The organism is Amycolatopsis sp. NPDC114505 (assembly GCF_055633615.1).
Map to the genome: position 1 here is coordinate 2,620,873 of NZ_JBVKDV010000001.1, position 56,453 is coordinate 2,677,325.

A 56,453-nucleotide genomic window follows, 5' to 3' on the forward strand; every position below is an offset into this window, starting at 1 on the left:
TTCGCGGGTCACCGCGTGGTGGCGTTGCGCACCCTGCGCCGCTCGCGGCTCGGTCCGATGGCCAGGCGTAGGTGAAGTGGTGGCAGTGCGCGGCGCCGGAGCCCAGGACCACCCCCGCCCTCTCCGGGGGGCGTCCCCTTGGCCAGTCTACCGGCGGTCACCGGCAAAACCGGCGTTCCTGGTGGCCGGCCGCCGACTTGTCCACAATCGTCCGAGGTTGTGGATCGGTGGCCGAACTTGCCTCTGTGCTGGTGCGCGAACGCGGCTGCGACCGGTTCCCCCCCCGGCGAAAGCAGGACTTCATCGCCGATCGCCGTCCACGCTCCGAGCACTGGCAGCAACGCGAGGAGCGCGAGCAGGAGGCCCGCTCGCGCCGGCCGGCGGCCGAACCCGGCGAGGTCCGCGAACGCGCCGAAGACGAACGGCAGGAAGCCCACCGGTTCGGCCGACGGCAGTCCCAGCCACACCGCGAGCACCAACCAGCCGAGCAGCGCCGCGACCGCCGCCGTCGCGCTCAGCGCCGTCCGCCGCCCACCCCACGGCGGGCGCCGGTCGTCGTGGCGCCGGTGTCGCACCACGTCGAGTGAACTCCGATCCCGCTAGGATCGGATGTGTTCTCGATCACCGCCATCCACCACTGGCTGGAGCGAGCATGACTGAAGCTTCTGGGGACTCTTACGACCTCGTGATCATCGGTGCGGGCCCGACGGGCCTGTTCGCCGCCTACTACGCCGGGTTCCGCGGCCTTTCGATGGCGGTGGTCGACTCGCTGCCCGAGCCCGGCGGTCAGGTCACGGCGATGTACCCCGAGAAGATGATCTACGACGTCGGCGGGTTCGCCGAGGTCCGCGGGCGCGATCTCGTCGACGGCCTGGTGCAGCAGGCCGCACCGTTCAAGCCGAAGTACCTGCTGGGGCGCAAGGCCGAGAAGCTGGAAAGCCAAGCCGACGGAGTCGAGCTGACCCTCGACGGCGGCGAGACCCTTCGCGCGCGGGCCGTCCTCATCACCGCGGGCATCGGCGAGTTCACCCCGCGCCCGCTGCCCGCCGGCGACGGCTGGCTCGGCCGCGGCATGGTCCACTTCGTCCCGTCGCTGCAGGTGCACGCCGGGCAGCACGTCGTGGTCGTCGGGGGCGGCGACTCCGCGTTCGACTGGATCCTCGCCCTGCACCCGGTCGCGGCGAGCGTGACGCTCGTGCACCGCCGCGCCAAGTTCCGCGCGGCCGAGTCGATCGTCCGGCAGGCGCGCGAGCTCGGCACCCGGATCATCACCGACGCCGAGGTCACGCGGTTCGTCGAGGACGAGAGCGGCGCGCTCGAAGCCGTCGACCTCTCGATCAAGGGCGCCGGCGACGAGCGGCTCCCCGCCAACGCCGTCGTCGCGGCGCTCGGGTTCACCGCCGACCTCGGCCCGATCGAGAGCTGGGGCCTGGAGATCGACCACCGCGCCATCGCGGTCGACTCGACGATGGCGACCCCGCGCGAGCGCGTCTACGCCGCCGGCGACGTCGCCGCGTACCCGGGGAAGGTCAAGCTGATCGCGACCGGCTTCGGGGAGGCCGCGACGGCCGTCAACAACATCGCCGTCGCGCTCGACCCGGACGCCCACCTGTTCCCGGGCCACTCCAGCAACGCCGAGTAGGTCAGGCCTTCGTCTTCTCCGCGATCCAGGGCGCGTACGCGACGACGGACGTGTAGATCGACGGCGCCGACGCGCACACCGGGTCGTTGTTGCCCGGCCGGCTGGTGACGCCGACGAGCAGCCAGTGGTCGCCGTCGCGGACGACCTCGGGGCCGCCCGAGTCGCCGAAGCACGCTCCGGACTTGCCGCCGGGGTTGTCCGTGCACAGCTCGGCCGTGCCGTCGAACACCGACGTGCACTTCGCGCCCTCGACGATGTGCGTGTCGAGCTGCTGCAGCGTCGTGGGGATCTGGCCGCAGTTCACCTTCGGGCAGGTCTGGCCCCAGCCGAGGATCCGGGTGGCCGTGCCCGGCGCCGCGGTCGCCGCCACGGCGATCGGGGCCGCCTTCACCGGCGTCACCAGGCGCAGCAGCGCGATGTCGCCCGCCGGGCTCTCGGTGTTGAAGGCCGGGTTCACGACGACGTCAGCGACCTGGTCGACCTCGCCGCCCTGGCCCACCTCGTTCGTTCCCGTCCGCACCGAGATCCCGGCCGGGGCCTTGTCGAACGCGCAGTGCGCGGCCGTCACCACCCAGGTCGGGGCGATCAGCGCGCCGGCGCAGAACAGCTTGCCGGTCGAGGAGTGCAGCGACACCGCGAACGGGTACGGCTGATCCGCGTTCCCGCCCCCGACGATGGCGGGTTCGGCCGACGCGGTGGCGGGGACCAGAGCGAACATCAGGACCAGCAGGGCCAGCAGTCGCCTGGTCACGGATCTCCTTTACGGCAGCGGGGGAACGACGTCGTCGTCGAGCGCGTCCAGGTGGCCGTCGAAGTTGACCGAGGAGTACGCCCGCAGCTTGTCCAGCCGGTGGTAGCCGTCGATCATTCTGACGGTCCCGGACTTGGACCGCATCACGATGGACTGCGTCGTGGCGCCGCCCTCGCGGTAGTTGACGCCGCGCAGCAGGTCACCGTCGGTGACGCCGGTGGCGCAGAAGAAGACGTTGTCGCCGCGCACGAGGTCGTCGTTCAGCAGCACCCGGTCGAGGTCGTGCCCGGCCCCGATGGCCTTCTCGCGCTCGGCGTCGTCCTTCGGCCAGAGCCGGCCCTGCAGCTCGCCGCCGAGGCACTTCATCGCACAGGCCGCGATGATGCCCTCGGGCGTGCCGCCGATGCCGATCAGCATGTCGACGCCGGTGCTCGGACGGGCCGCGGCGATCGCGCCCGCGACGTCGCCGTCGGAGATGAACCGGATCCGCGCGCCGGCGTCGCGGATCTCCTTGATGATCCCGTCGTGGCGCGGGCGGTCCAGGACGCACACGGTGACGTCGCCGACGCTGCTGTTCTTCGCCTTGGCGACGCGTCGGATGTTCTCCGCGATCGGCGCGCCGAGCTCGACCTTCCCCGCCGCCTCCGGCCCGACGGCCAGCTTCTCCATGTAGAACACCGCGGACGGGTCGAACATCGCGCCGCGCTCGGCGACCGCCAGCACCGCGATCGCGTTCGGCATGCCCTTGGCCATCAGCGTCGTGCCGTCGACCGGGTCAACCGCGACGTCGCAGTCCGGCCCGTCGCCGTTGCCGACCTCTTCGCCGTTGAACAGCATGGGCGCTTCGTCCTTCTCGCCCTCGCCGATCACCACGACCCCGCGCATCGACACCGTCGAGACCAGCTGGCGCATCGCGTCGACGGCCGCGCCGTCACCGCCGATCTTGTCGCCGCGGCCGACCCAGCGGCCGGCCGCCATCGCGGCGGCCTCGGTCACGCGGACCAGCTCCATCGCGAGGTTGCGGTCGGGTGCTTCACGACGGCGCTGCTCCGTGGACATCAGGCCTCCCGGATCGTGGAACTGGCGGGTCAACAGTCTGTCAGATCCCTGTCCGGTTTCCCGATGCCGAAAGCATGGCAAACGTCACTGGCTGTCGCTGGTTTCGTCCTCGACGGACGCCAGAGCAGCCTCGATGCGCTCGCGGGCGCCTTCGAGATGGCGCTCACAGACCTTCGCGAGCTTCTCGCCCTTCTCCCACAACGCGAGCGACTGCTCGAGGGACAGGCCACCGGCTTCGAGCTCGCGGACGACCTCGACGAGGCGGTCACGGGCCTGCTCGTAGCCGAGTTCCTCGCTGGCTGCTTCACTCACGCTGGGCGTTCTCCGACCTTCCGGCTTGCGCTGCTGGTGGCGCACACTACCGCGCTGGCCATCGCGTGGTCGTACCCGACGAACGCCAGCGCGAACTCCTGGCCGTCACCCTCCGCGATCGCCTCTTCGAGGTTCTCCTGCGCGCCCGCCACCCGCTTGCGGTGCCCGGCGCCCTCGGCGAACCACCAGCGCGAGCCGACCTGCGTCGACGTCGCCTCGGACAGCCGGCGCAGCTGCGGCCCCAGCTCGCGGCGAGCGGCGCCGCCACAGCCGGCGAGCAGCGCCGTCCAACACTCGGCGGCCGCCCGGTCGGTGCGCATCGCCTGGTCCAGCAGCGGACGCGAGCCCAACCGCCGGGCCGCGTCCATGGTGAGGGGGAGGAACGTCGCCGCCTTCAGCGTCACCCCTGTGCTCCTTCCGCCACCGCGCCGATCGCACCGTCGCCCACGCGCACGCGCAGCTGGGCACCGGCCTCGACTTCGGAGACGGAGCGGAGTACCTGGAGGTTGCCTTCGGCGTCGAGGAACTGCACGACCGCGTAGCCGCGGGCCAGCGTCGCGGCCGGGCCGAGCGCGGTGAGCCGGGCCCGTGCGCTCGCCAGCTCGGCCTGGTCCTTGGCGAGCAGCGTCAGCATGGCGCGGCGTGCGCGTTCGCGGTGGACGTCGACGTCGTCCTGGCGCCGCTGGACCGGGCCGAGCGGGTCGGCCAGCGACGGGCGGCTGCGCAGCTGGGTCAGCAGCCGCGTCTGGGTGTCGACCCAGCCGTGCAGCGCGCGCCGGCCGCGGTCGCGCATCTGCCGGACGCGCTCGGTCTCCTCGCGGTGGTCCGGGACGATCCGCTTGCTCGCGTCGGTCGGCGTCGAGCAGCGCAGGTCGGCGACGTAGTCCAGCAGCGGGGTGTCGGGCTCGTGCCCGATGGCGCTGACCACCGGCGTCCCGGCCGCGGACACCGCGCGGCACAGCGCCTCGTCGGAGAACGGCAGCAGGTCCTCGACGCTGCCGCCGCCGCGGGCGATGACGATGACGTCGACCTCGGGATCGGCGTCCAGGATGCGCAGCGCGCGCATGACCTGCGGGACGGCCTGCGAGCCCTGCACCGCGGTGTTGAACACCTTGAACTGGACGTGCGGCCAGCGCGCCTGCGCGTTGACCAGCACGTCCCGCTCGGCCGCCGACGCGCGGCCGGTGATCAGCCCGATGCCCTTCGGCAGGAACGGGATCGGCCGCTTGCGCTGCGCCGAGAAGAGGCCTTCGGCGGTCAGCAGCTTCTTCAGGCGTTCGATCCGGGCCAGCAGCTCGCCGATGCCGACCGCGCGGATCTGGTCGGCGCGCAGGCTGATCGTGCCGCGGCCGAAGAAGAACGACGGCTTCGCGTGCACGACGACGCTCGCGCCCTCGCGCAGCGGCGGCTCCATCTCGCGGATCAGCCAGTTCGGGCAGGTCACCGACATCGAGACGTCCGCCGACGGGTCACGCAGCGTCAGGAACGCGGTCTGCGTGTTCGGCCGCGAGTTGACCTGCGTGACCTGGCCTTCGACCCAGACGCTGCCGAGCCGGTGGATCCAGTCGCCGATCTTGCGCGCGACCGTCCGGACCGGCCACGGGTTTTCGGCGGTGCTCGAGGGTGCCGCGGCGGACTCGGTGCTCACCGGCCTTCCGTGCCGTTTTCCTCGCCGTTCTCCTTGGCCTGATCGGCCTTGCGCGCGTTGGCGATCCGGCGGGACAGCATCCCGGTGAACGACGAGCGGTCGGCGTGCGCGCGCTCGTACTCGAGGATCGTCTCGAGCTGGGGGATCGAGAGCTGGCGCAGGCGGGCCCGCAGCTGCGGGAGCGTCAGCTGCTCGTAGCCGGTGAGCCCGGCCGGGCCGTCGTACCCGCCGGCGCTGGTCCGGGGGATGTCGCCCTTGGCCTTCTTGTCGATCTTGGGCGTGCCGGGCTTCGGCTTGGTCTCGTCCTCCGCGGCGTCGTTCTCGCCGTCGGCGTGGTCCTCGGCGAGCGCGCGTTCCTCTTCGGCCCACGGATCGCCAAGCTCCGCTTCGAGTTCGGCCGCTGACGGAATGTGACCGTTGATTTCGGAGCGCGGCTCCGGCACGTCGGCGACCGGCGCGAGGTTCGGCCGCAGGGGCGGGACGTCGGGCTGGAGGTCCTCGTCGAAGGTCGCCCAGCTGGGGGCGTCCTCGACGGGGCGCAGGCTCGACAGGGCGTTGTCGCCCTTGATCGCCAGCTCGGTGACGTGCTGCTGGACACGCATGGAGGCCTGCAGCACCTGGCTGACCACGGTCACCGGGAGCCCGGCGAGCTGCCGGGGAAGCTCACGAACCCGCTCGGCGGTGGAGACGGCGAGGCCCGCGGCGACCCGGAGGGGGAGCGGGAATGGCTTCATGCGTCCAGCCTGCCGCATATCCGCCATCCTGCCCAACCGAACGGGTGGAGTTGGGCGCGTTGCGTGACGCCGGGCACAGCACGGTAGGGGGACGAAGCTCACCCGAAAGGGACTTCGAGTTCGTCTCGGGACTGCCCGTACGCTGGGTGCCATGAGTTCAGCGAGTCCCGGAATCGAGCCCGCGGGTACCCCGACGATCACCGGCACCGCTTCCGGCAAGCGGGTGCTGCTCGCCAAACCCCGTGGTTACTGCGCCGGCGTCGACCGCGCGGTGATCGCCGTCGAGAAGGCGCTCGAGGTCTACGGCGCCCCGGTGTACGTCCGCAAGGAGATCGTCCACAACCGCCACGTGGTCGACACGCTGCGCGAGCGCGGCGCGATCTTCGTCGACGAGACGTCCGAAGTGCCCGAGGGCGCGCTGGTGGTGTTTTCCGCCCACGGCGTCTCGCCGATGGTCCACGCGGAGGCGGCCGATCGGAACCTGCGCACGATCGACGCGACCTGCCCCCTGGTGACGAAGGTGCACAAGGAGGTCAACAGGTTCGCCAAGGACGACTACGACATCCTGCTGATCGGCCACGAGGGCCACGAAGAGGTCGAGGGCACGGCCGGCGAGGCGCCGGACAAGGTCCAGCTGGTCGACAAGGCGGAGGACGTCGACAAGGTCGAGGTCCGCGACCCGTCGAAGGTGATCTGGCTGTCCCAGACGACGCTGTCGGTCGACGAGACGATGGAGCGCGTGGACCAGCTCCGCGAGCGCTTCCCGGGCTTGGCGGACCCGCCCAGCGACGACATCTGTTACGCGACGACGAACCGCCAGGTTGCGGTCAAGGCGATGGCGGCGGAGTGCGACCTGGTCCTGGTGGTCGGGTCGACGAACTCGTCCAACTCGAAGCGCCTGGTCGAGGTGGCGTTGAAGGCCGGGGCACGGGCGTCGTACCTGGTCGACTTCGCCCACGAGGTCGACGAGGCGTGGCTGTCCGGGGTGACGACGGTCGGGGTTACGTCCGGGGCGTCGGTGCCGGACGAGCTGGTGATGGAGCTGCTCGCTTGGCTGGCCGAGCGGGGTTATGGCGACGTCAACGAGGTGACTACGGCGAACGAGAAGATCACCTTCGCGCCGCCGAAGGAGCTTCGGAAGGTCTGAGGTTTCGGTCGGTTCGGCGGCGGGTCGCGGGTGCGGCTCGCCGCCGGATTGCGTTGTGGGGCGCGGCCTTTGATCACGCTGGTTCGGGTCGCAGTCACGCGAGTGCGGCTTTCGGGCGCGCGGTTGCGTCCGTGGCCGCGCGGGCTCGGCTTTCGCGCCCGCGAGTCCGGTCTTCGGCCGCGCGGTTCCGTTCGCGGCCACGCCGGCTCGGTCCTCGATCACGCGAGTCCGTCGGCGATCACTTGCGACGCGAAAAGGCGGTCACCTTCCGTAGAAGGTGACCGCCTCTTCGGTGGTCTTCAGCGCTCTTCGTCGTCCCAGGGGCGGTTGCGGCGCGGTGGGGCTCCCCGTTCGCCGGACGGGCGGCGGGGCGGTGGCTTGTCGCGGCCGCCGTCCTCGGGCGGGCGGGGGCGTCGGCGGGGGGCGTCGCCGCGTCGGCGGGGGTCGCTCTCCGCGGGCGGTGGTGTGCGGCGGCCTGCCGGGGGTGGCTTGCGTGCGCCGCGGTCGCGTTCGGCCGGGGCGCCGGCTCGCGGGGTGCGGCGTTCGCCGTCCGCGGGCGGGCGGGGGCGTCGCGGCGGTTCGCCGTCCCGGCCGCGGCGTGCGCCCTGAGGCAGCGGTGTCTGGCCGGTGCGGTTCGACCCGGGCGGCCGCGGACGACCGCCCGCCGACGTCGCCGCGGCGCGCGTCGAGGGCTTCTCGTCGTCCTCGTCCGCTGACCGGCGGTCGGCCGCCTTGCCCTTCTTGGGGGCGTCCGGGTCGCGTTCGCGGAAGATCCGGACGAACCCGATCAGCAGCGTGATGCCGGTCGTGATCGCCATGATCGGGAAGCCGTTGATGAGCGGGGTGCCGATGCTCAGCACCTTCGAGAGCATGTCGTCGCCCTCGGAGCCCGAGGTCAGCAGGATCACGCCGGGCACGGTGACGGCCAGCACGAGCGGCGGCATCACCATCGGCCCGAACAGCCCGCGGCGCCGCACCGCGCAGACCGCGATGACGGCCCCGGCGATGTAGCAGACCGTGAAGATCACCGGGATGCTGGTCTGGCTCGGCTTGCCGATGAGGGCGCCCACGATCGCCAGGACGAGGCCGACCAGGACCGCCGCCCACCACGGCAACCCGCGCCTCGAACCGACGACTGGACGCTCGTCCCACGGCACGTGGACGTCGTCGGCATCTGGATCGCTCTGGCGATCGCGAATCGCGGTCACAGCACAACACCGTATCTCGTGGTTGTGAAGATCTTGCCAGCACCGCCGCCGACGTGGGTGTATCGCCACCCGGCGGCGTGACCCGAGTGGTCCGCCGGGTGCTGCTGTGACGTGGTCCAGTCCTTTGCGAGCGCTTCCGGTTTGTCTCCTTCACGTGGCCGGGTGTCCGTGGATCGTCGCAGGTAGGAGGCTCGCGACAGCGCGTCGGTCGCCGCCGGCGCAGGAGCGCGGTGAGCTCAGCTGGCCGCCAGTTCGTCCCCCTTCCGCACCTGGGGGACCGCCGAGGGGCTGCCCGCCGCGTCCGTCAGTGGTGCCACCGTCGCCCGGAACGTCTCCAGTGCTTCCATCTCGCGCCGTCGCGCCGACAGGAACCGCTGGAGGTGCGTGCTCGACAGGTTCAGTGCCTCCACCGCGCCGCCCGCCGCGCGGTGGGCCGCCGCCGCTCCGGCTCGCACCTGCTCGACGTCGGCCTCCAACGTCCGGTCGCTCGCCGCGAACAGGGCCGCCGACGCCAGCACCCCGAACCCGGTCGGGCCGCACAGGAACACCCGCCGGTCGATCAGCCAGCGCAGCAGCTCCGGGTCGGTGTCCAGCGCCGCGACCACGGCGGCGTCGGACGGGATGAACATGATCGTCCCGTAGATCGCGTCGGCCCACCGCTGGTAGCCCTTGCCCGCCAGCTCGGCCGCCCGGGAGCGGACCTGGCGGACGTGCGCGCGCAACGCGTCGATCCGCTCGGCCGGGTCGTCGGTCTCCACCGCCTCGGCCCAGATCGCCATGCTCGCCTTCGCGTCCACCGGCACCGTGCGGTCGCCGCCCACCCGCAGCACCATGTCCGGTTTCGCCGAGCCGCCGCCCCCGACGTCCGTCTGCAGGGTGAAGTGCAGGTTCTCGCGCAGCCCGAGCGCCCGCGCCGTCTCCACCAGCACCTGCTCGCCCAGTTCGCCGCGCCCGCTGATCGAGGCGAACGCGACCTCGTAGCGGCGCAGCGCCAGCTGCTGCTGGTCCGACTTCGCCCGCTCGGCCGCCACCTGCCGGGCCGCCGCGTCCGCCCGGCGCATCCCGTCGTTGTAGAGCCGCCACAGCACCGCGACGGCGAACAGCAGCAGGACCGCGAGCACGATCGCCGCGGTGGTCAGCACTGTCGCCACTTCGCCTCCTCCCTCCGGGCCGCCTGGATCCGACCGCGCAGACATCATGGCGGACCCCACCGACAAAAACCGCACCCGATCCGTCGCTCTGGGTAGCTGACCTGCGAACAAATCGAATCCACGCAGGGCGTGTCCGAATCGGCACTCTCGTGTTAGTACACACGTTCGAGTGAGGAGGCGGCGAGCCTGCGCGATTTCGTCGGAGGCGGGTCGTACCTTGGCCCTCGTGAGATTCCTGCACACCTCCGACTGGCACATCGGCCGCACGTTCCACGGCGCCGATCTGCTCGCGGAACAGGAAGCGGTGCTCGGGCACCTCGCCGGCCTCGTGGCCGGCGAGGCGATCGACGCCGTCCTGGTGGCGGGCGACATCTACGACCGCGCGGTGCCGTCGGCCGAGGCCGTCCGGGTGGCCACCGCGGCGGTCGCGCGGATCCGCGCCGCCGGCGCGCAACTGGTCGTCACCCCGGGGAACCACGACTCCGCGCCGCGGCTCGGCGCCTTCGCGGAGTTCGCCGCGGCCGGCGGGCTGCACCTGCGCACCACCATCGCGGGGCTGGCCGAGCCGATGCTGCTGGACGACGCCCACGGCCCGGTCGCCGTCTACGGAATCCCTTACCTGGAGCCGGAACCGGCGCGCCACGCGCTGGGTGTGCCGGAGGCGCGCGGCCACACCGGCGTGCTCACCGAGGCCATGCGGCGGATCCGCGCGGACCTCGGAACCCGGCCGGGCGTCCGGTCGGTCGTGCTCGCGCACGCGTTCGTCACCGGCGGCGAACCGACCGAGTCCGAGCGCACGATCGCGGTCGGCGGGGTCGAGCAGGTGCCCGGCTCGGTCTTCGACGGCGTCGACTACGTGGCGCTCGGCCACCTCCACGGCCCGCAGACGCTCGCCGAGCACCTGCGGTACTCCGGAAGCCCGCTGGCGTACTCGTTTTCCGAGGCACGGCAACGCAAATCGGTCTGGCTGGTCGACCTGGACGAAAGCGGGCTCGCCGAGGTCCGCCGGCACGAACTGCCGGTGCCGAGGGCGCTGGCGACCCTCCGCGGGCCGCTCGAAGACCTGCTCGTCGACCCGGCGCACGACGAGCTCCTCGAGCACTTCCTCTCGGTCACGGTCACCGACCCGGTCCGCCCGGTGGACGCGATGCGGCGGCTGCGCGGGCGGTTTCCCCATGCGGTGCACCTGGAATGGGAGCCCGAAGGCGGGTACAGCGGCGCCCCGCTGCGCTACTCCGACGCCGTGCGCGGCCGGTCGGACATCGAGATCTCGCGCAGCTTCCTCGACGACTGCCGCGGTGCCGCGCCGACCGAGAGCGAAGAGCAGCTCCTGTTCAAGGCACTGGAAGCGGCCGACCGGGGGGCCCTCGCGAAATGAGGCTGCACAGGCTGGAGGTCGAAGCCTTCGGGCCGTACTGCGCACGCGAAGTGGTCGACTTCGACGTGCTCGGCGCCGACGGTCTCTTCCTCCTGCACGGCGAAACGGGTGCGGGCAAGACCACGTTGCTCGACGCGATCGCGTTCGCGCTGTTCGGCGTGGTTCCCGGTGCCCGCAACGAGGCCAAGCGGCTGCGCTGCGACCTCGCCGAGCGCGACCAGGTCACCGAGGTCGCGCTGGAGCTCACCGTGCAGGGCCACCGGCTGAAGATCGTCCGCAACCCGGAGTACCAGCGGCCGAAGCGGCGCGGCGAAGGCACCACCACCCAGCAGGCGCGGGTGTCGCTGAGCTGGGTCGGCGCCGCGCCGGGCGGGCTCCCGCCGGAGGGCCTGATCCGGATCGAGGAGGTCGCGCGCACCGTCGAGCGGCTGCTCGGGATGACCGCGGCCCAGTTCTTCCAGGTGGTGCTGCTGCCGCAGGGCGAGTTCGCCCGGTTCCTGCGCTCGGACACCGCCGAGCGCGAGAAGCTGCTGGAGCGGCTCTTCGGCACCGAGCGCTTCGCCGACGTCGAGCGCTGGTTCGCCGACCTGCGGGTCGAGCGGGGCCGGGAACTCGACCAGCAGCAGGGAAAAGTGCGGGAACTGCTGGCGCGCTACGCGCAGGAGGCCCAGCAGGACCCGCCCGAAACCGACGTCGGCGAGTGGGTCGGCACCGTGCTGGCGGCATGCGCCGAACGTGCCGCGCAGGTCGCGGCCGAGGAGGAGCGCACGCGCGCGGCGGCTCAGCGCGCGGACGTCCACCTGCAGGAAGAGCGGGCCGACGCGGAGAAGATCCGCCGGGTCCGCACCGCGCACCTGCGGCTCCTCGAGATCACCGAGCAGGCTCCGCAACGCGCCGAGTGGGCCCAGGAGGTCGCGGCCGCGCGGCGGGCCGCCGGGGTCGCCGTGGAGGCCGAGCTGCTGGACCGGCGCACGGCGGAGCTGGCCGAAGCCGAGCAGGCGGAGAAGGCCCGCGGCGCGGACCTGCGGGAGTTCGGCACCCGGGCCACCGGCGACCTCAAGGCGCGGGCGGCCACCGCGCGGGAAGAGGCCGGCGCGGTCGCGGAGCTCGTCGCCGAGGCCGAACAGCAGCAGCTCGACGTCATGCGGCGCGACGACCGGAAGCTGGCCGCCGTCACGGCCGGGCAGCAGGTCGAAGAACTGACGACCGAGCTGGCCGCCCTCCCCGGCCAGCTGGCCAAGCTGCGGGCGGACGCCGTCAAAGCGGCCGAAGCCGAGGCGAAGCTCGAGGGCGCCAAAGCCAAAGTCGACGAGCTGAGGACCTTCGCGCGTGACGCGGCGGAGCTGCCCGAGGCGCGAGCGAAGGTCGAGCGAGGCGAGGCGAAGCTGCGCGAGGTCGTCGACACGCATCAGGCGGCCCGGCAGCACCGGCTCGACCTGCGCGAGCGGCGGCTCGACGGGATGGCGGCCGAACTGGCCGCCGCGTTGCCGGCCGGCGCGCCGTGTCCGGTCTGCGGGTCGGCCGAGCACCCGGCGCCGGCGAACCGGGATGTCGAACTCGTCGACCCGGCCGAGGAACGCGCCGCCGAGGAGGCCGAACAGGCCGCCGATGCGATGCGGCAGCGGGTCGTCGTCGCGCTGGAAGAGGCGAAGGCGCGGCTGGCGGGCCTGCTGGAACGGCTGGGCGAGCGCACGGCCGAGTCGATCACCGCCGAGCTGGCCGAAGCCCGCGCGTCGGTCGCTTCGCTGACGCAGCAGGCGGCCGGGAAGGCGAAGCTCGGCGAACAGGTCGTCCTCCTGGAACGCGACCTGGAGCTGCGGACCGAACGTCGCCGCCGGGCCGAGCAGGCGGCGACCGAGGCCACGACCGACGTCCGGGCCCTGGAAGAACGGCTGGCCGAGCGTGAACGCCGGCTCGTCGCCGGGCGCGGTGAGTTCGCGGACGTCGGTGCCCGGCGGGAGCACCTGGTCGGGCTGGCCGAGGCTCTGGAAGGGGTCGGCGAGGCCCGGACGGCCGTCGCGGGCGCCCGGGAGCGTGTCGCCCAGCAGCGCGCGCTGGTCGAGACGGCGGTCGAGGCGAAGGGGTTCGCGTCGCTGAAGAAAGCGCGAGCCGCGATGCTGCCGGACGAGCAGATCGAGAAGCTGGAGCAGGGCATCGCCGAGGCCGAAGCGGCCGCGGCGGGAGCGCGGGCGCTGCTGTCCGAGCCGGACCTGTTCGGGATCTCGCCGGACGACGTCGCGGACGTCGACCGCGCGGCCGACGCGGCTCAGCTGGCGCGGGCGCGGGCCGACTCCGCGTACGCGGCGCTGCGGGTGGCGACCGCTCAGCACGAGGAGCTGACCCGGCTGGCGGGCCTGCTGCGCAAGGCCCTCGCCGGCCTCGCACCGGCCGAAGCGGCGTACGCCGAGCTGCGCGCGCTCGCGGACGTCGTCAACGGGCGCGGGCAGAACAGCCGGAAGATGTCACTGCGGTCGTACGTGCTGGCGGCGCGGCTCGAAGAGGTGGCGGTCGCCGCCACCCACCGGCTGCGGACGATGAGCCAGGGGCGGTACTCGTTCGTGCACTCGGACGCGGCCGGCGCCCGCGGCACCCGCGGCGGGCTCGGCATCGACGTCCTCGACGACTACTCGGGCACCATCCGCCCGGCGAAGACGCTGTCCGGCGGCGAGTCGTTCCTCGCGTCGCTGGCACTCGCGCTGGGGCTGGCCGACGTCGTCGCCGGGGAGACCGGCGGCGCGCTGCTGGACACGCTGTTCGTCGACGAGGGTTTCGGCACGCTGGACGCCGAGACCCTCGACGTCGTGATGAACATCCTCGACGAGCTGCGCGCGGGCGGCCGGGTGGTCGGCCTGGTGTCCCACGTCGAGGAGCTGCGGCAGCGCATCCCGACAAGGCTGCGGGTCCGCAAGTCCCGCACCGGCTCGACAGTGGAGGTGCGCGCCGGTTGAGTGGAAGTCATGACCGACCAGCCGCCGAACGGCCTGCCCCGCTACCGCCTGCTCACCGGCCCGGACGACGCGAAGTTCTGCCACCGCGTCAGTGAGGCGCTCGACCTCGGCTACCGCCTGCACGGCTCGCCGGCCGCGACGTTCGACGGCACCCAGGTGATCGTCGCGCAGGCCCTCCTGTGGCACGGCGAGCAGGGCTGACGTCGCGTCAGGCGGCCTGCCGGAGGTACATCCCGGCGTAGGAGCACCACGGCGTCCACTCCCGGGCTCGCTCGGGCAGTGAGTCCGGCGGGATGCCCAGTGCCCCGGCGCCACGCCGGACGGCGAGGTCCGCGGCCGGCAGGATGTCCGGTGCGCCCAGTACGCGCGTCAGCACGGAGTCCGCGGTGGCGCCGTCGATCCCGGGGCACGCGAGCAGTTCGGCGCGCAGCTCGGCCGCGTCGCGGCCGACGTGCACGTCCAGGCGCCCTTCGGTCAGCGCGGCGATCCCCGCGTGCTCGGGCATGACAGCCGCGAGCCGGTCCGCCGACGGGAACAAGCGCGTCACGCCCCACTCGCCCGCCACTTCCTCGCCGAGCGCCGCGGGAACCCGGTCGCCGAGCAGGGCGCGGACCACCAGCTCCGCACCGTCGACGGTGCCCGGGACGCGGATCCCCGGTACGGCCGTCACGACCCGGGCCAGCGCCGGGTCGGCACCGAGGACCCGGGTGACCGCCGCGGGGTCGGCGTCGAGGTCGAGTAGCCGCCGCACCCGGCTGACCGCGCTGCCGAGGTCTCGCAGGTCGGTCAGCAGCAGCTCGCAGCGCACGTGGTCCGGCTCCGGCGTCAGCCGGACGACGCCGGTGCCGTGCGCGAGCCGCAACGTCCGCGCGTAGGACGTCGACGTCACCTCCTCGACACCGGGAACCGCGTGAGCCGCGAAGAAGCGAAGCAGCCCGCCAGCGTCGAAAGGCGGCCTGAACGGCAACCGCAGGCTGAGGCGCGTCCCGCTCACGTCGCCGTGGCGTCCACGTCGAGACGCGGCGAAGGCGCGAAGCTGCGATGGCGTCGTCGCGAACACCTCGCGGATCGTCTCGTTGAACTGCCGGACGCTGGAGAAGCCGGCCGCGAACGCGACGTCCGTCAGCGGCAGCCCCGACATCTCGATCAGCAGCCGGGCCGAGTGCGCGCGGTGCGCCCGGGCCAGCGCGAGCGGGCCCGCGCCCAGCTCGGCGGTCAGCACCCGGCCGAGCTGGCGTTCCGAGTAGCCGAGCCGCCGTGCGAGGCCCGGGACGCCTTCGCGCTCCACGGTCCCGTCGGAGATCAGGCGCATCGCCCGCGCCGCGAGGTCGGCGCGCACGTTCCAGTCCGGCGAACCCGGCACGGCGTCGGGCAGACAGCGGCGGCAGGCGCGGAAGCCGTTGGCCTGCGCGGCGGCCGACGTCGGGAAGAAGCGGACGTTGCGCTCCTTCGGCGTCGACGCCGGGCAGGACGGCCGGCAGTAGATACCGGTGGTGCGCACCGCCATGATGAACTGGCCGTCGAAGCGCGGATCGCGGGCGGTGACCACGCGGTAGCAGCGCTCGGCGTCCCGCCAGAGTGCGAGCGTTTCGGTGACCATGGATCCGAGCATGCCAGCAGGTCAGCGCGGTCGCTGGCGGAAATCCGACGCGGCGTTGGGCGCTTGGGCCCCGGTCGGGCGCGGCACGTAGACTGCGGGATCGTGAGTCTGACCCTCGGTATCGTCGGCCTGCCCAACGTCGGCAAGTCCACCCTGTTCAACGCGCTGACCCGCAACGACGTGCTCGCCGCGAACTACCCGTTCGCGACGATCGAGCCGAACGTCGGCGTCGTGCCGCTGCCGGACCCGCGGCTGGACAAGCTGGCGGAGCTGTACAAGTCGGAGAAGATCGTGCCGGCTGTGGTGTCCTTTGTGGACATCGCGGGCATCGTGAAGGGTGCCTCCGAGGGCGCCGGGCTGGGCAACAAGTTCCTCGCGAACATCCGTGAGGCCAACGCGATCTGCCAGGTCATCCGCGTGTTCGACGACCCCGACGTGATCCACGTCGACGGCCGGATCGACCCGATGAGCGACATCGAGACGATCAACACCGAGCTGATCCTGGCCGACCTGCAGACCCTCGAGAAGGCCGTCTGGCGCCTGGAGAAGGAAGCGCGGACCAAGAAGGAAGCGAAGCCCGCGCTCGAGGCCGCGCAGAAGGCGAAGGAAATCCTCGACAGCGGCCGCACGCTCTTCTCCGCGCAGAAGGACGTCGACCTCGAGCTGCTTCGCGAGCACAGCCTCCTCACGACGAAGCCGTTCCTGTACGTCTTCAACGCCGACGAGGCGATCCTCACCGACGATGCCCGTCGCGAGGAGTTGGCCAAGCTGGTCGCCCCGGCGGACGCGGTGTTCCTCGACGCGAAGGTCGAGGCGGAGCTGCTGGAGCTGGACGACGAGGAGTCGGTGCGCGAGCTGCTCGAGTCGGTCGGCCAGCCGGAGCCGGGCCTGTACGCCCTGGCCCGCGCGGGTTTCCACACGCTCGGCCTGCAGACGTACCTGACGGCGGGCCCCAAGGAATCGCGCGCCTGGACGATCCCGAAGGGCGCGACCGCGCCGCAGGCCGCGGGCGTCATCCACACGGACTTCGAGCGCGGGTTCATCAAGGCGGAGATCGTCTCGTACGACGACCTGATGGACAACGGCTCGATGGCGGCGGCCCGCGCGGCGGGCAAGGTCCGCATGGAGGGCAAGGACTACACGATGGCCGACGGTGACGTCGTGGAGTTCCGCTTCAACGTATGAGCCGTCCGCTGACGCCGCGCGAGCGGGAGGTGCTGACCTTCCTGCTCGCCGGCGACGTCCCGGGCGCGGCCGAACTGCGGGCGCAGGCGGAAACGGCCTGGGTCACCGGCCGGTGTGGCTGTGGGTGCCCGACGATCGACCTCGCGGTGGACGAAGAGCTGCCGGCGGCCCGGCTCACCGAGCGGGTGGTCGTGGAGGCGGACGCGCCCGACGGCGGGCTCATCGTGTTCACCGACGACGGGCGGCTGTCCGGCCTCGAGTACTGGACCACGAGCGACGAGGTTCCGGAGGAGCTCCCGTCCGTGGATCGGATCGAGCGCCCGGAGACGAGTGCGCCGCCGCTCTGAAGATCAGGGCGACGGCGCGGGGCCGACTCAGCCGAGGAGGCCCATCAGCGCGATCGCGATCAGCACCACCGCGGGGGCGAGGGCGTTGATCCAGGCGCGCTGGGCGGCGGTGAGGGGGGCGGTGGCGGTGCTGTTCATGGCGCTTCCTAGGGCCGAAATCCGATGCTTCCGCCCTGCTCAGCGCGCTGATCTTGCCGTTTGTTAGCGGCTGTGATCGAACTCACCGGCATCCGGGTGACGACGGCCCCGGACCGTGAACCAGAGCACACCTCCGGCCGCCGCCACCATCGTCGCGAATGCCGCCGTGCCTACCACGATCGCCTGCGTCATAGCCGTCTCTCCTAGCAAAGTCGTTTACCGAGAGACGTCGAAACCGCGGAAAAGTGCACTCCGCGTAACCGGGATCACAAAGAAGAAAGCACCGCGTCGATCTCCGACGCCAGTGAGAAGTCCTTCGCCGTCAACCCGCCCGCCGAGTGCGTGCTGAGACGGAACGTCAGCGTGCGCCAGCGGATGTCGATGTCCGGGTGGTGGTCGGCGGCCTCGGCCAGCACCGCGACGCGGTCCACCACCTCGATCGCCTGCGGGAAGCTCGCCAGCTCCACCTCGCGGGAGATGACCTTCCCGGACCTGGTCCAGTCCGCGCTCAAGCGTTCGTCGGCCTCGGAGTCGCTCAAGATTTCCGTCATGTCTCCATGGTCGTACGTCCTGGACTACGCTGCACGGTTGCCACGGGAGTCCGGTCGAGCCGGGCTGAGAGGCGGGGTCACCCGCGACCGTTCGCACCTGACCGGATCATGCCGGCGAAGGGAGGGCTTTCCCTCCTCGTCCGGCGAAGTGCAGGAGGGGTAGATGAAACGCAGGGCTGTGCGCGCCGCGACGGCCATCGCCGTCGTCAGCGCCGTCGCCGCGGGGTGCTCGCTGTCGGACGGTGACGGTGCCACGCAGCAGACGCCCACCGTCACCCTCGTGACGCACGACTCCTTCCTGGCGCCGCAGGAGGTGCTCGACGCCTTCCAGAAGCAGTCGGGCATCAAGGTCTCCGTGCTCAAGCAGGGCGACGCCGGCTCGCTGACCAACAAGCTCGTGCTGACGAAGGCCAACCCGATCGGCGACGTCGCGTACGGCGTCGACTCGACCTTCGCTTCGCGCGCGCTCAAGGAAGGCGTCTTCGAGCCGTACACCAGCCCGGAGGCCGACCGAGGGCCGCAGCGCTACGCCGTCGACCCCGAGCACCGGCTGTCCGCGGTCGACGTCGGCGACGTCTGCGTCAACGTCGACACGAACTACTTCACGAGCAAGGGCATCGCGGCACCGGCGTCGTACGACGACCTGGCCGACCCGAAGTACAAGGACCTGCTGGTCGCTGAGGACCCGGCGACGGCGTCGCCCGGGCTCGCGTTCCTCCTCGGCACCATCGCGAAGTACGGCGAGGCCGGCTGGAAGGACTACTGGACGAAGCTGAAGGTCAACGGTCTCAAGGTCGTCAGCGGCTGGGAAGAGGCCTACACCAAGGACTTCTCCGGCTCGTCCGGCAAGGGCCCGCGCCCGATCGTGGTCTCGTACGCCTCTTCGCCGGCGGCGGAGGTCGGCGACGACGGCAAGCCGCGCACCAAGGCGCTGCTCGACACCTGCTACCGGCAGGTCGAGTACGCGGGCGTGCTGGCGAACGGCAAGCAGGCCGAGAGCGCGCGCAAGGTCGTCGACTTCCTGCTCTCCCAGCAGTTCCAGGCGACGGTGGCGGCCAACATGTACGTCTACCCCGCGCGCCAGGGCGTCGACCTGCCCGCGGGCTGGGCGCAGGTCGCGCCGCTGCCGCAGAAGCCGCAGGCGCTGACGGCGGACCAGGTCCAGGCCGGACGCGAGAAGTGGATCGGCGAATGGCGCACGCTCGTGCAGTCGTAGCCCCGCCAAGGACGCCCCGCGGCCTCGGCCTGGCGCTGCTGGGTCTGGTCCCGATCGGCTTCCTGGTGGTGTTCTTCGCGTGGCCGGTGCTGGCGATCATCGGCCGCGGGTTCGCCGCGGGCGGCCTCGACGTCGTCCTCGGCGACGCGCGGACCTGGCAACTCGCCGCGTTCACGGTCGGCAGCGCGGCGGCGTCGACCGTCGTCGCGGTGCTCGCCGGGCTGCCGGTGGCGTTCCTGCTGGCCCGGGTGAAACTGCCCGGCGTCGGCCTCGCGCGGACGCTGGTGCTGGTGCCGTTCGTGCTGCCGACCGTCGTCGTCGGCCTGGCGTTCCGGGCGCTGTGGCCGGACGGCGGCGTGCTGCCGATCGTGCTGGCCAACGCGTTCTTCAACGTCGCCGTCGTCGCGCGGACCGTCGCCGGGCTCTGGGCCCGGCTGGATTCGCGCACGACCGACGCCGCCCGCGCGCTGGGCGCGTCACCGTGGCGGGCCTTCCGCTCGGTGACGCTGCCCGCGCTGGCGCCGGCGATCGCGTCCGCCGCGGCCGTCGTGTTCCTGTTCTGCGCCACCAGCTTCGGGGTGGTCCTCATCCTCGGCGGCGCGAAGTACCGGACCCTCGAAACCGAGATCTACCTGCGGACCGTCGACCTCCTCGATCTCTCCGGCGCGGCGGCGCTGTCGCTGATCCAGTTCGCGGCCGTGGTCGCCAGCCTGGTCCTCGGCGGGCTGGCCCGGCGGCGCAAGGACGGCGCCAGGATCGGCGTCGGCACGTCCCGGCGCCCGCGCGGCGGCGAGTGGCCGGTGGTCAGTGCCGCGGGTGTCGTGCTGGCCCTGCTGCTGACGCCGATCGTCGCGCTGCTCGTCGAGTCGGTCTCCACTTCCGACGGCTGGAGCTTCGCCGGTTATCGAGCGTTAACAAGCACCGGGGAGAAGGGCGCACTGCAGGTGTCCGGCTGGGACGCGGCGGTGAACTCGCTGAAGGTGGCGATCGACGCGACGCTGCTCGCGATGGTCGTCGGCGTGCTCGCGTCGGTGGTGCTCGTCGCGCTGCGCCGGTCGCCCGCGAAGGCCGCTCGCGGCGTGGGCGAGACCATGGACGCCGTGCTGATGCTGCCGCTCGGGGTGTCCGCGGTGACCGTCGGGTTCGGCTACCTCGTGACGCTCGACGCGCTGCCCGGCGACCTCCGGACGTCGCCTTACCTGGTCCCGCTGGCCCAGGCGCTGGTGATCATCCCGCTGATCGTGCGGATGGTGCTGCCGGTGCTGCGCTCGGTCGATGTCCGATTGCGGCAGGCGGCGTCGACGCTCGGCGCGAGCCCGCTGCGCGTGTGGCGGGAGATCGACCTGCCGCTGACGCTGCGGCCGCTCGTCGCCGCGGCCGGGTTCGGGTTCGTCGTGGCCCTTGGCGAGTTCGGCGCGACGAGCTTCCTCGCCCGGCCGACGTCGCCGACGCTGCCGGTCGCGATCGCGTCGCTGATGGGACGGCCGGGGGAGCTGAACAACCAGATGGCGTACGCCGCGTGCGCGCTGCTGATGCTCGTGACGGTGCTGGCGGTCGCGTTGATCGACCGGCTGGGACGCGGCCGGGTGGGAGAGTTCTGATGGCGCTGTCGGTGCGGGACCTGACCGTCCACTACGGATCGTTCGCCGCGGTGCGCGACGCGCGGCTCGACATCGCCGACGGCGAGGTGCTGGCCCTGCTCGGCCCGTCCGGCTCGGGGAAGTCGACGCTGCTGCGCGCGATCACCGGGCTGGAGCCCTCGGCCCGCGGCTCGGTGAGCTGGGACGGCGACGACCTCGGCGCGGTGCCGGTGCACCGGCGCGGGTTCGGGCTGGTGTTCCAGGACGGCCAGTTGTTCGGCCACCGCGACGTCGCCGCGAACATCGCGTTCGGCCTGCGGATGCACGGCGTACCCCGCGCGCAGTGGGCCCCGCGCGTCGCGGAGCTGCTGGCGCTGGTCGGCCTCTCCGGCTTCGAAAAGCGCCGGGTGACGGAGTTGTCGGGCGGCCAGGCTCAGCGGGTGGCGCTGGCCCGGGCGCTGGCGCCGAAGCCGCGCCTGCTGCTGCTGGACGAGCCACTGTCCGGTTTGGACGCCGGCTTGCGCGAGCAGCTGGCCATCGACCTGGCGGACCTGTTGCGCCGCAGCAAGATCACGGCGTTGCTGGTCACGCACGACCAGGAGGAGGCGTTCACGCTGGCCGACCGGGTCGCGGTGCTCGACGCCGGCGAGGTCCGCCAGGAGGGCGCGGTCCGGCGCGTGTGGCGCAGCCCGGCGGACGACGACGTGGCCCGGTTCCTCGGCGTGACGACGTTCGTGGACGGCGTCGTGGCCGGCGGGGTCGTGCACACCGAGCTGGGAGACGTCGCGCTGCCGGACGTCGACGACGGCCCGGTGCGGCTCGGGCTGCGGCCGCACGCACTGCGGGTGGCTACCGAAGGCGTGGCGGGCGAGGTCGTCGCGGCGGTGCACCGGCGCGAGCACGTCCGGCTCGTCGTCAAGCTCGAGGAATCCACAGTGGACGCCGTCGCGCCCGCCGCGTCGGACCTGCGGGCGGGCGACTCCGTGAAGCTGGAGTTCGACCCGGACGGCGTCGCGCTGGTGGGCTGACGACGCCGTCCGGGAGACTCAGCCGTCGCGAGTGGACAGTCGCGCGTAGGCCAGCGACAGGCCGATCACGATGTAGCAGGCCGCGCGCAAAGCGCCTTCGCCCAGCATCTGGGCGCCCATCGGGTCCTGCAGGACCTCCGCCGGGGCCACCGACCAGTCCTTCGTCAGCAGGAACGGGTGCAGCCAGTCCAGCGACGTCAGGAAACCGAGGATCGTGAACACGATGTCGGCCGCCAGCACCGACGCCACCACCAGCATCGGGTGCTCGGTCCAGCTGGAGATCGCCAGCGCCACCGCGCCGACCGCCCACAGCTGGAGCACCACCCAGCCCGCCATCAGCAGGATCCGGGCCAGCGCGCCGCCCAGCGTCAACGTCGTGCCCGAGAGCGTGAACAGCGAGTCCGTGCCGTTGATGATCAGCCCGGTCACCACGCCCGTCACGCACATCGCCAGCACCGAGACCACCGACACCGTCGCGACGCCGAACGCCTTCACCGCGAGCAACCGGCCCCGCCCGACCGGCGCGATCAGCCAGCCGCGCAGGGTTCCGTGCGCCGTCTCGCCCGCGATCGCGTCCGCGCCCGCCATCGCCGAGGCCAGCGGCAGGAGCAGCGCCAGTGACAGCACGACCGCCGCGATCGGCAGCACGAACGCGTTGTTGACGGCGGAGGCCAGCAGTGCGCCGCCGCCGTCGTCCGGGCCGCCGCCGTTCGCCGCGTTATCGTCGACCAGCGTCAGGCCGATGCCGATGATCACCGGGATCAGCGCGAGGAGCCCGAGCACGGCCAGCGTCCGCGGCCGCCGGAAGATCCAGCGCAGCTCCGCGGCGAGCAGGCGGGTCAGCGGCACCGTGTCGTGGCCCGTGCGGGCCGCCGGTGCTTCCAGGACGGCGGTCATCCCGATCCCTCCACAGTGGACTCCGTCAGCCGGGCGAACAGGTCTTCCAGCCCGGTGCGGGCCCGCGTCGCCTCGTGGACCGCGACCCCCGCGCCCACCAGGACCTGCAGCACCCGCGGCGCTTCCGCCGCCGTGAGGTCGGCCCGGACGCCGTCCGGGGTGAGCCGGACGCCGATCCGGTGCTCCCGCAGCACTTCCACGGCCTGTTCCGCGTCGGGCGTGCGGACCAGCAGGGCCGCGTTCCCCGACTCCAGCAGCTCGGTCAGCTCGCCCTGCGCGACGACGTTGCCGGACTGCAGCACGGCGACGTGCGTGCACGTCGCCTCCACCTCGGCCAGCAGGTGCGACGACACCAGCACGGTGACGCCGGAAGCGTGCAGCTCGGCGACGATCCTGCGGATCTCCCTGGTACCCGCAGGATCGAGGCCGTTGGTCGGCTCGTCGAGCACAACCATCTTCCGCGGCACGAGCAACGCCGAGGCGAGCCCGAGCCGCTGCTTCATGCCGAGCGAGTACCCCTTGTACCGCCGGCGCGCGGCGACGGTCAGCCCGACGCGCTCCAGCGCCGAGTCCACCGCCGCCGGGATCCCGGCCGACGCGAGCCGCGGTTCGGCCGCGGCGAAGCGCAGCAGGTTGTCGCGCCCGGAGAGGAACGGGTGGAAGCCCGGCCCCTCGACCAGCGCGCCGACGTCCGGCAGCGCGTGCGCGGCGGCGTCGGGCATCTTGCGCCCGAGCAGCTCGACCTCGCCTTCGGTCGGCCGGACCAGGCCGAGCAGCATCCGGATGGTGGTCGTCTTGCCCGAGCCGTTCGGCCCGAGCATCCCCACGACCGCACCTTCCGGGATGTCGAGGTCGACGTGGTCCACGGCGACGGTGCTGCCGTAGACCTTGCGCAGCCCCCGCGTGCGTGCCGCCAGGGGAACCGCCGGGGCGGACGCTTCCGAAGAAACGTCCGCCCCGGACTCCACAGTGGTGCTGGTCACTTCTGGCCCAGCGCTTCGTAGAGGACCTGCTCCGGCACCGCGCCGGCGGCGAACCGGCCGTCGTCGGTCAGCACCGCGGTGCCCACCTTCGTGGTGACGAGGTAGCCGCTGCCCCAGGTGCCGCTGACCTTCTTGGCGAAGCGCTCGAGCAGCGCCTTCGGGTCGGCGTTGCCGCGGCCCTCACGGCCGGACTGCTGCTTCGGCGCCGCGTTCAGCGCGTCGGCCGGGACCTTGCCCGTGACGACGGTGTCCCAGCCGTCGCCGACGACCTTGACGTTGTCCTTCGCCTGCTCGGCGAGGGCCTTGTCCTTGTCGTCCACCGTCGGCGTCTTCTCCTGCACCTTGGCGCCCTTCGGCGGGGTGAAGGTGAAGAGGTCGGCCGGCTGCTGCGTGAACTGGATCTCGCTGAACGCGACCTCGAGCGCCGGCGTCGACGTGCCGTTGCTCAGCACCGACACCCGTAGCGGCATCCGCGTCTGCGAGTCGACCGCGACGCGGATCTCGCGCAGCAGCGTCCGCTCGCTCGGCTTCGGCGTCAGCACCAGCTCGTAGGCCGGGCGGTCGGCGACGGTCGCCGTGCCGTCGACCGAAACCGTGCTGCTCTCGCGGACCTTCGCGAGCAGCTCGGTCGACGCGGTGATCGGGTCGGGCGTCTTCTCGCTGCCCGCGCCCTTCTGCTTGGCGACGTCGGCCGGGATCGTCACCTTCGTCGCGGTGTTCGTCTTGGAGCTGTAGTCCCAGACGGTCGTGCCGTCGTGGACCACGGTCTCCTGGCTGGCGCCCTGCGTGGCGGCCAGGCGGCTCTTGCCGGCGCCGTCGCTGAAGATGTGCGCCGAGTCGATGTTCAGCGCCGACGCCCCCGGCAGCGCGTTCCCCACCGACGGCAGGCCCAGGTCGTTGCTGATCTTGACCGTGCCGTCGAACGCGCCCGGCTTGGCCTTCATGACCGACTGGACCAGGTCCTCGGCGCTCACCTGCGGCAGCGCCGGCTTGTCGTCGGCGCTGGCCGGCATCGCGATGAACGCGAGCCCGCCCGCACCGAGCGCGGTGCCGACGACCGCGGCGGTGATGCCCTTCGTCTTCGGTTTCATGCGTCTCTCCCTGTGGTGTTCCCGAGCCCGAGTGTGCCCGGCTCCCTGGCTCCGACGCTTCCCTCTCGAGACTGAGATACCCCTGAAGGTTCTCCCTCTCCGGCTGAGATCGCGCTGAGAGCTGACGCACGACCTGCGGAAACCGGCCATGATGAACCTCGTGAAACCTCGGGTGCTGGTGGTCGACGACGAACCGGGCGTGCGGAAGGCACTGCAACGCGGGCTGCGCGCGGAGGGCATGGACGTGGTCACCGCCGCGGACGGCCCCACCGGGCTGCAGCTGGCGAGCACCGGCTCGTTCGACGTCGTGCTGCTCGACATCATGCTGCCGGGCCTGTCCGGCTACCGCGTGCTGGAGCGGCTGCGCAAGGACGGCGTCCTGACGCCGGTGCTGCTCGTCTCGGCCAAGGACGGCGAGGTCGACCAGGCTGACGGCCTCGACCTCGGCGCCGACGGCTACCTCGTCAAGCCGTTCTCCTTCGTCGTGCTGGTCGCGCAGGTCCGCGCGACCCTGCGCCGCGCCGGGCCGGAAGCGGGCCGGGGGACGCTGCGGCTCGGCGCACTGGCGGTCGACCGCGGGCTGCGGCAGGTGCACTGGAACGGAGAGGAGGTCGGGCTGAGCCCGCGCGAGTTCGCGCTGCTCGAGGTGCTCGTCGGCCGGGCGGGCACGGTCGTCACGAAGGACGAGCTGCTGCGCGCGGTCTGGGGCGAGGAGCAGGCCGTGACGCGCAACCTCGTCGAGGTCTACGTCGGATACGTGCGGCGCAAGCTGGACGCGGTCGGCGCCGGCGCGCTGCTGCGGACCGTGCGCGGGCACGGCTACCTGGCCTCCGACGCGCAGCTCGACGAGGTCATCACCCCGTGATCTCCTGGTGGCGGGGCCGGTCCCTGCAGGTCCGGATCACCGTGCTGGCCGCGACGATCACCCTGGGCTGCCTGCTCGGGCTGGCGGCTTTGGCGGCGGCGAAGCTGTCGCCGTTGCTCATCGACTCGGTCGACCGCGAGCTGTCCGGCGCGCTGGGCCCGGCGGGCGCCGAGGTGAGCGCCGGGCGGCCGCTGTCCGGCGCGGCGCCGGTGACGCTGCGGGTGCTGGACACCGCGGGCACGCCGGTCGACGGCGGTACCCCGACCGGCCTTACGCCGTACGACATCTCGACGCTCAAGGCCGGGCAGCCGGTCCAGCGCGATGGCGCGCGGTACCTGGCCACGGTCGTCAGCGCGCCGGACGGGTCGCAACGGCTGGTCGTCGCGGGTGCCGGCCTGGTCGGGTTCTCCGCCGCGGTGCACTACGGCGGCGTCTGGCTGGTGGTCGTCGCGTCGGTCGGGGCGCTGGTGGCGGGGCTCGCGACGTGGCTGGTGGTGCGGCTGTCGCTGCGGCCGGTGGCGCGCATGCGGGGTTCGGTCCGGGCGTTGCCGCCGGGGGCGCGGCTGGCGCTGCCGGACTCGCACGACGAGCTTCGCGCATTGGCGGAGGAGTTCAACGCGCTGATGGAGCGGCAGGAGCAGGCCAGCGACCGGCTCCGGCGGTTCACGGGCGACGCGGCGCACGAGCTTCGGTCGCCCGTCGCGTCCATCCGGGTGCAGGCCGAGGTGGCGGTGACGAACCCGGATCCGGAGCTGTCCCAGGAGACGCTGTCGGACATCTTGACGGAGGCCGAGCGGCTGTCGTCGCTGCTGGACGGGCTGCTGTCGCTGGCCCGGTCGGACGCGGGGGAGGTGCCGCCGGCTTCGCCCGTCGAGCTGGTCAGCGAGGTGCGCGCGGCGGTGGCGCGGCTCCCGGCGGGGGCGCCGGAGACGCGGGTGAGCAACGCGGTCGCCCAGGCCTGGGCGTCGTCCGCGCACGCCGAGGTGGAGCTGGTGCTCGACAACCTGCTGCGCAACGCGTGCCGTTATGCGCGCGGCGAGATCGTGGTGTCGGTGCTGGCGTCGAGGTCGTCGGTGCGGGTGGTGGTCGACGACGACGGCCCGGGCATCGCACCAGAGCACCGCGAGAAGGTGTTCGACCGCTTCTACCGGATCGCGGACGACCGGGCCCGGTCGTCGGGCGGGACGGGTCTGGGGCTGGCGATGGTGGCGGAGACGGTCCGCCGGCGCGGCGGCCGCGTCCAGGTGGGGGAGTCGCCGGACGGCGGAGCGCGGTTCGTGGTCGTCTGGCGCGCGGCCGCGGCCGGCGAGGCCGGCTGAGAGTCCCGGGTGCTCGGCAGTTGCCGGGTTGCCGGGTTGCCCACAGCCTCGCCGTGATGTGGACAACCGGGCACCGGCGGCGATCTTCGAGCGGGTTTCGTCGGACCGCCCCGATACGCTGGAGCGGGGCGGACCCCCAGGGCGGGTGGGCCCTGCTCGGCGGCGGCCCTGCTCGGCGGCGGCCCTGCTCGGCGGCGCGCTGCTCGGCGGCAGCGCGCGGGGAACGATCGCCGGGCGCGGCGCGTGGGGGACGGTCGCCGGGCGCGGCGCGTGGGGGACGGTCGCCGGGCGCGGCGCGTGGGGAACGGTCGCCGGGCGCGGCGCGTGGGGAACGATTGCCGGGCGCGGCGCGTGGGGAACGATCGCCGGGCGCGGCGCGTGGGGAACGGTCGCCGGGCGCGGCCCGCGGCGGGGCTTCCGGGTAGATTCCGGGGCTGTGAACGGTGTGATCGTGGGTGCTGCCCTGGTGCGGGATGGGAAGCTGCTCGCGCAGCAGCGGGCCTGGCCGCCGAAGCACACCGGGCAGTGGGAACTGCCCGGTGGCCGGGTCGAGGAGGGCGAGTCCGAGTCCTTCGCACTCGCCCGCGAGTGCAGCGAGGAGCTGGACGTCGTCATCGAGGTCGGGACGCGCGTCGGTCACGACGTGCCGCTGCCCGGCGAGAAGGTCCTCCGCATCTACGCCGCGAAGCTCGTCTCGCCCGGTGAAGAGCCGCGGGCCGTCGAGCACCGAGCCGTGCGGTGGCTCGGGCCCGACGACCTCGACGGTCTCGACTGGCTGCCCGCCGACCGGATCCTGCTCCCGGCCCTGCACGCGCTGCTCAGTTAGCGCCGATCATCCGCAACGCCGCGTCGAGCCGGTGCGAGCCGCGCTCCCGGGCGCGCTCCGCGCCCGCCTTGCGGACCCGGTCCAGCTCCGCGACGTCGTCGAGCAGCGTTAACGCTCGTTCACGCAGCGGGCGCAGCTCCTCGATCACCGCGTCCGCGACGGCGTCCTTCACCGCGCCGTAAGACGAGAACTCCGCCGCCAGGTCGGCCGGCGAGCCGCCCCGGCACGCGGCCAGGATCTCCAGCAGGTTCGCCATCCCCGGGCGGGTTTCCGGGTCGTGCGCCGGGACCGATTCGCCGTCGGTGACCGCGCGGCGGATCTTGCGGCGGATCTGGTCGGGCTCGTCGAGCGCGAACACCACGCCCACCGCGTCCCGCGTCGACTTCGACATCTTGCGCGCCGGGTCGGCGAGGTCCTTCACCCGCGCTCCCGCGGGCGGGAGCACCGCCCTGGGAATCGTGAACACGTCGCCGTAGGTGCCGTTGAACCGCTTGGCCAGCGTCCGCGTCAGCTCGACGTGCTGGCGCTGGTCCTCGCCGACCGGCACCTCGTCCGCGCCCTGCAGCAGGATGTCCGCGGCCATCAGCGCCGGATACGTCAGCAGCGACAGCCGCACGCCGGCCTGCCCCTTGGACTTCTCCTTGAACTGGATCATCCGCGCGGCCTCGCCGTAGTTGCAGGTGCACTCCAGGACCCAGGTCAGCGCGCCCAGCTCGCGGGCCAGGTCGGACTGGACGAACACCCGCTCGGGGTCGATCCCGGCGGCGATCAGCACGGCGAGCTGCTCCCTCGCCAGTGATCGGAGTTTCGCCGGGTTGTGCGGGTTCGTCATGCCGTGCAGGTCGGCGACGAAGTACAGGTCGTCCGCGCCGCCCTCGCGCGCCCAGCGGCGGACGGCACCGAGGTAGTTGCCGAGGTGGACGTGACCGGAGGGCGTGATGCCGGACAGCTTGCTCACGGGGGTTCCTTTCCGAGGGGGACCACCCCGGAGAAGGCATGAAAAAGGCCGCCCGTCCGGGGCGGCCGCTGGTGATCAGCGCAGGACTAGACGGCCGCCTGGGGCGGCCACCAGCTGGACGTCTGCGCGTGCATGCGGCGAGCATAGCCGACGTCCGTCACCACTCGGTATCGTCCGGACGCGGGAACGGGCTCGCGGGTCTACCGTCTTAACCATGTATGTCGTCCTGCTGAACTACACGGCTCCGATCGAGGAAATCGACTACGCGCTCCCGGACCACGTCGAGTGGCTGAACAAGCAGTACGAACACGGCCACTTCCTGGCGTCCGGGCGGCGGAACCCGCGCACCGGCGGCGTCATCATCACGCGCCCGCTGAACCGCGGGAAGCTCGACGCCATCCTGGCGTCCGACCCGTTCTGCGTGCGGCGCCTCGCCCAGTACGAGGTCATCGAGTTCTCGCCGACCAAGACCGCTCCGGAGCTGCGGCTGCTCAACGAAGCGGTCACGCACTGAGCTAGGCGGCGAGGTCCAGCTTGGCCTTCTTGAGGGCGAGCACCGGGCACTTCTTGCAGCGCGGCTTCGACCGGCAGCACTTCTTCTTGACCTTGCCGGCCTTCATCAGCTTGCGCACGACCTTTCGCGGGTCGTCCGGCTTCTTGCCCACGCGCACGCTCCCTCGAATCGGCGACTCAACCGGTTTCCCACGTTAGGTGAGGCTAACCGATTGGGGGGCGTGGGGCCGCTCACAATGGGGCGACAGGTATCCTTGGTGAGGTCCGCGTGTGACCAAAGCCGGTCACAGGATGCCGAACGGGCTTACGCGGCCACCCACCCCTTGAAGTTCAGGAGTCTTCGCGTGCCCGCAGCCAGCGCTACCGTCGAAACCGGCCGGCCGACCGGTAAGACCCGGCCCGACCTGCGCAACGTCGCGATCGTCGCCCACGTCGACCACGGCAAGACGACCCTCGTCGACGCGATGCTGCGCCAGTCCGGCGCCTTCGCCGACCGGGCCGAGCTCGTCGACCGGGTGATGGACTCCGGGGAGCTGGAGCGCGAAAAAGGCATCACGATCCTCGCGAAGAACACCTCGATCCACCGCCAGACGCCCGAGGGCCAGGTGACGATCAACGTCATCGACACCCCCGGCCACGCCGACTTCGGCGGCGAGGTCGAGCGCGGCCTGGCCATGGTCGACGGCGTCGTCCTGCTGGTCGACGCCAGCGAGGGCCCGCTCCCGCAGACCCGCTTCGTGCTGCGCAAGGCCCTCGAAGCCGGCCTGCCGGTGATCCTGCTGGTCAACAAGACCGACCGCCCGGACGCCCGGATCGCCGAGGTCGTCGAGGAGACCCACGACCTGCTGCTCGAGCTGGCCAGCGACATCGAGGACGCCGACCACGACGCGATCCTCGACCTCCCGGTCGTCTACGCCTCCGCGCGCGCCGGCAAGGCGAGCCTGGAGCAGCCCGCCGACGGCGAGATCCCCGAGAGCGAGAACCTCGACCCGCTGTTCGACACGCTGCTCCGGCACGTGCCGCCGCCCGCCGCCGACCTCGACGCGCCGCTGCAGGCGCTGGTCACCAACCTCGACGCGTCGAACTTCCTCGGCCGCATCGCGCTGATCCGCATCCACGCCGGCAAGCTCCGCAAGGGCCAGACCGTGGCCTGGATGCGCGAAGACGGCAGCGTGCAGAACGTCCGCATCTCCGAGCTGCTGGTCACCGAGGCGCTCACCCGCGTCCCGGCGACCGAGGCCAGCGCCGGTGAGCTCGTCGCCATCGCCGGCATCCCCGAGATCACCATCGGCGACACCCTCGCCGACTCCGAGACGCCGGTGGCGCTGCCCCGGATCACCGTCGACGAGCCCGCCATCTCGATGACCATCGGCGTCAACACCTCGCCGCTGGCGGGGCGCAACGGCGGCGACAAGGTCACCGCGCGGCTGGTCAAGGCCCGCCTCGACCAGGAGCTGATCGGCAACGTCTCGATCCGCGTCCTGCCGACCGAGCGCCCCGACACCTGGGAGGTCCAGGGCCGTGGCGAGCTGGCGCTGGCGATCCTCGTCGAGCAGATGCGGCGCGAGGGCTTCGAGCTGACCGTCGGCAAGCCGCAGGTGGTCCTGCGCACGATCGACGGCAAGCTGCACGAGCCGTTCGAGCGCCTCTACATCGACTCGCCGGAGGAGCACCTCGGCGCGATCACCCAGCTCCTGGCCGCCCGCAAGGGCCGCATGGAGGACATGAGCGGCAACGGCACCGGCCGGATCAAGCTGGAGTACGTGCTCCCGTCGCGCGGCCTGATCAGCTTCCGCACCGACTTCCTCACCGAGACCCGCGGCACCGGCATCGCGAACCACGTGTTCGAGGGCTACTTCCCGTGGGCGGGCGAGATCCGCACCCGCCACAGCGGCTCCCTGGTCGCCGACCGCACCGGCCCGGTCACCGCGTACGCGATGATCCAGCTGGCCGACCGCGGCACGTTCTTCGTCGAGCCGGGCGCCGACGTCTACGAGGGCATGGTCGTGGGCGAGAACCCGCGCTTCGAGGACCTCGACATCAACATCACCAAGGAGAAGAAGCTGACGAACATGCGTCAGTCCTCCGCCGACGTGATGGAGACGCTGGCCCGCCCGCGCAAGATGGGCCTGGAAGAGGCGCTGGAGTTCTGCTCGGTCGACGAGTGCGTCGAGGTCGCGCCCGAGGTCGTCCGGGTCCGCAAGGTCACCCTGGACATCAACACCCGGGCGAAGGAGCGTTCGCGCGCGAAGAGCCGCGACAACAGCTGAATCGGTCGAAAATCGCGTAAAAACCTCCCGGCGTACCGCGCCGGGAGGTTTTTGTATTGCCTGCCGGTCACCCTGGGTGGATAATCGGCCGACGCGAAGTCACGAATTCCGTTGTTCTTCTCCTTATATCTTTATAGGGGCTTTCGCGGATTCGACGCCTGGTGTTCACCACCGGTCCGGACCCGTCCCGTGTCCGGGGCGTGTTCGTTCCGCCGTTCCGGAACGGTCCGGGAACCCGGACGGTGCGCCGCGCGTCTTTTCCGATAGCGGCACCAAGCGGCGCCGCGCCCGGCCGATCCGGGTACGGGAATCCCGGTTCCGGCCGCCGACGCGGTCGTGGGAGCATGGCTGACCCGATCGGGGAGATTCTGGGAGGAACGGGGCGTGCGGGTGAATCGCAAGGCGGTGCCGGTGCTGGCGCTCGCGGCCGTGCTGGTCACCGCTTGCTCGAACACCCCGCCACCGCCGGTGGTGTCCTCGTCGGTCCCACCGGCCTCGACCACCGGGAAGACGCCGTCGCAGATCGTCGTCGGGGTCGACGACGTGCTCGGCGGCTACAACCCGCACAACCTGGCCGACTCCTCGCAGGTCACGTCCGCGCTGTCGCAGCTGCTGCTGCCCTCGGTGTTCCGCCAGAAGGACGACGGCAGCACCCAGCTCGACAAGAGCCTGATGAAGTCCGCCGAGGTGCTCTCGCAGCAGCCGTTCGTGGTCGCCTACGAGATCCGCCCGGACGCGTCCTGGTCCGACGGCGCGCCCATCGCCGCCGAGGACTTCGACTACCTGCGCACGCAGATGCGCGACCAGCCCGGCGTGATCGGGCCGGCCGGCTACCGGCAGATCACCGACCTGCAGTCCCGCGAAGGCGGCAAGCGCGTCGAGGTCACCTTCGCCAAGCCCTACCCCGGCTGGCAGACGCTGTTCTCGGACCTGCTGCCCGCCCACCTGCTCAAGGACGCGCCCGACGGCTGGCGCGGGGCGCTGGCCTCGAACTTCCCGGCCATCGCCGGCCCGTTCTCGATCAAGAGCCTTGACACCGCCCGCGGCGAGGTGATCCTCGAGCGCAACGAGCGCTACTGGGAGAAGCCCGCGGCCATCGACCGGATCGTGCTGCGCCGCTCGGACCAGAACACGCTGCTCGCGGCGCTGCGCAGCGGCAACGACCAGTTCGCACTGGCCAGGACCACCGGCGACGAGCTCAAGCTGCTCGGCGAGCTCGGCCCGGCCGTGCAGCTGCACACCGTGGCCCGGCCGCTGGTGGCCGACGTGCTGCTGCGCCCGGTCAGCGCCACGCTCCACGACACGCAGGTGCGCGCCGGCATCGCCGCGCTGATCGACCGGTCCAAGCTGATCACCGAGGGCGTCAACGGCGGCCCGTCGTCGCAGCTGCACGCCGACGCGCAGGTCAAGGCGCCGTCGGTGACCGGGTACGCGGCGACCATCCCGCCCGGCCCGCCCACCGCGCCCGACGTCGCCAAGGCCGAGGAGTCGCTGAAGGCGGCCGGCTACGCCAAGACCGCGGGCACCTGGCGCAAGAACGGCAAGGCGCTTTCGCTGGTCATCGCCTCGCCCGCCACCCAGGAGCCGTTCGCGACGATCGCCAAGGAGCTCACCAGCCAGCTCGTCGCGCAGGGCGTCGAGGTCAGCGCGATCACGCCGCAGCCGCGCGACCTGTTCAGCGGCCTGCTCGCGATGCCGGTGGCCGGCGGGATCCAGCAGCCGACCGGCGACTCGGCGGGCAGCGTCGGCATCGACATCGCGGTCGTGCCGCAGGCGGTCGGCGGCGACACGGCTTCGGTGCTCGCGTCCACCTTCGGCTGCCGCCCCGAGCAAACGGCATCGGGGACGGACCCGGCGAAACCCGTCGTACCGGGCAACTCGTCGGGCTTCTGCGATCCGGCGCTGCAGCCGTCGATCGACGCGGCGCTGTCCGGGGCGACCCCGATCGCCGAGGCGCTGACCACTCTGGAGCCTGAACTTTGGCGTCAGAACGTGGTGATCCCGCTGTTCCAAATGGCTGACACCCTCGCGATCGGATCGGGTATCTCGGGAGTAACCCCAGGTCCTCCGATGGTGGGCCCGTTCGGGTCCGCCGTGAACTGGACTCGCGGCCCGAAGTAATCGTTCGACTACGCATTCAGTACTACCGGGTGATCTTCACGCACGCCTTCGAGTGGGACTCCGTGAATCCGTGAGGTAACCGTCGTATTTCTGGATGTCCACTGGAAGTCACCCTTTGGTCACGATCGACCCTGAACTGGTGACTGTCGGTGCTTTTCCTTTCTAGCGTGCTCCCGCAGTGCGCCAGTTGAGTGTCGCTTGGCGTGTCGTAGGCTCCGGCACCAAACCGGAGCGGTGTGGGTCCTTGTCACAATTCAAGGACTCAGTGCTAGGAGGGCACACTTCATGAGGAGAACCAAAGCAGTCTCCGCCTTGTCGCTCGTCGCAGGCGCCTCGCTGCTGCTGAGTGCCTGCAGCGGTGGCGACGCGGGCTCGGGCAGCACGGACCAGAACGGATCGTCGACCGACGTCAAGTCGATGGCGGTCGGCAAGGCCGAGCAGGGTGACTCGTTCAAGCTCGCGGACGTCAAGGGCTGGGACGGCACGGTCACGGTCGGGATCGACGACGGGTACTCGGGGTACAACAACAACACCCCGGACACCAACAGCTCGTACAACACGTACATCTTGACCACCGTCCTCGAAGACGCCTTCGTCCTCGACGGCAACAACAAGGTGCTGCTCAACAACGACATCCTCGACTCGGTCGACGTGACCTCCAAGGACCCGCAGGTCGTCACGTACAAGATCAAGCCGAACCTCAAGTGGTCGGACGACGCGCCTTTCGACTGCAAGGACTTCTACCTGGCCTGGCTGTCGGGTAGCGGGCTGGCCAAGGGCTCGGACGGCAAGAACCCGTTCAACGCGGCCTCGACCACCGGCTACGACAAGATCAAGACGGCCACCTGCAAGGACAACCTGACCTTCGAGACGGACTACAGCGAGCCGTACCTCGACTACAAGGGCCTGTTCAGCGGTGTCCAGATCCTGCCGGCGCACGTTCTCGAGAAGAACGCCGGCATCGCGGACATCACCAAGCTCGCGCCGACCGGTGACCCGGCCCAGCTGTCCAAGGCCGGCGACTTCTGGACGAACAAGTGGAAGGGCTTCGACAAGTCGATCATGCCGGCCTCCGGCCCGTACATGATCGACTCGTTCGACGCGAACCAGAAGTCCGTCACGCTGGTGAAGAACCCGAAGTGGGCGGGCGGCAAGGGCGGCCCGGCGAAGATCATCGTCCGCGCCATGGAAGACACCAAGGCCATGGCGACCGCGCTGCAGAACGGTGAGATCGACGTCGCGGCGTCGACCCAGCCGGACGCCACCGCGGCGGCCACGATGAAGAGCCTCGCCCCGCAGGGTGTGACCTACGGCTCGGCGCCGCAGCTCACCTACGAGCACCTTGACCTGCAGTTCAACCGCATCTTCAAGGACGACGCCCTCCGCAAGGCGTTCTTCGAGTCGATCGACCGCAAGGCGATCACGGACAAGCTGCTCAAGGAAGTCCAGGCCGACGCGGCCCCGCTGAACTCGATCGTGTTCTTCCAGGGTGAAGAGGGCTACACCGACCTCTACGGCAGCAAGGCCGGACTGGGTGCCGAGGCCGCGGCCAAGACCCTGACCGACGCCGGCTGGGCCAAGGGTGCCGACGGCATCTTCGCCAAGGGCACGCAGCGGGCTTCGTTCAAGATCACGCACAACCAGAACGCCCGCCGCAGCCAGACCGTCGAGATCATCATCTCGCAGGCCAAGGCGGCCGGCATCGAGGTCAAGGACGAGACCGACGCCAACTTCCTCAAGGGTGGCCGCGTCTCGACCGGTGACTACGACGTCGCGCTCTTCGGCTGGTCCTCGGCGCCGTTCAAGTCGCAGTCGCGCTCGATCTACGTCTGCCCGGACAAGGGTGGCGACCAGAACTACCAGAACCTGTGCGACCCGAAGATCGACGACGCGTTCAACACCGCCGTGAAGGCGACGGACGAGACCGTCAAGACGCAGGCCTACCAGGCGGCCGACAAGGCCATCGCGGACAAGTACGCGACGGTCCCGCTCTGGCAGACCCCGTCGATGTGGGCGTTCAAGGGTATCGACCGCGTGTACATGCAGTCGTACAACGGTGCCCTGTGGAACGCCGGCGAGTGGGAGAAGAAGTAAGCAGGGCCTAGCCCCGCAGCTTCTTCCCCCTCGCTCCAGATGACCTGGGAGGTACCGGGGTCCGGCCACGAGCCGGGCCCCGGTACCCACCGGAAGTAGCTGTTGACCGTAGGGTTACCGCCACTACGGTAGACAACCGGGTAGCGGTCCAGCGCACTTCTGACGACCAGGCCCGGATGAGGAGCAGTTCGTTGAACCTGGTGATCTACATCCTTCGCCGTCTGGCGATATCGATTCCCGTCCTGCTGGTCGGGACCTTTTTGTCGTTCGTGATGGTCGCCGCCACCGGTGACCCGCTGGGCGAGCTGCGGAACAACCCCCAGCTGAGCAAGGACGCGATCGACGCGCTGTCCCACAAGCTGGGCCTGGACCAGGGCGTCGTGCCCCGCTACTTCACCTGGCTCGGGGACTTCCTGTCGGGTGACTGGGGCACGTCCATCGCGCAGGGCAACGCGCTCCAGCCGGTAGCGCCCAAGGTGCTGGCCGCGTTCGGCGTCACGTTCAAGCTGGTCGTCGGGGCCGAGATCCTCGCGCTGATCATCGGCATCATCGTCGGCGTGCTCGCCGCGGTGAAGCAGTACTCGATCGTCGACTACCTCGCCACCACGCTCGCCTTCCTGCTGTTCTCGATGCCGATCTTCTGCATCGCGATCGTGCTGAAGAACTACGCGATCGAGATCAACGGCTGGGTCCGTGATCTCGGTCTGCAGGACGTCCTCGGCAATCCATGGCTACGCACGACCAGCCCGGAACAGCTGAAAACCGACGGCGTCGGGGACTTCATAACCAGCACGATCGGGGCGTACCTGCTGCCGACGCTGTCGATCATGGCGATCAGCTTCGCCGCGTACAGCCGGTTCCAGCGGGCCTCGATGCTGGAAGTGATGAACTCCGACTACGTGCGCACCGCGCGGGCCAAGGGCCTCGCGAACGGCCGGGTCATCTTCCGGCACGCGTTCCGCAACGCCCTGATCCCCGTGACGACGCTGTTCTCGGTGAACTTCGGGTCGGTGCTCGCCGGCGCGATCATCACCGAGACGGTGTTCAACTGGCACGGTATGGGCACATTGCTGGTGGAAGCCGTCAACAAGAACGACACTCAGGTGATGATGGGCTGGCTCGTGGTCATCGCCACCAGCGTGATCGTCGCCAACCTGATCGCCGACCTGGTGTACGGCATCCTGGACCCGAGGATTCGCGTTGGCTGACTTGAACTCCCTTCTCGCGAGCGAAACCGCGACCAAGGACGGAACCCTCCCGCCGGAGGCGCTGCCCGAACCCCGGAGCCAGGGCAAGCTGGTGCTCCGGAAGTTCCTGCACCACAAGCTGGCGATGGCGTCGACCGCGATCCTGCTGCTGATCATCCTGCTCAGCATCATCCTGCCGATCTTCTGGAAGCACAGCTACGAGGACAGCTCCTTCCCGTCCTTCGCGAAGCCGAGCGGCGACTTCCCGCTGGGCACCACGCAGGTCGGCAAGGACATGGTGTCGCAGATCCTGCGCGGCACCCAGTTCTCGCTGCTGATCGCCCTCACGGTGTCGATCCTGTCGACGGTCGTCGGTGTCGTGCTCGGCGCACTGGCGGGCTACCTGCGCCGGTTCACCGACTCGGCGGTCTCGCGGGTGACGGACCTGTTCCTGATCATCCCGCAGATCGCCGCGGCGGCCATCCTGGCGAAGGTGTTCGGGAGCGGCTCCTGGTACATCGTCGCCCTGGTGCTGGCGTCGTTCGGCTGGATGCAGATCGCCCGGATCACCCGCGCCGAAGCGATGTCGCTGTCCCAGCGCGAGTTCGTCGACGCGGCTCGCGCTTCGGGTGCCGGCACGTTCCGGATCATCTTCAAGCACCTGGTGCCGAACATGGTCGGCAGCATCACGGTCAACGCGACCCTCGCGGTCGCGCAGGCCGTGCTGGCGGAAGCCGCGCTGTCGTTCATCGGCCTCGGTGTCCAGCTCCCGGACACCTCACTCGGCCGCGTCATCCTGGAGAACTACGCCCAGCTGCAGACGCGGCCGTCGCTGTTCTTCGGGCCGTTCATCGTGCTCGTGCTGATTTCACTGACGATCAACTTCATCGGTGACGGTCTTCGCGACGCCTTCGACCCGCGACAGCGGAGAATGAAGGCCTGAACGCCGACGCGGGGGTGACCGGTTCCGGTCGCCCCCGCGTCCGTTTTCGCGCGGGGATCGCCGGGCCTGGGGTTCGGATGAATCTCGTGCTCCAACCTCCAGGCGATCGCCGACACCGAGCACAAGCTGGGCTGGCCCCGCACGCTCTCCAGATCCGGCCTTTGGCCGCCCGTACCACCCGTGAGACGCGTGTTCGCCGTCTGGGTACGCGTGTCGTCCGTCCAGGAACGACGGAAGGCCGTCACCCGGACCCGGGTGACGGCCTTCGTGTCTCAGAGCCTCAGTCGGCGACGGGGGCCAGCTTGCCGGCCTCCCAGGCCGCGCGGCGCTCGGCCTGGAGCACCGGGTCCGCGACCGGCGCCGCCGACAGCAGGCGGCGCGTGTAGTCCTGCTGGGGCGAGTGCAGCACCTGGTCGCGCGTGCCGATCTCGACCAGCTTGCCGTGCTGCATCACCGCGACGCGGTCGGCGAGCAGGTCGACCACCGCCAGGTCGTGGCTGATGAACAGGCACGCGAACTGCAGCGACTGCTGCAGGTCGAGGAACAGGTCCAGCACGCGGGCCTGCACCGACACGTCCAGGGCCGACGTCGGCTCGTCCGCGATGAGCAGCGCCGGGTCCAGGGACAGCGCCCGGGCGATCGCCACGCGCTGGCGCTGGCCGCCGGAGAGCTCGTGCGGGTAGCGGTTCATGTAGTGCCCGCCGAGCTCGACCTTGTCGAGCAGCGAGCGCACGCGGGCCGACAGCTCCTTGCCGGCCAGCACCTTGTGCAGCACCATCGGCTCGGCGATCGACTCGCCGATCGTCATCTTCGGGTCCAGAGTGGACGCCGGGTCCTGGAACACGATCGAGAAGTACCGGCGAAGCGGGCGAAGCTCCTTCGCCGACATCTTCGTGATGTCCTTGCCGGCGATCGCGATGGTGCCCTCGGTGGCCTGGAGCAGGCCGACGGCGCAGCGGCCGACGGTCGTCTTGCCCGAGCCGGACTCGCCCACCAGGCCGACGATCTCGCCCTTGGCGATGGTGATCGAGACGTCGTCGACCGCGCGGTTCTTGCCCTGACCGCGACGGCCCGGGTACTCGAGCACCAGGTTCTTGATCTCGAGGGCCGGCGCGGCCTCCTCGATGACGGCCTCCAGCTCGGCGTCGGCCAGCCGGATCTCCTCGGCGATCTTGGCCGCCTCGGTGCTGTCGGAGGCGATCCCGGCGTCGTCGAGCAGGCGACGTCCCTCGGGACGCTGGCCGAGCACCGGCACCGCGGCCAGCAGCCGCCGGGTGTAGTCCTCCTTCGGCGACGCGAACAGCTCGCGCGAAGGGGCCTCTTCGACGATCTCGCCCTGGTACATCACGATGACGCGGTCGGCCATGTCGGCGACGACGCCCATGTCGTGGGTGATCAGCACGATCGCCGTGTCGAGGGTGTCGCGCAGCTTGCGCAGCAGGCCGAGGATCTCCGCCTGGACCGTGACGTCGAGCGCGGTGGTCGGCTCGTCGGCGATGATGACCTTCGGGTCGCACGAGATCGCCATAGCGATGACGACGCGCTGGCGCAGACCGCCCGAGAGCTGGTGCGGGTACTGCTTGAACCGCAGCTCCGGGTTCGGGATGCCGACCATGTCGAGCAGCTCGACCGCGCGCTTGTCCGCGGCGGCCTTGGAGATGTCCAGGTGCGAGCGCAGGGCCTCGCGCAGCTGCCAGCCGACCGTGTAGACCGGGTTCAGCGCGGTCATCGGCTCCTGGAAGATCATCGCGACCTGGTTGCCGCGGATCTTCTGCATTTCCTTCTCTTTGAGATCCGCCAGGTTGCGCTCGCCGAGACGCAGCTCGCCGGCGATCTTGCTGGTCTTGGGCAGCAGGCCCAGCACCGACATCGACGTGACGGACTTGCCGGACCCGGACTCCCCGACCACGGCGACGATCTCGCCGGGCTGCACGTCGAAACCGATGCCCTTGACGGCGTTCACGACGCCGTCCTCGGTCTGGAACGACACGCTGAGGTCGGAGATCGACAGAACGGATCCGGACACGCCGGCGACATCCGCCGAAGTTGCTTCAGTGCTCACCAAGATGCCCTTCGTGGGGGTACAGACGATCGCGACGCGGCGGTCGCGACTCGCGCGAGGATAACCGAGGGTGTCCCCGACGAAGGTCGGAGCACGGGAATTACGCTCAACCCGTGATCTCCCCGGTACCGCGCAGGCTGCTGCTCGTCCACGCCCATCCCGACGACGAGAGCATCACCACCGGCGCCACGATCGCACGATACGCCGCCGAAGGTGCCGAGGTGACGGTCGTGACCTGCACGCTCGGCGAAGAGGGTGAGATCATGGCCGGCCTGCCCGAGCTGGCGGGGCTGGGCGCCTGGGCGGCCGACCAGCTGGGCGGCTACCGCGTCGCCGAGCTGAAGGCCGCGTGCGCCGCGCTGGGGGTGTCACGACATCGTTACCTGGGCGGGATCGGCCGGTGGCGCGATTCGGGCATGGCGGGCACGCCGTCGGCTTCGCACCCGCGGGCGTTCACCGGGGGGAGTGCCGAGGAGCAGGCCGCGCAGCTCGCGGAGATCCTCGACGAGGTGCGGCCCCAGGTCGTCGTCACCTACGACGCCTTCGGCGGCTACGGCCACCCCGACCACATCCGCGCCCACGAGATCACGATGGCCGCGGCGCCGAGCGCGGAGTCGGTGGCCCGGGTGTTCCACACCGTCACGTCGAGTGACGCGATGCGCACCGGGCTGGCCGCGCTGCGGGCCGGCGAGCCCGAGTACCCCGTCCCGCCCGACGACGAGCTGCCCGTGACGCCGGACGAAGAGATCACGACGACGCTCGACGTCGCCGCGTACGTCCCGGCGAAGCTGGCGGCCCTGCGCGCGCACGCGACGCAGCTGGCCGTCGTCGACGGGGACGTCCCGTACTTCGCGCTGACGAACGAGGTCGCCCAGCCGATCCCGGCGCACGACTCCTTCGTGCTGGCCCACGGCCCGGCCGACGGTGCGGCGGACGACCTGTTCGGTGGGCTGTGACCGTGCCGGAGCCGCTGACCTGGGAGCAGCGGCTGCTCCTGCTGCTGCTCGCGTTCGACACGGTGCTGCTGGCCGTGCTGGAGCTGTTCTTCCTGCCGCTGCGGATCGGGGTCGTGCCGCTGCCGCTGACGGTCGTCGTCGGCGCGGTCACCACGCCGTGGCTGGTGTCGACGACGGCGAAGCTGGTGCGGCCCGGGCTTTCGTGGGTACCCCTGGCGGTGTGGGTGGTCGTCGTGTTCGGGTTCGGCCTGCTGGGCCCGGGCGGCGACCTGGTGCTGATCCAGGACTGGCGAGCGCTGGTGCTGCTCGGCGCGAGCGCGCTGCCGGGCGCGCTGGTGCTCGGCGGCGGGCTGGGCCGGGCAGCGGCGGGAAGGAGTGCGGGACGTGGCTGAGGCGATCTCCGACAAACAGGTCGTGGCGGTGCTGCGGCCGTTCGTGCGCGCGTGCGGGCCGATGCTCGACGCGCTGCGCGAGTCCGACCCGTTCGGCCTGCAGGCGCGGGAGAAGGAAGACCTCGCGGAGGTCGAGTCCGGGCTCAAGGCGAAGCTGATCCACGGCGTGACGTCGGTGAAGGTGCCCGGCACCGCCGCGTGGGCGCGGATGACGGGCTACGACCGGTCGAGCTGGTGGATGAACCGCGTCGGCCGGTTCACGGCGCTGCTGACGTCGATCCCGGGGCTGGGCGGCGCGCTGGCCGACCGGCTGCCGGTGCAGGACACGCTGGGGGCGGCGTCGCAGGGGCTGCTGCTGTGCGCGATCGCCGGCGAGTACGGCGTGACGGACGTCGGCACGCGGGTGCGGCTGATCGCGGCGGTGCTGTTCGAGCGCGAGATCGACGCCGACCTCGCGGCGGGCAAGCACCCGGAGCACGACGAAGCGGCCGAGGCCGACGAAGCGGCGAAGCTGACCGAAGAGCTGACGGCGTCGGAGAAGAAGCACGGCAAGGCGACGGTCAAGGCCGCGGGCCGGACGCTGTGGCGGCTGGGCCGGGGACTGCTCGGGATCACCGAGGAGCTGGAGAAGCGGCCACGCGGGAACTTCTTGCACCGTGCGATCGGCATGTTGCCGGTCGTCGGCGCGGCGGGGGACTACTTAGGGGAGCGATCGGGGCTGCGCGAAGTCTGGAAGCGGGCGCACGTCTGGCTGACCGAGCACCGCGCGTGAGCTTCCCGCGCGGTGCCCGGCCGGGACCTCAGTAGTTCCAGAACTGGAAGAGGACGAACCCGTTCTGGGCACCGGGATAGCCCCCCAGCAAGTCGAAAAGCCAGCCGGCACCGGCCCACAACGCGGCGCTCGCCGGCCTGAACAGGAACAAGATCGCGAACAGGGCGATCGGCGCCCACGGGCGGACCTTCGCCCCGAATGCGCGGGCCTGCGGTGACAGGTACGGCTCGATCGCGCCCCAGCCGTCGAGGCCCGGGATCGGCAGGATGTTCAGGATGAACGTCACGACCTGCAGCAGCGCGAGGAAGGACATCGCGATCACGAGGCCGTGCGACATCGGGACCAGCGCGACCACCAGGCACAACGCCGCGCCGACCGCGAGGTTGCTCAGCGGCCCGGCCAGCGACACCCAGGACGACGTCCCCCGTGACCGGAGCGCGCCGCGGTTGATCCAGACCGCGCCGCCTGGCAGCGGGATGCCGCCGATGAAGAGGAAGATCAGCGGCAGCACGATCGACAGCACCGGATCGGTGTACTTCCGTACGTCCAGGGAGAGGTAGCCCTTATGGGCGATGCTGTGGTCGCCGCCGCGGTAGGCGACCATCGCGTGCCCGAACTCGTGCAGCGACAGCGACGCCACCCAGCCGGCGGCGACGAAGATCACGACTCCGGCGACGGCCAGGGTGTCGTGATCGCGGACTGAGTACGGGTTGACGTAACCGAACGCGGCCATCACGCCGCCGGCGACGGTGAGCGCGAGGATGCCGAGGAAGACCGGGCTGGGGCGCACTGCTGACTTCTGCACACTTCCAGTCTTCCGTATGCCCGGTGTGAAGTTACCGGCGTGTCCCCTTGCGCGGTCGGGCACGAACGTCCCCCGAACTCGCTACTCCGCTTGACCTGACCGCACTACACGGGTGTAATCACAGTGATGTCATTCGTTGTCGAGGGGACAGCGAGTGTCGTTTCACCACCGCCAGCCTGGGGAGTGCTAGGGAGCGAGGAGGCGGACGTGCGGTTGGAAGCCGATGGTAAGGAATGGGGGCACGTCATGGGTTGGGGCGAGATCCCGGAGCAGGCTCTGGGAGATCTCACCGAGCTCATCGATGCCACCGAGGAAGAGCAGGATTGGCAGGAACGCGCCCTGTGCGCGCAGACGGACCCGGAGGCGTTCTTCCCCGAGAAGGGCGGCTCCACCCGTGAAGCCAAGCGGATCTGCCTGGGTTGCGAGGTCAAGGACGAGTGCCTTGAGTACGCGCTGGCCAAGGACGAGCGCTTCGGCATCTGGGGCGGTCTGTCCGAGCGGGAGCGCCGGAAGCTGAAGAAACGGGCTGTCTAGAGGGGGACTCACCGGTGATGCGTAGGCATCACCGGTGATTCCACGTGGTGAACACTCGGCGTGGGTTCACCACCGGGTGACGGACCGGGGCCGTAGGGTGGCCGCACCGATCCGCCGCCTGATCTGGAGCCGTCGTTGCCCCGCACCGCCGCGCCGCCCGCCCTGCGCACCGCGCCCGTTCTGGCCATTGTGGTCTGTCACAACGGTGAGAGCTGGCTGCCGCTGGCGCTTTCTTCGTTGCGCCGCAGCACTGTCCGGCCCCGGCACGTGCTCGCCGTGGACACCGGTTCCACCGACGCGACCGCCCGGCTGCTCGCCGAAGCCGCCGAAGATCCCGGCCTCGACGCGACCCCCGTGCTCTCCGGCGTCATCACGCTTTCGAGTGACGCCGGCTTCGCCGCCGCGGTCGCCGAGGCCGTCGAGCACGCCACCGAACGTTGGGGTGACCCCGGTTCGTGGCTGTGGCTGCTGCACGACGACTGCGCGCCCGAGCCCGACTGCCTCGACGAACTGCTGCGCGTCGCCACCAAGAACCCGTCGGCGACCGTGCTCGGCTCGCTGGGCCTCGACTGGACCGACCCGCGGCTGATCGTCGAAGCCGGCCTGTCCACCGACGCGTCCGGGCATCGCCAGCAGGTCGCCGCGCTCGGCGAGGAGCCGGCCGAGGTGCTCGCCGTGCCCAGCGCGGGCTCGCTCGTGCGCCGCGACGCCTGGGACGAGCTCGGCGGCTTCGACCCCGATTTCCCGTTGCTGCGCGAGGATCTCGACTTCGGCTGGCGCGCGAACGCCGCCGGCGGGCTCGTCCTCTCCGTGCCGACCGCGCGGGTGCGGCACGCGCGCGCCGTCACCACCGGGCAGCGCACGGCGGACGCCGTCGCCACCCCGCTCGCGGCCGCGAACCGCGCTCACGGGCTGCGGGTGTTCCTCGTGAACTGCTCGCCGTTTTCCTTCTGGCTGGGGATGATCCGGCTCCCGCTGCTCTCCCTCCTGCGCGCGCTGGCGTTCGTCCTGCTGCGCCGCACCGGCGAAGCGCGGGCCGAGTTCTCCGCCGCGACGTACCTCCTCAGTGGACGCGGCGGATTGCGTGCCGCCCGCGCCCGCCGACGACGGAATCCGCGGCCTGGCACAGTTCGCGGGCTCTTCACCGGACGCGGGACGCGGTTGCGCAACGCCGTCCGCGCCGGCGTCGTCGGGCTGGTCCGCCGCGGCGTCGAGGAAGACGTCGCGCTCGGCCGCGTGCCCGAGACCGTCGAAACCGAGTCGGCGTGGGTGACGCCGGAAGCGCTCGACGCACGGGAAAGCCGTCCGGTCGGGCCGGACGCGCTGCCCGCCGGCGCCCTGCGCGGCCTCAGCTCGCGCGGGTCCGGGCTGCGCAAGCCGGGCACGCTCGTCGCCGTCGCGCTGCCGGAAACCCCGGCGCCCGAACCGGTCTCCGCCACCGACGAGGCGCCGGAAGAAGCGCCCGAGCCGGAAATCGTCTTCGTCGAGGTGAACCGGCGGCGCGTGCTCGCGGCGACGATCTTCGCGCCGCCGGTGGTGCTGCTCGTCGTGATGACCGCGCTGGGGCTGGTCGTCAACCGCGCCCGGCTCGGCCTCGACCTCTTCGGCGGCAAGCTGCTGCCGGTCGGCGGGCTCGGTGAGCTGTGGTCGTCGTACCTGACGCCGTGGCACGCGATCGCCGGCGGCACCGGCGCGCCCGCGTCGGCGACGCTGCCGGTGCTCGGCACGCTGGGCGCGGTGTTCGCGCCGATCGGCGGCCCGGCCGCGCTGGTGGCGATCCTGCTCCTCGGCGACATCCCGCTGGCGGCGCTGAGCGCGTACGCGGCGACGCGACGGCTGCGCGTGCGCCGGTGGGTCCGCGCGGTCATCGCCGCGACCTACGCGCTGCTGCCCGCCGCGACGGCCGGGGTGGCGCAGGGCCGGCTCGACGTCGTCGTGGTGCACCTCGTGCTGCCGCTCGTGGCCGCGGGCATCGCCGGGCTGCTGATCCGGGCGGACACGCGGTGGCTGCACGTGTCGGCGCTCTCGGCGTTCGGGGTGGCGCTGCTCGGCGCGTTCTCCCCGCTGGCGCACGGGCTCGCGCTCGCCGGGCTGCTGATCGGGTTCGTGGTGCTGCCCGCGCCGACCGGCCTGGCGCGGCGGATCGCGTCGGTCGGCATCGTGGTGCTGCTGCCGCTGGCGTTGCTGCTGCCGTGGCCGACGGTTCTGCTGCGGCACCCGGAGCTGCTGGTGCAGGGGCTCGGCGGCGCGGCGTCGGCGGTGTCCGGTACCGACCTGGCCGGGCTCGACCCGGGCGGGCCCGGCGCGTGGCCGATCGGCGTCGCGGTGATCGCGGCGGCCCTGATCGCGATCGTCGTCCGCCCGACGAAGCTCGCGGCGGGCGGGCTCGCGCTGGCCGCGCTGGGGGCCGGCGGCCTGGTCCTGGTGCGGCTGGTGACGGCGGTACCGATGCAGGGTGGATCGCCCGCCCACGGCCACGCGGGCGTGCCGCTGCTGATCGTCGGCGCCGGGCTGCTGTGGGTCGTGCTCGGTTCGTGGCAGCGCGGCGGCTCGGCCGGCGTGCCCGCGACGTGGCTGCCGAAGGTGTTCGCGGTCGCCGGGGTCGTGGTGTTCCTCGCGCTGGCGGCGGGCGCGGTGGTCGTCGGCGGCCAAGGTCCGCTGCGCGCCGGCGAGCGGCCCGCGCTCGCGCCGGAGGTGTCGGCCGAGCTGTCGGCGTCCGGCCGGTCGGTGCTCGACCTCACGGCCGACGCGACCCGCCAGATCGGCGGCCGCCTGCCCCACTACGGCGACGACGAACTCGCGCCGACACCCGGCACCCCGGCCCGGCTGGCGGCGTGGCGCCGCGACCTGGGCCAGGGCGACGCGGCGGCGGTCCAGCGCGCGTTCGCCGCCGCGGCGGCCGCGGGGGTGCAGTTCGCGGTGCTCCCGCCGGGCGTGGACCCGCAGGCGTACGTGCCACTGGCGAAGGACCTGGTTTCGGTGGCCGCCCCGACGTCCGACGGCCGTGGGGTCCTGCGCCTGTTGCCGCCGGCGGGCCAGGTGATCTTGATCTCGCCGGAGCAGGCGAATGCAGCGGTGACGGGCGGCGGCGCGCCCGGGAACTCGCCGGGCGTGTCGCCGGTCCAGGCGGACCTGCCGGAGGTGCGGGTCCGGGTGTCCGACGGCCCGACCGGGCGGCTGCTGGTGCTCGCGGCGGAGCAGGAAGCGGGCTGGAAGGCATCGGTGGGCGGCAAGAGCGTGCCGATCGTGCCGGCGTGGGGACACCAGGTGGCGGTGTCGGTGCCGCCGTCGACGTCCGAAGTGACGGTCGAGTTTCCCGGGACGGAACGGAACCTGCTGCTGCTGGCCCAGCTGGCGGCGGTGCTGTTCACGCTGCTGACGGCGGTCCCGGCCCGGCGCCGCCCGTGAGGTGAGGGCCCGGCTTGGGCTTGGGCTTGGGCGGCGCGAGTGGCCCTTTCGCGCGGGCGGCTCGGGCGGCGCGAGTGGCCCTTTCGCGCGGTTGTTGGGGGAGCGAGTGGCCCTTTCGCGACGCGAGGAGGGCGCGAGTGGCCCTTTCGCGCGGCTTGGGCGGTGCGAGTGGCCCTTTCGCGCCGGCGGGGCAGGGGGCGCGAGTGGCCCTTTCGCAACGGCTCGGGCGGTGCGAGTGGCCCTTTCGCAACGCCTGGAGGGCGCGACTGGCCCTTTCGCACACCTCAAGCGGCGCGACTGGACCGTTCGTGCGCATCCCGCCAGCGCCGCCCCCGAACCGCCGTGAAGCTACTCGCCTTCGATGACGTCCGGTTCCACGCCCAAGTACCCGGCCACCTGCTCCACAAGCACGTCGTGCACCAGATCCGCCAGCTCCGACGGGTCCTTCGCCCGCGCCTCCAGCGGCCGCCGGTACAGCACGATCCGCGCCCGCGTCGGCATCCCCGTCCGGTCCACTCCCGCCGGGACCAGCCGCGACAACGGCACCGCGCCGTCGTGCAGCACTCCGTCGGACGGCGCGCGGCCGTTCTCGCGGACCTCGGGTACGTCGTCCACCGCGACGTCCAGCTTCGTCAGCTCGTGGCGCCAGCGGGCCTCGATCGGCTCCAGCGCGTCGAGCACCAGTGCGTCGAACCTCTCCGCCCGGCTCGCGGCGGCGGGCAGGGTCGCCGGATACAGCGTCCCGCGCAGGCCCCGGCCGTGCCGGTCCCTTCGCGAGCGCCGCCGCTGTCGGTAGTCACGAGCCGTCGCCACCCCGGAAGTCTATGCGGTCGGCACGTCCCAGCGCGTGTCGCTCCTACTAGCTTGCGGCGACGCGCTATCGTTTCGGATCGTGCGGAGCGTACGGAAGTGTTCGCGTACCGGCTGTCTCGAGCCGGCTGTGGCCACGCTGACGTATGCCTACAGCGACTCGACCGCCGTCGTCGGCCCACTGGCCACCGCCTCCGAGCCGCACTCGTACGACCTCTGCGAAGCCCACGCGCTGCGGCTGACCGTCCCCAAGGGGTGGGAAGTCGTCCGGCACGAAGGCGCCTTCGCCGCGCCGGACCCGTCGGCCGACGAGCTGACGGCGCTGGCCGAGGCCGTGCGCGAGGCCGGTCGCTCCGATCGGCCGCCCCCCGCGCCCGAGCCGGAAGGCCCCTCCGGGCGCCGCGGGCACCTGCGTGTCCTCCCCGGTCGCGCCTGAGCGCGTAACCCACCACCACCGCCGGTAGGCTTTCCGCGCGGCGCAGCGGGCGCCGGGACGACTATTCGCGGGGAGACGGCGTGCCAGACCTTTCGGGCATCGTGAAGGCCTACGACATTCGCGGCGTGGTCGGCGAGCAGCTCGACGCGGCGCTCGTCCGCGACTTCGGCGCCGCGTTCGCCCTGCTCATCAAGCCGGAAGCGCCGGCGGTGGTGATCGGGCACGACATGCGCGACTCGTCGCCGGGCCTCGCGGCGGCCTTCGCCGAGGGCGTCACCTCGCAGGGTCTCGACGTCGTGAGCATCGGGCTGGCCAGCACCGACCAGCTCTACTTCGCCTCGGGTTCGCTGAACCTGCCGGGCGCGATGTTCACCGCGAGCCACAACCCGGCCAAGTACAACGGCATCAAGATGTGCCGCGCCGGCGCCTCCCCGGTCGGCCAGGACACCGGGCTCGCCGAGATCCGCGACACCGTCGAGCAGGGTGTGCCCGGGTTCGAAGGCCAGCGGGGCACCACGAGCGAGCGGGACGTGCTCGCCGACTACGCGGCCTACCTGCGCAACCTCGTCGACCTGTCCGGCAACCGGCCGCTGAAGATCGTGGTCGACGCCGGCAACGGCATGGGCGGGCACACCGTCCCGACCGTCTTCGACGGGCTCCCGATCGACGTCGTCCCGATGTACTTCGAGCTCGACGGCAGCTTCCCGAACCACGAGGCCAACCCGCTGGACCCGGCGAACATCGTCGACCTGCAGGCGAAGGTGCGCGAGGTCGGCGCGGACGCGGGCGTGGCCTTCGACGGCGACGCCGACCGCTGCTTCATCGTCGACGAGCGCGGCGAGCCGGTTTCGCCGAGCGCGATCACGGCCCTGGTCGCCGTCCGCGAGCTGGCGAAGGACCCCGGCGGCACGATCATCCACAACCTGATCACGTCCAAGGGCGTGCCGGAGATCGTCTCGGAGCACGGCGGCAAGCCGGTGCGCACCCGCGTCGGGCACTCGTTCATCAAGGCCGAGATGGCCCGCACCGGCGCCATCTTCGGCGGCGAGCACTCCGCGCACTACTACTTCCGCGACTTCTGGCGCGCCGACACCGGCATGCTGGCGGCGCTGCACGTCCTCGCCGCCCTCGGCGAGCAGAACGGCCCGCTGTCCGAGCTGACCAGCGCGTACTCGCGCTACGCGGCCTCCGGCGAGATCAACTCGACGGTGGACGACCAGGTCGCGAAGATGATGGCCGTCAAGGACGACTTCGGCGTCCGCCCCGGTGTCGAGCTCGACGAGCTCGACGGGCTGACCGTCCAGCTGCCGGGCGGCGCCTGGTTCAACCTGCGCCCCTCGAACACCGAACCGCTGCTCCGGCTGAACGTCGAGGCCGCGAACGCCGAGGCCGTGCAGGGGCTGGTGGACGAAGTACTCGCGATCATCCGCAGCTGACCCGTCCCGTGGCGGGCGGCTTCCGGGCCCAACTGTGTCCGGAAGGTGCCCTTCACCACACCTCATCGCGTGGTATGGAGGAACCATGGCCCTCACGCTCGACGCCCAGCTCCTCGAGATCCTGGCGTGCCCGTCGCCCGATCACGCCCCACTGCGTCCCGGGGCACCGGACGACCCCGAGGCCGACGCACTGACGTGCACCGAATGCGGCCGGGTGTACCCGGTCCGTGACGGGATCCCGGTGCTGCTCCTCGACGAAGCCCGGATCCCCGGCGACAGCGGAAATTCCGATGCCGACAGTGCTTGACGACTCGCTGCTCGACGACCCCGCACGCCTGGCCGAGGCCGACAGCGCGGGGCTGCTCCGGGCGGCCGCGATGGCCGGCGCGCAGGTGCGCGCGACCGCCGAGATGGCCGCCGAGATGGGGCTGGCCGACCGGCTCGACGTGGGGCGCCCGCGCGCCCTCGTGCTGATCGACCGGCCGGGCGTCAGCCGGACGCTCACCCGGCTGCTCGCCGCGCTGCTGACGCCGACGTGCCCGGTGCCGGTCGTCGTCGCCGAGGTGGTGCCGAGCTGGATCGGCGCGCTCGACGTCGTCTTCGCGCACACCGACGACCCCGGCGACCGCGAGCTCGCCGCGTCGCTGGAACGTGCCGCGCGCTTCGGCGCCTCGGTCGTGCTCTCCGCGCCGGCCGAAGGTCCGGTCGCGGCCGCCGTGGCGGGCAAGGGCGTACTGCTGGCGCCGCGCATCCCGGTGCCGCCGGAGCTGGCGTTCCCCCGCGGCCTGGCCGCGGGGCTGCTCACCGCGAACGCGCTGGGCCTGCTGGTCTCCGACGTCCAGGCGCTGGCCGACCAGCTCGACCTGGAAGCCGAGAAGGACTACCTGGCCCGCGAGTCGTTCGCGAACCCGGCCAAGGCGCTGGCGCTGCGCGTCGCCGACCGCGTGCCCCTGCTGTGGGGTCTCGACCCGGTCGCGGTGGCCGTTGGCGAACACGCTGCGCACGCGTTTGCGGCCCACGCTGCTACCGTCTGTGACGTCGAAGACTATCGTCAGGCTTTGGCGCGGCCCGCATTGCGGCGGGCCGCACTTTCGAGTGGCGCGGCGCGTGACATCTTCGCCGATCCGGACGATCCATCAGGTGACATCCCGACCCGGGTGCTGCTCCTCTCGGTGCGAACCGGTCCGGCCACGGACGCGGCGCGCTACGAGGCCGAGGATCTGCTGCCCGGGTCGGAGGTCATCGCACCGGCCGAGGAGATCGAGGCCGACGAAATCGTGCGGGCCGCGGTGCTGGCACTGCGGTTCGAACTGGCGGCGGTCTATCTCGGGCTGGCGGCGGGCAGCATCGGCGGCGCGGGTCGCTTCGCGCCCGCGAGGGCGTGAGACCCGCCGAGCAACGGCCCCGGCCGGCGCCGAAGGAGTGGAGTTGAGGTGACAGTGGAGCTGCTGCGCAACGCGGTGCGGCCCTACGCCTGGGGATCGCGGACGGCGATCCCCGAGCTGCTGGGCCGTCCGGTACCCGCGCCGCACCCCGAGGCCGAACTGTGGATGGGTGCCCACCCGGGTGACCCGTCCCACGTCATCGGCCCCGACGGGACCGAGCGGAGCCTGCTCGAGCTGGTCGACGCCGATCCGGTGCGGCAGCTCGGCGAGCGGTGCGCGAAGCGGTGGGGCGGGCGGCTGCCGTTCCTGCTGAAGATCCTCGCCGCGGAGGAGCCGCTGTCGATGCAGGCGCACCCGTCGGCGGCGCAGGCCGCGGAGGGGCACGCCCGCGAGGAGCGGCTGGGCATCCCGCGGGAGGCGGCGAACCGCAACTACCCGGACCCGACGGCGAAACCTGAGCTCGTCTGCGCGCTGACGGAGTTCCACGCACTGGCCGGGTTCCGCGCGCCGGACCGCACGGTGAAGCTGCTGAAGGCGATCGAGACGCCCGGGCTGGCGAAGTACACCGGGCTGCTCGAGGCGGAGCCGGACCCGTCCGGGCTGCGGGCGCTGTTCACGACGTGGATCACGCTGCCGCAGCCGTCGCTCGACGCGCTGCTGCCGGAGGTGCTGGACGCCTGCGTCCGGCACGTCCAGGAGCACGGCGAGTTCGCGGTGGAGTGCCGGACGATCCTCGAGCTGGGCGAGGCGCACCAGCGGGACGCGGGCGTGCTGGCGGCGTTGCTGCTGAACCGGCTGACGCTGCGCGCGGGCGAGGCGATCTACCTGCCCGCCGGCAACCTGCACCTGTACCTGCACGGCACGGCCGTGGAGATCCTGGCGAACTCGGACAACATCCTGCGCTGCGGCCTGACGCCGAAGCACGTGGACGTCCCGGAGCTGCTGCGCGTGGTCGACTTCGCGTGCGGCGAGATGCCGGTCCAGTGCGGTGACGGCGGCGACCGCATGGCCGTCTACCGGACCGACGCGCCGGAGTTCGAGCTCTCGCGCGTCGAGTGGGCGCCGGGCCAGGACGACGAGATCTCCGTCGACAGCGTCGGCCCGCAGATCCTGCTGTGCACGGCGGGCGACCTGCTCGTGACGGCCGACGACGGCGAGAAGGTCGAGCTGCGCCGGGGTCAGTCGGTGTGGCTGCCGGCGGCGGACCCGCCGGTACGCGTGCGTCCGCTGGACGGTGCGCGGGCCCAGCTGTTCCGCGCGACCGCGGGAACCTGCGAGGACTGACGCACTTCTGTGTGCGTTCCGTGTGGTGCTGTTCTCCAGTATCGCCCGTAGGGGTGGTTCTTCCGCCCCGTCGTGTCGATTTTCGAGGAGAACGAGCTTGTGACTTCCTATCCCGATGCCGCCACCGGGCTGCCCCAGCCCGTCCCGGTCGCGGCGCCGTCCCGGCCCGGCGCGCTCCTGGCGCTGGTGGGGGTGGCCGTGGTGTCGGCGCTGGCCGCGATCGTCGACGGTGTCCTGTACTTCGTCGGCGGCCGCGACATGGCCCTGGACGTCGCGGCGGAGACGATCGCGGCGATCACCGGAGCATCGGCGGACTCGGTGAAGGCCGACGGCGGCCCGCTGCTGCAGGCGGCCCTGGACGAGGTGCAGAGCACGCTCCAGGTCCGCGGCGGTGTGGCCATCTTCTTCGGCGCGGTGCTGCTGCTGTGGGGGTTGCTGGCGCTGCGCGGGGCGGTCTGGGTGCGCGTGCTGCTGACACTGGCAGCGCTGGCCAACGCGAGCGTGGCCCTGCGACTGGCGACCGACATCGAGGGCGGGACGGCGGCGGTTCGCGGAGTCGCGTGGCTGACGTTGGTGACGGGGTTGGTCGCGGTGGCGCTGGCGTGGCTGCCGGCGATCAACCGGTATGCGCAGGCTCGCAAGGGCCACCGGTAGCAGCAGCTCCCTGGGGGTGGCGCCGGTCGCGCTTTGCTTGCGCCCGGCGTCCGTGGGCTGGGGTGGTGCCGCGAGGGGGCGGCACCACCCCGTTTTCCGGAAGTGCGGATCGCGGGGGTGGTGGGCCTGTGCCGGACGGTTGCCGGTCGCCGGTCGCGTTGCTGGTGGGCCGGTTCGGCGGGGGCGGGAGGTGCTCGCCGGAGGCGGCCTGGCCGGTGGTCGGGCGGGGTCGGGAACATGGCTTCCGCGGGAAGTACGGCTGCGGGCGGCTGCGAGCCGGGTTCGGTGAGGGGGCGAGGGGCGCTCACCGGAGAAAGCTACTTGGTCGGTGCGGGTGGTCGGGCGGGGTCGGGGGCATGGCTTCCGGGGAAGTACGGCCCGGGCGGTTGCGAGGCGGGTTCGGTGAGGGCGAGGGGCGCTCACCGACGAGGGCGGCCGGGCCGGGCGGGCAAGCAAAGTGCTCGCGAGAGATACGGCCCCGCCGGTCGCAGCCGGCGCAAGCAACCGCTCGCCGGAGGCCGACCGCCCGAGTCGTCAGGCGGGCTCCGTGAGCGCCAGCAACGCTCCCCGCAAGGCGGCCGCGCTCGCGTCGCGGGGGTCGGCCAAGCTCTCCGCCTCGGCAGCCGCCTGGGCGGCCGCCTCCTCGTCGCCCGCCTCTTCGCACGCCCGGCTCAGCACCAGCCACGTCAACCCCGTCGCCGGTTTCCCGCCCATCTCGCGGAACTCGTCAAGGCACGCCCGCAGCACCGGGATCGCCTGCGACGCTCGACCCTCGCCGATCCAGCCCGCCGCCAGCGCACGTGTGCACGACAACTCGCGAGGCCGCTCGTCCAGATCCCGGGCCAGGTCGCGGGCCTCCTCGAACGCCGCCGTCGCGCGCTCCCTCGCTCCCGTTGCCGCCGAGATCGCGCCCAGGGTGCGCAACGACTTCGCCAATGCCGAACGGGCCATCGTCCCCCGCAGCAGCTCCACCGACTCCGCGATCGCCGACGCCGCCTTCTCGCCCTCTCCCGTCAGCAGGGACGACCACGCGAACCCGTGCAGCGCCGTGCCGATCCGACGGGGGTCGCCCGTCGCCCGGGCCGATGCCAGGGCCAGCCGGTCGACCTCGCGGGCGTCCGCCACCCGGCCCAGCCGGAGCAGGGCCGCCGACTCCGCTTCGCGGACCAGTTGGTCGTCCAATGTGGACAGTGAGCGCGCGGTGCGCAGTGCCTCTTCGGCGCGGCCCAGCCCGATCAGGCAGTGCGCCAGGTTGGCCGAAACCCACGCGTGCGTGCGGTGGTCGCCGTGCGCCTCGAGCTCCTTCGCGCATTCGCGGTACGCCGACGCCGCCTCCTCGTACTGGCCGCGTGCGTGCCGCAGGAGCGCCAGGTTCGCCTCCGCGATCGCCGCCGACGGGCGGTCTTCCGTCGCCGCCAGCACCGTCTCGTACGCCGCGCGCATGTCGGCGTAGTGCCCGTGCAAGTACAGGTACACGCTTAGCTTGTCCAGCAGCAGCAACGCTTCCCGCGTCTCCAGCGTCCCGATCAGCCGCACGAGGTTCGCACGCTCGGCCGCGAACCACTCCTCCGGACGCTCCAGCAGCCGCTCCACCAACGTGCCCGGCAACGGCTGCGGGAACGGCTCGTGGACCATCGCCGGCATCGGCACCGTGCGCGGCAGGCGGGCCGCGGCCGCGTCGGCCAGCGCGAGGGTCGCCGCCAGCACCGTCGACGCTCCGCCGCCCTCCGGGGGCGGCCCTTCCGCCGCGTACAGCCGGACGAGGTCGTGCATCCGGTACCGGCCCTCGCCGGTCGCGTCCGGGCCGCGCGCCTCCAGCAGGCTCGCTTCGACGAGCTCTTCGACCGCCTCGTCCGCGTCCGGCTCGCCGATGAGCGTCGTGACCGCCCACGCCGGCAGGTCGACCAGCCGGCACCGCCCGAGCAGCCGGAACGCGCGCCGCGCCGGGGGTCTCAGCCCTTCGTGGCTCAGCGCGATGCTGCTCCGGACGGCGAGGTCGCTCACGGTCAGCTCGTCGAGGCGGCGGACCTCGTCCTCCAGGCGGTCGGCCAGCTCGCCGAGCCGCAGGTGCGGGCGGATGGCGAGCCTGCTGCCCGCGATCCGCAGGGCCAGCGGCAGCCGCGCGCACGCCGCGATGATCCGGCCGGCGTCGACGCGCTCGCGGGCCACCCGCGCCCCGGCGAGCCGGTTCAGCAGCTCGGTGGCGTCGTCGTCGGACAGCGGACCGAGCGACAGCCGGTGCGCGCCGGCCAGCCCGCTCAGGCGCTGCCGGCTCGTCACGAGCACCGCGCAGCCCGGCGTGCCCGGCAGCAGGGCGCGGACGTGTTCGGGGTCGACGGCGTCGTCGAGCACCACCAGCACCCGGCGATCGGTCAGCCGGCCGCGGAACACCGCCGCGCGGGCGCGGACGTCGTCCGGCACCGCCGGGCCGGGCACGCCGAGCGCGCGCAGCAGGTCGGCCAGCACCTCGCCGATGGCACGCCCCATCGGCACGTAGAGCTGGCCGTCCGGGAACCGCGCCCGCAGCCGGTGCGCGGCGCGCACGGCCAGGGTGCTCTTGCCCGCGCCCGGTTCGCCGCTGAGCACCGCGAGCGGGACGCCGGCGCCGCTGCCCAGCGCGGCCGTCAGCTCGGCGAGCTCGGCGTCGCGGCCGGTGAAGTCCGCGATGTCCGGCGGCAGCTGGCACACCGGCCAGACCGGCGGCGGCATCCGCGGCACCGGGTCCTCGCCGCGCAGGACGGCGGCGTGCACCCGGCGTACCTCGGCGCCCGGTTCGACGCCGAGCTCCTCGATCAGCGTGGTCCGCAGCCGCCGGTAGATCTCCAGGGAGTCGCCCTGCCGCCCGGCCCGGTGCAGCGCGATCATCAGCTGCGCGGCCAGCCGTTCCCGCAGCGGGTGCTCGGTGATCATGGCCTGCAGCTCGCCGGTCAGCTCCCCGTGGCGGCCGGCGGTGAGCTCGGCGTCGACGCAGTCCTCGAACACGGCGAGCCGTTCGGACTCCAGCCGCGCGACGTCGGCGTCGAGCCGCGGGACGTGCAGCCCGGCCAGCACCGGCCCGCGCCACTGCGCGAGCGCCCGCCGGTAGTGCCCGGCCGCGGCGAGGGCGTCCGCGGCCCGCTGGCCGTCGGCGACGGCCGACCGGAAGACGAGCAGGTCGAGCTCGCCGGGCTCGGCGCACAGCCGGTAGCCGAGCGGCCCGTGTTCGACGCGCAGGCCGTCGATCCGCTCGCGCAGCCGGGAGAGGTAGGTGTGCAGGTTCGAGGCGTAGGACTTCGGCGGCCGCTCCGGCCACAGCGCTTCGACCAGCACGTCGACGTGGACGTGGTGGTTGGCGTTGAGCAGCAGCACGGCCAGCAGGGTGCGCTGCCGGTCGCCACGCAACGCGACCCAGTGCCCCGGCGGGCTTTCGATCGCGAGCGGACCGAGGACGGCGAAGGACGCCATGTCACCTTCCCCAGGCTGGTGAGCAGGGAGAGTCACGTTAGCGGAGGGGTACGACAGAAACCGGCGGTTCCCCGAAGGCGGCGGCGGTGCACCCCGGTTAGCCCGGGCGGGGACGGCCGCGGGCGCGCCGCCCTATTAGGCTCCACCCGGACATTCAGGACCAACCAGGGGAGCGGTCGTGTCAGCTGGAGGCGGAACCAAGGCGATCATCGCGGCGCTCGGGGCGAACGCCGGGATCGCGGCCGCGAAGTTCGTCGGCTTCCTCGTCACCGGGTCGTCGTCGATGCTGGCCGAGTCCGTGCACTCGCTGGCCGACACCACGAACCAGGGCCTGCTGCTGCTCGGCCAGAAGACGTCGAAGCGCGCGGCCGACAAGGAACACCCC

At 71.9% G+C, this 56,453-nt stretch carries 52 protein-coding genes and 1 riboswitch (1 of these 53 running past the window's edge); of the genes, 32 read left to right on the forward strand and 20 right to left on the reverse strand.

The features are described from left to right. The first annotated feature begins 227 nt into the window (after window positions 1-227). Window positions 228-587, forward strand: a complete 360-nt coding sequence (locus ACZ7OU_RS13085) for a hypothetical protein (RefSeq protein WP_470255183.1) — start codon at window positions 228-230, stop codon at window positions 585-587. Between the two features lie 65 nt (window positions 588-652). After that, window positions 653-1,642, forward strand: coding sequence for an NAD(P)/FAD-dependent oxidoreductase (locus ACZ7OU_RS13090; RefSeq protein WP_470241709.1), 990 nt, complete (start codon window positions 653-655; stop codon window positions 1,640-1,642). Between the two features lies 1 nt (window position 1,643). On the opposite strand, the gene ACZ7OU_RS13095 is transcribed toward ACZ7OU_RS13090, so the two are convergent. The 6 genes from ACZ7OU_RS13095 to ACZ7OU_RS13120 all read right to left on the reverse strand — a co-directional run bounded on the left by ACZ7OU_RS13095 (window position 1,644) and on the right by ACZ7OU_RS13120 (window position 6,146). After that, the gene (locus tag ACZ7OU_RS13095) at window positions 1,644-2,393 is read right to left on the reverse strand and encodes a S1 family peptidase (RefSeq protein ID WP_470255184.1); all 750 of its coding nucleotides are present in this window, start codon (window positions 2,391-2,393) and stop codon (window positions 1,644-1,646) included. Between the two features lie 9 nt (window positions 2,394-2,402). Continuing rightward, window positions 2,403-3,452 (reverse strand): class II fructose-bisphosphatase, encoded by a 1,050-nt coding sequence (glpX, locus tag ACZ7OU_RS13100; RefSeq protein ID WP_470255185.1) that lies wholly within the window; start codon window positions 3,450-3,452, stop codon window positions 2,403-2,405. Window positions 3,453-3,536: 84 nt separating this feature from the next. Then, window positions 3,537-3,764, reverse strand: coding sequence for an exodeoxyribonuclease VII small subunit (locus ACZ7OU_RS13105; RefSeq protein WP_439383565.1), 228 nt, complete (start codon window positions 3,762-3,764; stop codon window positions 3,537-3,539). Next, on the reverse strand, window positions 3,761-4,132 hold the full coding sequence (locus tag ACZ7OU_RS13110; RefSeq protein WP_470255922.1) for a hypothetical protein: 372 nt from the start codon (window positions 4,130-4,132) through the stop codon (window positions 3,761-3,763). The genes ACZ7OU_RS13105 and ACZ7OU_RS13110 overlap by 4 nt, the downstream gene beginning before the upstream one ends. 32 nt (window positions 4,133-4,164) lie before the next feature. Further along, window positions 4,165-5,412 (reverse strand): exodeoxyribonuclease VII large subunit, encoded by a 1,248-nt coding sequence (gene xseA / locus ACZ7OU_RS13115; protein WP_470255186.1) that lies wholly within the window; start codon window positions 5,410-5,412, stop codon window positions 4,165-4,167. Continuing rightward, window positions 5,409-6,146, reverse strand: a complete 738-nt coding sequence (locus ACZ7OU_RS13120) for a lipid droplet-associated protein (protein ID WP_470255187.1) — start codon at window positions 6,144-6,146, stop codon at window positions 5,409-5,411. Before ACZ7OU_RS13120 ends, xseA begins: the two co-directional genes overlap by 4 nt. Window positions 6,147-6,297: 151 nt before the next feature. On the opposite strand from ACZ7OU_RS13120, the gene ACZ7OU_RS13125 reads away from it, so the two are divergent. Next, the gene (locus ACZ7OU_RS13125; RefSeq protein ID WP_470241704.1) at window positions 6,298-7,293 is read left to right on the forward strand and encodes a 4-hydroxy-3-methylbut-2-enyl diphosphate reductase; all 996 of its coding nucleotides are present in this window, start codon (window positions 6,298-6,300) and stop codon (window positions 7,291-7,293) included. 299 nt (window positions 7,294-7,592) lie between these two features. Here the strand turns inward: ACZ7OU_RS13125 and ACZ7OU_RS13130 are convergent, their stop codons facing one another. Beyond that, window positions 7,593-8,501: a DUF6542 domain-containing protein gene (locus ACZ7OU_RS13130; protein ID WP_470255188.1), complete on the reverse strand. Its 909-nt coding sequence runs from the start codon at window positions 8,499-8,501 to the stop codon at window positions 7,593-7,595. Window positions 8,502-8,737: 236 nt separating this feature from the next. After that, window positions 8,738-9,652, reverse strand: a complete 915-nt coding sequence (locus tag ACZ7OU_RS13135) for a DNA recombination protein RmuC (RefSeq protein ID WP_470241702.1) — start codon at window positions 9,650-9,652, stop codon at window positions 8,738-8,740. 226 nt (window positions 9,653-9,878) lie between these two features. Here ACZ7OU_RS13135 and ACZ7OU_RS13140 point away from each other — a divergent pair, with 226 nt between their 5' ends. From ACZ7OU_RS13140 to ACZ7OU_RS13150, 3 genes are read left to right on the forward strand one after another with little or no spacing between them, the layout of a single operon-like run. After that, the gene (locus ACZ7OU_RS13140) at window positions 9,879-11,030 is read left to right on the forward strand and encodes an exonuclease SbcCD subunit D (protein ID WP_470255189.1); all 1,152 of its coding nucleotides are present in this window, start codon (window positions 9,879-9,881) and stop codon (window positions 11,028-11,030) included. Further along, window positions 11,027-13,978: an AAA family ATPase gene (locus ACZ7OU_RS13145; RefSeq protein ID WP_470255190.1), complete on the forward strand. Its 2,952-nt coding sequence runs from the start codon at window positions 11,027-11,029 to the stop codon at window positions 13,976-13,978. Before ACZ7OU_RS13140 ends, ACZ7OU_RS13145 begins: the two co-directional genes overlap by 4 nt. A gap of 9 nt (window positions 13,979-13,987) precedes the next feature. Further along, the gene (locus ACZ7OU_RS13150) at window positions 13,988-14,179 is read left to right on the forward strand and encodes a DUF1737 domain-containing protein (protein WP_329055352.1); all 192 of its coding nucleotides are present in this window, start codon (window positions 13,988-13,990) and stop codon (window positions 14,177-14,179) included. Window positions 14,180-14,186: 7 nt separating this feature from the next. On the opposite strand, the gene ACZ7OU_RS13155 is transcribed toward ACZ7OU_RS13150, so the two are convergent. Then, window positions 14,187-15,578 carry an AlkA N-terminal domain-containing protein gene (locus ACZ7OU_RS13155; RefSeq protein ID WP_470255191.1) on the reverse strand — a complete coding sequence of 464 codons (1,392 nt, stop codon included), beginning with the start codon at window positions 15,576-15,578 and terminating at the stop codon, window positions 14,187-14,189. Window positions 15,579-15,680: 102 nt separating this feature from the next. Here ACZ7OU_RS13155 and ychF point away from each other — a divergent pair, with 102 nt between their 5' ends. Together ychF and ACZ7OU_RS13165 are read left to right on the forward strand one after the other, a co-directional pair. Then, complete coding sequence (ychF, locus tag ACZ7OU_RS13160) at window positions 15,681-16,763, forward strand: redox-regulated ATPase YchF (protein WP_470241698.1); 1,083 nt, start codon at window positions 15,681-15,683, stop codon at window positions 16,761-16,763. Next, complete coding sequence (locus ACZ7OU_RS13165) at window positions 16,760-17,110, forward strand: hypothetical protein (protein ID WP_470255192.1); 351 nt, start codon at window positions 16,760-16,762, stop codon at window positions 17,108-17,110. Before ychF ends, ACZ7OU_RS13165 begins: the two co-directional genes overlap by 4 nt. 201 nt (window positions 17,111-17,311) lie before the next feature. Here ACZ7OU_RS13165 and ACZ7OU_RS13170 read toward each other — a convergent pair whose 3' ends face one another. Next, window positions 17,312-17,440 (reverse strand): hypothetical protein, encoded by a 129-nt coding sequence (locus tag ACZ7OU_RS13170; protein ID WP_257926468.1) that lies wholly within the window; start codon window positions 17,438-17,440, stop codon window positions 17,312-17,314. A 74-nt stretch (window positions 17,441-17,514) separates the two neighbouring features. After that, entirely contained in the window at window positions 17,515-17,799 is a 285-nt protein-coding gene (locus ACZ7OU_RS13175; protein WP_470241696.1) for a 4a-hydroxytetrahydrobiopterin dehydratase, read from the reverse strand. A 32-nt stretch (window positions 17,800-17,831) separates the two neighbouring features. Further along, window positions 17,832-17,940: riboswitch (TPP riboswitch) on the forward strand. A gap of 22 nt (window positions 17,941-17,962) precedes the next feature. Between ACZ7OU_RS13175 and ACZ7OU_RS13180 the strand changes: the two genes are divergently transcribed. The 3 genes from ACZ7OU_RS13180 to ACZ7OU_RS13190 are packed head-to-tail and all read left to right on the forward strand — an operon-like array spanning window position 17,963 to window position 21,623. Further along, a complete protein-coding gene (locus ACZ7OU_RS13180) occupies window positions 17,963-19,015 on the forward strand; it encodes a thiamine ABC transporter substrate-binding protein (protein WP_470255193.1) in 1,053 nt (350 codons plus the stop codon). Next, the gene (locus ACZ7OU_RS13185; protein WP_470255194.1) at window positions 18,991-20,616 is read left to right on the forward strand and encodes an ABC transporter permease; all 1,626 of its coding nucleotides are present in this window, start codon (window positions 18,991-18,993) and stop codon (window positions 20,614-20,616) included. The genes ACZ7OU_RS13180 and ACZ7OU_RS13185 overlap by 25 nt, the downstream gene beginning before the upstream one ends. After that, window positions 20,616-21,623, forward strand: coding sequence for an ABC transporter ATP-binding protein (locus ACZ7OU_RS13190; RefSeq protein WP_470255195.1), 1,008 nt, complete (start codon window positions 20,616-20,618; stop codon window positions 21,621-21,623). Before ACZ7OU_RS13185 ends, ACZ7OU_RS13190 begins: the two co-directional genes overlap by 1 nt. An 18-nt stretch (window positions 21,624-21,641) precedes the next feature. On the opposite strand, the gene ACZ7OU_RS13195 is transcribed toward ACZ7OU_RS13190, so the two are convergent. From ACZ7OU_RS13195 to ACZ7OU_RS13205, 3 genes are read right to left on the reverse strand one after another with little or no spacing between them, the layout of a single operon-like run. Further along, a complete protein-coding gene (locus ACZ7OU_RS13195; protein WP_470255196.1) occupies window positions 21,642-22,520 on the reverse strand; it encodes an ABC transporter permease in 879 nt (292 codons plus the stop codon). Beyond that, window positions 22,517-23,503 (reverse strand): ABC transporter ATP-binding protein, encoded by a 987-nt coding sequence (locus ACZ7OU_RS13200; RefSeq protein WP_470241691.1) that lies wholly within the window; start codon window positions 23,501-23,503, stop codon window positions 22,517-22,519. Before ACZ7OU_RS13200 ends, ACZ7OU_RS13195 begins: the two co-directional genes overlap by 4 nt. Further along, the gene (locus ACZ7OU_RS13205; protein ID WP_470241690.1) at window positions 23,500-24,594 is read right to left on the reverse strand and encodes a LolA family protein; all 1,095 of its coding nucleotides are present in this window, start codon (window positions 24,592-24,594) and stop codon (window positions 23,500-23,502) included. Before ACZ7OU_RS13205 ends, ACZ7OU_RS13200 begins: the two co-directional genes overlap by 4 nt. A 148-nt stretch (window positions 24,595-24,742) precedes the next feature. On the opposite strand from ACZ7OU_RS13205, the gene ACZ7OU_RS13210 reads away from it, so the two are divergent. The 3 genes from ACZ7OU_RS13210 (at window position 24,743) to ACZ7OU_RS13220 (ending at window position 27,604) form a co-directional block, all read left to right on the forward strand. After that, the gene (locus ACZ7OU_RS13210; protein ID WP_470255197.1) at window positions 24,743-25,459 is read left to right on the forward strand and encodes a response regulator transcription factor; all 717 of its coding nucleotides are present in this window, start codon (window positions 24,743-24,745) and stop codon (window positions 25,457-25,459) included. Then, entirely contained in the window at window positions 25,456-26,778 is a 1,323-nt protein-coding gene (locus tag ACZ7OU_RS13215) for a sensor histidine kinase (RefSeq protein WP_470255198.1), read from the forward strand. Before ACZ7OU_RS13210 ends, ACZ7OU_RS13215 begins: the two co-directional genes overlap by 4 nt. A 436-nt stretch (window positions 26,779-27,214) precedes the next feature. Then, window positions 27,215-27,604 (forward strand): (deoxy)nucleoside triphosphate pyrophosphohydrolase, encoded by a 390-nt coding sequence (locus ACZ7OU_RS13220; RefSeq protein WP_470242416.1) that lies wholly within the window; start codon window positions 27,215-27,217, stop codon window positions 27,602-27,604. Here ACZ7OU_RS13220 and trpS read toward each other — a convergent pair. Then, entirely contained in the window at window positions 27,597-28,562 is a 966-nt protein-coding gene (gene trpS, locus ACZ7OU_RS13225; RefSeq protein ID WP_470255199.1) for a tryptophan--tRNA ligase, read from the reverse strand. The genes ACZ7OU_RS13220 and trpS overlap by 8 nt on opposite strands. A gap of 214 nt (window positions 28,563-28,776) precedes the next feature. Here trpS and ACZ7OU_RS13230 point away from each other — a divergent pair, with 214 nt between their 5' ends. Next, entirely contained in the window at window positions 28,777-29,076 is a 300-nt protein-coding gene (locus ACZ7OU_RS13230; RefSeq protein ID WP_470241686.1) for a YciI family protein, read from the forward strand. A gap of 1 nt (window position 29,077) precedes the next feature. On the opposite strand, the gene ACZ7OU_RS13235 is transcribed toward ACZ7OU_RS13230, so the two are convergent. Beyond that, on the reverse strand, window positions 29,078-29,227 hold the full coding sequence (locus tag ACZ7OU_RS13235; RefSeq protein ID WP_020641186.1) for a hypothetical protein: 150 nt from the start codon (window positions 29,225-29,227) through the stop codon (window positions 29,078-29,080). 192 nt (window positions 29,228-29,419) lie between these two features. On the opposite strand from ACZ7OU_RS13235, the gene typA reads away from it, so the two are divergent. The 5 genes from typA to ACZ7OU_RS13260 all read left to right on the forward strand — a co-directional run bounded on the left by typA (window position 29,420) and on the right by ACZ7OU_RS13260 (window position 37,690). After that, window positions 29,420-31,345, forward strand: coding sequence for a translational GTPase TypA (typA, locus tag ACZ7OU_RS13240; RefSeq protein ID WP_470241685.1), 1,926 nt, complete (start codon window positions 29,420-29,422; stop codon window positions 31,343-31,345). 384 nt (window positions 31,346-31,729) lie between these two features. Beyond that, entirely contained in the window at window positions 31,730-33,466 is a 1,737-nt protein-coding gene (locus tag ACZ7OU_RS13245) for an ABC transporter family substrate-binding protein (RefSeq protein ID WP_470241684.1), read from the forward strand. 285 nt (window positions 33,467-33,751) lie between these two features. Then, window positions 33,752-35,560, forward strand: a complete 1,809-nt coding sequence (locus tag ACZ7OU_RS13250) for an ABC transporter family substrate-binding protein (RefSeq protein ID WP_470241683.1) — start codon at window positions 33,752-33,754, stop codon at window positions 35,558-35,560. A gap of 191 nt (window positions 35,561-35,751) precedes the next feature. Further along, on the forward strand, window positions 35,752-36,768 hold the full coding sequence (locus ACZ7OU_RS13255) for an ABC transporter permease (protein ID WP_470241682.1): 1,017 nt from the start codon (window positions 35,752-35,754) through the stop codon (window positions 36,766-36,768). Continuing rightward, on the forward strand, window positions 36,761-37,690 hold the full coding sequence (locus ACZ7OU_RS13260) for an ABC transporter permease (RefSeq protein ID WP_470241681.1): 930 nt from the start codon (window positions 36,761-36,763) through the stop codon (window positions 37,688-37,690). Before ACZ7OU_RS13255 ends, ACZ7OU_RS13260 begins: the two co-directional genes overlap by 8 nt. 280 nt (window positions 37,691-37,970) lie before the next feature. On the opposite strand, the gene ACZ7OU_RS13265 is transcribed toward ACZ7OU_RS13260, so the two are convergent. Continuing rightward, a complete protein-coding gene (locus ACZ7OU_RS13265; protein ID WP_470241680.1) occupies window positions 37,971-39,752 on the reverse strand; it encodes an ABC transporter ATP-binding protein in 1,782 nt (593 codons plus the stop codon). Window positions 39,753-39,865: 113 nt separating this feature from the next. Here ACZ7OU_RS13265 and mshB point away from each other — a divergent pair, with 113 nt between their 5' ends. The 3 genes from mshB to ACZ7OU_RS13280 are packed head-to-tail and all read left to right on the forward strand — an operon-like array spanning window position 39,866 to window position 41,872. Further along, window positions 39,866-40,708, forward strand: a complete 843-nt coding sequence (gene mshB / locus ACZ7OU_RS13270; protein WP_470255200.1) for an N-acetyl-1-D-myo-inositol-2-amino-2-deoxy-alpha-D-glucopyranoside deacetylase — start codon at window positions 39,866-39,868, stop codon at window positions 40,706-40,708. After that, window positions 40,705-41,100 carry a hypothetical protein gene (locus tag ACZ7OU_RS13275; RefSeq protein WP_470241678.1) on the forward strand — a complete coding sequence of 132 codons (396 nt, stop codon included), beginning with the start codon at window positions 40,705-40,707 and terminating at the stop codon, window positions 41,098-41,100. Before mshB ends, ACZ7OU_RS13275 begins: the two co-directional genes overlap by 4 nt. Further along, a complete protein-coding gene (locus ACZ7OU_RS13280) occupies window positions 41,093-41,872 on the forward strand; it encodes a hypothetical protein (protein ID WP_470255201.1) in 780 nt (259 codons plus the stop codon). Before ACZ7OU_RS13275 ends, ACZ7OU_RS13280 begins: the two co-directional genes overlap by 8 nt. 28 nt (window positions 41,873-41,900) lie before the next feature. On the opposite strand, the gene ACZ7OU_RS13285 is transcribed toward ACZ7OU_RS13280, so the two are convergent. Then, window positions 41,901-42,662 (reverse strand): site-2 protease family protein, encoded by a 762-nt coding sequence (locus ACZ7OU_RS13285; protein ID WP_470255923.1) that lies wholly within the window; start codon window positions 42,660-42,662, stop codon window positions 41,901-41,903. Between the two features lie 261 nt (window positions 42,663-42,923). On the opposite strand from ACZ7OU_RS13285, the gene ACZ7OU_RS13290 reads away from it, so the two are divergent. Further along, window positions 42,924-43,211 carry a WhiB family transcriptional regulator gene (locus tag ACZ7OU_RS13290; RefSeq protein WP_230862597.1) on the forward strand — a complete coding sequence of 96 codons (288 nt, stop codon included), beginning with the start codon at window positions 42,924-42,926 and terminating at the stop codon, window positions 43,209-43,211. 135 nt (window positions 43,212-43,346) lie between these two features. Continuing rightward, window positions 43,347-46,619, forward strand: a complete 3,273-nt coding sequence (locus ACZ7OU_RS13295; RefSeq protein ID WP_470255202.1) for a glycosyltransferase — start codon at window positions 43,347-43,349, stop codon at window positions 46,617-46,619. A gap of 348 nt (window positions 46,620-46,967) precedes the next feature. Here the strand turns inward: ACZ7OU_RS13295 and ACZ7OU_RS13300 are convergent, their stop codons facing one another. Next, window positions 46,968-47,432 carry a metallopeptidase family protein gene (locus ACZ7OU_RS13300; RefSeq protein WP_167379605.1) on the reverse strand — a complete coding sequence of 155 codons (465 nt, stop codon included), beginning with the start codon at window positions 47,430-47,432 and terminating at the stop codon, window positions 46,968-46,970. Between the two features lie 79 nt (window positions 47,433-47,511). Here ACZ7OU_RS13300 and ACZ7OU_RS13305 point away from each other — a divergent pair, with 79 nt between their 5' ends. From ACZ7OU_RS13305 to ACZ7OU_RS13330, 6 genes are all read left to right on the forward strand, one after another. Next, window positions 47,512-47,865 (forward strand): DUF3499 domain-containing protein, encoded by a 354-nt coding sequence (locus ACZ7OU_RS13305; protein ID WP_470241675.1) that lies wholly within the window; start codon window positions 47,512-47,514, stop codon window positions 47,863-47,865. 80 nt (window positions 47,866-47,945) lie between these two features. Beyond that, the gene (locus tag ACZ7OU_RS13310; protein WP_470241674.1) at window positions 47,946-49,301 is read left to right on the forward strand and encodes a phosphomannomutase/phosphoglucomutase; all 1,356 of its coding nucleotides are present in this window, start codon (window positions 47,946-47,948) and stop codon (window positions 49,299-49,301) included. An 85-nt stretch (window positions 49,302-49,386) separates the two neighbouring features. Beyond that, entirely contained in the window at window positions 49,387-49,608 is a 222-nt protein-coding gene (locus ACZ7OU_RS13315; protein ID WP_470241673.1) for a Trm112 family protein, read from the forward strand. Next, entirely contained in the window at window positions 49,592-50,686 is a 1,095-nt protein-coding gene (locus tag ACZ7OU_RS13320) for a hypothetical protein (protein WP_470255203.1), read from the forward strand. Before ACZ7OU_RS13315 ends, ACZ7OU_RS13320 begins: the two co-directional genes overlap by 17 nt. 54 nt (window positions 50,687-50,740) lie before the next feature. Beyond that, window positions 50,741-51,970 carry a mannose-6-phosphate isomerase, class I gene (gene manA, locus ACZ7OU_RS13325; protein WP_470242414.1) on the forward strand — a complete coding sequence of 410 codons (1,230 nt, stop codon included), beginning with the start codon at window positions 50,741-50,743 and terminating at the stop codon, window positions 51,968-51,970. Window positions 51,971-52,069: 99 nt separating this feature from the next. Continuing rightward, window positions 52,070-52,624, forward strand: coding sequence for a hypothetical protein (locus tag ACZ7OU_RS13330; RefSeq protein ID WP_470255204.1), 555 nt, complete (start codon window positions 52,070-52,072; stop codon window positions 52,622-52,624). A 534-nt stretch (window positions 52,625-53,158) separates the two neighbouring features. Here the strand turns inward: ACZ7OU_RS13330 and ACZ7OU_RS13335 are convergent. After that, the gene (locus tag ACZ7OU_RS13335) at window positions 53,159-56,068 is read right to left on the reverse strand and encodes an AfsR/SARP family transcriptional regulator (protein WP_470255205.1); all 2,910 of its coding nucleotides are present in this window, start codon (window positions 56,066-56,068) and stop codon (window positions 53,159-53,161) included. A gap of 178 nt (window positions 56,069-56,246) precedes the next feature. Between ACZ7OU_RS13335 and ACZ7OU_RS13340 the strand changes: the two genes are divergently transcribed. Next, on the forward strand, window positions 56,247-56,453 hold the 5' end (the start) of the coding sequence (locus tag ACZ7OU_RS13340; protein WP_470241669.1) for a cation diffusion facilitator family transporter. Its footprint extends 711 nt past the window's final position; only the first 207 of its 918 coding nucleotides appear in the window; its start codon is at window positions 56,247-56,249; its stop codon lies off the right edge, out of view.

What these genes read in the sequence shown, in the direction of transcription:
- ACZ7OU_RS13170 (WP_257926468.1), bottom strand. Translation starts at nt 17,440, where the DNA reads ATGACGCAGGCGATCGTGGTAGGCACGGCGGCATTCGCGACGATGGTG.
- ACZ7OU_RS13195 (WP_470255196.1), bottom strand. Translation starts at nt 22,520, where the DNA reads ATGACCGCCGTCCTGGAAGCACCGGCGGCCCGCACGGGCCACGACACG.
- ACZ7OU_RS13230 (WP_470241686.1), top strand. Translation starts at nt 28,777, where the DNA reads ATGTATGTCGTCCTGCTGAACTACACGGCTCCGATCGAGGAAATCGAC.
- ACZ7OU_RS13155 (WP_470255191.1), bottom strand. Translation starts at nt 15,578, where the DNA reads ATGGTCACCGAAACGCTCGCACTCTGGCGGGACGCCGAGCGCTGCTAC.
- ACZ7OU_RS13205 (WP_470241690.1), bottom strand. Translation starts at nt 24,594, where the DNA reads ATGAAACCGAAGACGAAGGGCATCACCGCCGCGGTCGTCGGCACCGCG.
- ACZ7OU_RS13120 (WP_470255187.1), bottom strand. Translation starts at nt 6,146, where the DNA reads ATGAAGCCATTCCCGCTCCCCCTCCGGGTCGCCGCGGGCCTCGCCGTC.
- ACZ7OU_RS13090 (WP_470241709.1), top strand. Translation starts at nt 653, where the DNA reads ATGACTGAAGCTTCTGGGGACTCTTACGACCTCGTGATCATCGGTGCG.
- ACZ7OU_RS13165 (WP_470255192.1), top strand. Translation starts at nt 16,760, where the DNA reads ATGAGCCGTCCGCTGACGCCGCGCGAGCGGGAGGTGCTGACCTTCCTG.
- ACZ7OU_RS13145 (WP_470255190.1), top strand. Translation starts at nt 11,027, where the DNA reads ATGAGGCTGCACAGGCTGGAGGTCGAAGCCTTCGGGCCGTACTGCGCA.
- ACZ7OU_RS13185 (WP_470255194.1), top strand. Translation starts at nt 18,991, where the DNA reads ATGGCGCACGCTCGTGCAGTCGTAGCCCCGCCAAGGACGCCCCGCGGC.
- ACZ7OU_RS13150 (WP_329055352.1), top strand. Translation starts at nt 13,988, where the DNA reads ATGACCGACCAGCCGCCGAACGGCCTGCCCCGCTACCGCCTGCTCACC.
- ACZ7OU_RS13335 (WP_470255205.1), bottom strand. Translation starts at nt 56,068, where the DNA reads ATGGCGTCCTTCGCCGTCCTCGGTCCGCTCGCGATCGAAAGCCCGCCG.
- ACZ7OU_RS13290 (WP_230862597.1), top strand. Translation starts at nt 42,924, where the DNA reads ATGGGTTGGGGCGAGATCCCGGAGCAGGCTCTGGGAGATCTCACCGAG.
- ACZ7OU_RS13110 (WP_470255922.1), bottom strand. Translation starts at nt 4,132, where the DNA reads ATGGACGCGGCCCGGCGGTTGGGCTCGCGTCCGCTGCTGGACCAGGCG.
- ACZ7OU_RS13250 (WP_470241683.1), top strand. Translation starts at nt 33,752, where the DNA reads ATGAGGAGAACCAAAGCAGTCTCCGCCTTGTCGCTCGTCGCAGGCGCC.
- ACZ7OU_RS13315 (WP_470241673.1), top strand. Translation starts at nt 49,387, where the DNA reads ATGGCCCTCACGCTCGACGCCCAGCTCCTCGAGATCCTGGCGTGCCCG.
- ACZ7OU_RS13175 (WP_470241696.1), bottom strand. Translation starts at nt 17,799, where the DNA reads ATGACGGAAATCTTGAGCGACTCCGAGGCCGACGAACGCTTGAGCGCG.
- ACZ7OU_RS13190 (WP_470255195.1), top strand. Translation starts at nt 20,616, where the DNA reads ATGGCGCTGTCGGTGCGGGACCTGACCGTCCACTACGGATCGTTCGCC.
- glpX (WP_470255185.1), bottom strand. Translation starts at nt 3,452, where the DNA reads ATGTCCACGGAGCAGCGCCGTCGTGAAGCACCCGACCGCAACCTCGCG.
- ACZ7OU_RS13125 (WP_470241704.1), top strand. Translation starts at nt 6,298, where the DNA reads ATGAGTTCAGCGAGTCCCGGAATCGAGCCCGCGGGTACCCCGACGATC.
- ACZ7OU_RS13180 (WP_470255193.1), top strand. Translation starts at nt 17,963, where the DNA reads ATGAAACGCAGGGCTGTGCGCGCCGCGACGGCCATCGCCGTCGTCAGC.
- ACZ7OU_RS13320 (WP_470255203.1), top strand. Translation starts at nt 49,592, where the DNA reads ATGCCGACAGTGCTTGACGACTCGCTGCTCGACGACCCCGCACGCCTG.
- ACZ7OU_RS13210 (WP_470255197.1), top strand. Translation starts at nt 24,743, where the DNA reads ATGATGAACCTCGTGAAACCTCGGGTGCTGGTGGTCGACGACGAACCG.